The organism is Paenibacillus terricola (assembly GCF_014779765.1).
In the GTDB taxonomy this organism is placed as follows: domain Bacteria; phylum Bacillota; class Bacilli; order Paenibacillales; family Paenibacillaceae; genus Paenibacillus_T; species Paenibacillus_T terricola.
Window position 1 is genome coordinate 749,730 of sequence record NZ_JACXZA010000002.1, and the last position, 57,671, is coordinate 807,400.

A 57,671-nucleotide genomic window follows, 5' to 3' on the forward strand; every position below is an offset into this window, starting at 1 on the left:
TAGACGGGATTCGTGCAATAAGGTTGCAGAGTATACCAGCCAGATAGAAGTTGGATAAACAAAAAAGCCGCATGAATGCGGCTCTAAGGTTATGTAATCCTTATCAAAATTTACGGTAAAGCACTTTCTCAACTTGATGGGTTTCCCCCTTCTTGAGAATGATATTTGCACGGCGCCTTGTGGGTAAGATGTTTTCCTTAAGATTAACGGCATTAATCGTCTCCCATAACTCAGACGCCTTCTGGATCGCCTCTTCTTGCGACAACTCGATATACCGATGAAAGTGAGACATTGGATTCTGGAATGCAGTCTGTTGAAGCAGCAGAAACCGCTCAATGTACCAGCGCTTCAGATCCTGCTCTTCTGCATCAAGGAAAATGGAAAAGTCAAAAAAGTCGCTCACAAATACATGCCTCGTTTTATCGACTTGCAGGACATTAATCCCTTCGACAATCAAGATGTCGGGCTGATGGATGATATCGACTTCATCCGGGATGATGTCATAAGTTAAATGTGAATATATTGGAGCTTCGACACTCCCAACACCTGATTTTACCTTCCTCATAAAATCGATAAGTTTCCTCGAATCATAACTCTCAGGGAATCCTTTGCGGTGCATCATCTGATTCTTCTCCAACGTCTGCTTGTCGTACAAGAACCCATCCGTCGTTACAACTTGTACGTTAAGATGATCTTCCCCGCGAGACAACAGCGTCTGAAGAACGCGTGCAATCGTGCTTTTGCCGGCTGCGACGCTCCCCGCGAGTCCGATTATGTATGGCTTCTTAACGGGCTCATCATTGAGAAAATCGTCCGTTATCGCCTGCAGATGTACAGAAGCCTGCATCCTCATCTTAATGAGACGGATCAATGGGAGATAGATCTTCTCGACCTCTGGAAGCGATAATTTATCGTTCAATCCCTTTATCGTTTCGAGTTCCTCTTCTAAGAGCAGCAAGGGGGTTTTATTCCGCAGCGCTGCCCATTGTTCTCGATTGAAGTGCAAATAGTTCGAATACGGTGTCATCCCATTAGTCCTCGACTTTCCTCACCCATATGTGAATGAACGTTTAAGGTTCTGAAGCACTGCCGCAGCAGTCGATAGCAGTATCTTTTTCTTCATTATGACAGGATATCCTCCTTCGTACGAAAGGAAGTCTGCAAACCTCGGCTCATCAGTTGACGTTAACTATTCCAATTGTTTACGCTAGGAGGAGGAAAAGTGTCTAGGAGGATTCATTTTGCTGAAGTCTATCGTAATATTCATTCTAGCCGGATTTGCCGAGATCGGTGGCGGCTATCTAGTTTGGTTATGGCTGCGGGAATCGAAGCCGCTCTGGTATGGAGCTGTTGGCGGTCTCATCTTGATCTTGTATGGCGTCATCCCAACGCTGCAGAACTTCCCTTCGTTCGGACGAGTCTATGCGGCTTATGGCGGCGTTTTTATAGTATTGGCAATCATTTGGGGATGGCTCGTCGATAAGAAAACACCAGACATGTACGATTGGGTCGGCGCTGCTGTCTGTATGGTCGGGGTGTCGATCATTCTGTGGGCGCCTAGAGGATAATCAGTATACAACAATAAGAAGCCGATTCCTGTGAATCGGCTTCCACTATTTTATACCGTTATAACCAATCTGCCATCTTTCACCATCATAACATCGTAGAAACCTTCACCCAGCGTTGATGACGTGAAGGTGACATTGTACCCCGATATTGAATAGTGATCAAATGCAGTCGGCAGCTTCAACGTAATCTTCGTGTTTCTCTCCGCTGTAAGCTCTGCTCGGAACGTACCTTCTTCTCGATTCCATTCGAATGACACCTTGCCTGTGCAGAAACGTAGATCGGTTACTTTACCGCTCGGCCATCTGTCCGGCAGCGCTGGCAGCAGCTTAACCATCGTTGGCGAGACATAGAGCAGCATCTCCTGAACCGCATTCACCCATCCCATATTCGCATCCAGCTGAATCGGCGCTTCCTCCATATTGAGGCAGACGCCCATATCCCGCCAATCGTTGTGCAGCGTCAGGAAGTTGTTCAGCAAGCAGGAGCGGGACAAAATATCCAGCTGTGCTAATGCCTTATTGCCGTCGCCTAATCGTGCATAAATGGCTGACATATGTCCGAGCGACCAACCGGTCTGCGCACCGATAAGACGCTTGCTAACCGCAGTTTCGAACGCTTCGAACCGTTCAGGATGCTCTTCTCTCGTGAATTCCTGCCCCGGAAAGATCGGATAAATATGAGACAAATGACGGTGATTATACCGATCGTCGAATCGCTCATCCATCCACTCGCGAATAGCGCCATCCGAATTGACTTGATAGTCCGGAATCCGCATCAGCATGTCTTCCCATCTTGCGATATCATCGCTATACACATCAGCTTCTCGACTGCCCGCGATCAAATGCGTAAGCAGCTCCTTCAGAAGCGCACAGTCCATCGTTGCGTTAACCGTCGTTGGCATAGGGTGCGCAAGCGGCCGGCCATCGGTTGGCATGAAGTTCTCAGGCGTGTTCTCCGGCGATATGGACGGATAGAATTTGATCTGACCATCCTGCTCCAACACGATGAAATCTTCGTAGAAGAGCACTGCTTCCCGCATGAACGGCAGCACCTTGTCCACGAGAAGAGCGCGATCGCCCGTATATAGATAAGATTCATAATAGTGCCTCGCTAACCAGGCTGCAGCACCTGTCCAGTTCATAATGACCGGCACGATCTGATTCGGCACTCCAATGCCTGGGGTTGATCCGGCAGGGATATAGATCCCTCGGCAACCGTACAGCTTGCGTGCATTTTCACGAAAATCATCCATCATACTCTCGTAATAACGTATGAGCGCGGGCATCAGATCCATCAGACCGCCAGCAGGTACATGCCAATACATCATCTGAACATTCTCGTTGGCCATGTTATGGCACCAGGTAAGCTGATAATCTCCACCCCATAAGCCATATAGTCCGAACGGATAACCTTCCTCATGGGTACCGGAGATGAACAAATAACGACCATACGCCCACATCAGTTGCACCAATTGGGTAGAAGCCTCGCCATCATAAGCATCCAGCAGCAGTTCCTCGTTCGTCCGTTCTCCTTCCCGGTGTCCTCCAAGCTCTATATTTGCACTGTGGAACAATGGGCCGTGAAGAGCTTCATGAGAAGTTAAGAGCTGACTGTATTCTGTCGGAATGGCGGACACTTCGGCCTCCAGTCTATTCCACTCGCTCTCGCGATCGCCTTTCACGAACAGTTTAACGATAGCAAACACGCGCGTTGCACCTTGGAAGCCAATCCCATCTTGCGCCTTCGCTGCTGAATCTTCTGCGCTCGTGACAACTCGCATGACTGCGCCGAAGTCCGTTCCATCGTCATTGCGGGCAGCGTAATAGGAATAGTCTCCCTTCCCTTTCGTCTGAACGCTTGCTTCGATCTCCTTGCAGGCTTCAACTAGATTAGGTTCGTCAGTAGGATGAAAGGCAAGGCGTATCGCTCCATTGAAGGCCTGTCCTTCCGCGCTGATTTCGTAGATGATGGCATCGTGTGCTCGTGAGACGAATAACTTCCGCTCATATCGCTTCTCACCATCCTGCCATGTAACCGTGATCTCGCCCGTCTCCATGTCGAGACTTCTTCTGTACTGCTTGAACGCATGCTCGCATTCCATCGTTAGTCTCAGATCTGCAACGGGGAACCGAGACGCCAACTCTGTCTTGTAGCCTCTGTCTACCAGAGCGTTCGTGAGATGCCAGCTTGCTTCTAGATATTTCTCATCGTCCATCAGCCTGCGTGTTTCCGGAAGCGTATAGCTGACGTCGGGGAGTTCATCCTTGCGGCCCCAGTGCCACAGATCCTCATGCGTAAGCATAACGGTCTCGTCCTTCACAGCGCCGTACACCAATGCGCCGATCCTACCGTTGCCGGAAGGCAATCCTTCTCTCCACTTGTTATTCCACCACGTAGTCGGATATTTGAGAATTAACTTGTTGCGGCTAGTTGTCGAATTGTCCATTCATGATCAGCTCCGATCGTTATAGGCTGTTGATCTAATAAGATCAGTATAGGTTCGGCGGCTAATCATGTCTTTGGATAAAATGATTCGTATTTGTCCTTTATTCCAATATAATAAAGGGACAAGCATGATGCTTAGTTCTGCGATACGGGGGTGTGAATCTAATGAAAATCCCGGTTTACAGCTTTCGAGTGGATTATGTTACGCGTTATTCGGCCTATAACCCTTTGCTACTTTTTGCACAGAAATATGTGTTCGCCCCGGACGAGCAGTGCTCCCTTCGCAAATGTTACGCCAGTGCCATTGTCCTGATCGAATCAGGCAAAGGTGATCTGGATCTAGATGGGACATGCTGTGAAGTGCAGCCGGGTTCTCTTGTGTATATACCTGCTGGCTCTGTACATCGCTGGGTGGCGGATTCCGATGATCCGATGGTTCACCGATGCGCTTATTTCGATTGGCAGCACGTGGATCGGCCAGACTTTCAATATCAGCGTGATTATTTCTGTGCTGTTGAAGATTATCGTGAAGAGCTTTCCTGCGTTCATCCGACGATTGAGCTGCACGAAATGATTCATAGCTCGAACATTCAACTATGGGTCTCCTATTACAATGCATTGACACCGCCGCCCGAAATGCTGAGCACTCGCAGTCCATGGGATCGACTGCAGTACAACGGGGCATTTCAGACGTTTCTCCATCAATACGTATCGGCAGCGATGAAGAATGGAACGCGTGATCCGCGAATTACTCGTATACTTGAACGGATAGAACAAGAAACACTTGAGGCCTGCGAACGGTATTTGTATCAATGGGCGGAAGAATTGGGGCTGAAGAAAAGCCGCTTTCACGCTTTATTCAAGACGGACACCGGCTATTCGCCAAACGATTATGTGAAACAGCTTCAATTCCATCGAATCGCAGAGGATTTGGTGTGCAACGCTCTTTCCATAACCGACATTGCGTCTAAGTACGGTTTTTCGTCCATTCATTATTTCTCGAAGGCATTCCGCTCGACAACCGGCCTGTCCCCTTCGGACTATCGGAAGAAATATGGCGCCGTCTACTAAGCGACAAAAAGCCGCAGCTGCGCGGCTTTTTGTTCTAGTTTGGATTCAATCGCAATCCGTTAAGCAACGCCAGGAATTGCTCTTTGGTTGAAGCTTCTTTGTCATCTCTCGAGAATTCCAGTACGAAGATGGCTTTGTCTTGAATCGGGATAACGGCGTAATAAACATCATGAGTGCCTTCAATGCCAGAAGCGGCAGTGCCGTTATCTGCATCCAGCGTGTATAGTTTAGCGCTCCCGAGCGGAATGTCGATATCCTCCACATTCGTAACTTCGCTGTGGTTTGGTTTATAGAACTTGAAGTCAAAGTCGACTGCGTACACGTATGTAGTAACCTCTCCTACAGTGGCGCTGCTTTGATCATGGATTGACACGTCTCCCCGGTCGCTTGCACGGAGCGACCATCCTTGCGGTGCGGTTAACTCCAAGTTGGAAGCATTGTATATCGGAGTAGAAGGAATCTGTGTGCCGACAGAGCCGTCTCCATCGTTAATATAGATGTTCTCGACATTACGGGGTTCGGAGTCAGCCAGACCGTCCAACAGACTGATCGACCATTGATGGGTGTTCATCTCGTAGGAGATGTTCATGACGATCGGCACTTCCATCTCTGATTTACTGCCAATCGCAATTGCAAGTGCTTGCTCTGCCATTAGCTTTGTTTCATTGGAGACTGGTATAGAGATGGTGTCAATACGATTGGCTCCTCCTATACCTGGATAGGAAGCATCTATATCCCCGAATAGAATCGCTCTTACTCGCTGTCCGACCGAGAAAGACTTACCGAGTGATCCGATCCATAACGCATCCTTATTTCCGTTAACAGAAATATTGGTTTCCGATGCAACAAGAATGCGATCCGTCGTCATTTTGGTCACATAGCCGGTGTAAACGGTGGTTTCATTGGAATGAGGACTGTCAGCTGTCTGCGATTCTTCTACAACAACAGGTTGCACAGGTGTCGTACAAGCCGTCATACTTAGTAAACTTAAGATGAGGATGGCTGAGCATACAATTCGATTCATACACAACCTCTTTCTATTAGAAGAATATTTCCAACGTGTAGAGTCGTCGTTGATCTACGTTAAGAACAGCGACAATGTAGCTTCCATCCTCCTGTTTACGCGTGAAGTATAAGGAGTCTTGATTGAATTCCACCGGATACTTGTTGAACAGCTTCCCATATCGTACATGACCTTGATATAGCTGTTGAATCTGTTCCTTGTACCCATTGATGAGTGCATGTATCCCATCGCTATTGTCCCCTACCTTGTTCCAAATGTGCAGCTGCTCAAGCTGTTGAACAGCTTCTTCATCATAATCGCTTATGTAGTAATAATCCGGATCCCGCCCACCGTTATAAAAGACGCTCTTCACCTTCTCGGCTGGAGGCGTATCGAATCCCCAATTCAATCTCCAAGATAGAGCTTGGCTGGATGCCACCATCTTATGATATTGATTGTATCCAATTCCAATGCCACCACACAGGACAGCTAATGAAATTAGAATTATCCACCATTTCCGACGAATGGTTATCACCTCTTCTACCTCTATATGGAACCAATGTTTATAATAAACAATAAACGCGTAGTCATCAATTGACTCGCGTTTATTGTTTATTTATTCGGATTTCTTCTTATTTGTATCCCATATAATGCGAGACAAATAAGCATCTTGGCCAAACAAAGAACAAACATTGCAATGAATGCATTGGAATAGCTGTCCGTCACATCAACGATCCAACCCGTCAATGCTGGACCTAACCCCGCAACTGTTATTAGAAACGCTTGTTTACGCTTCTTCATCAGTTCGGATACTGATGGATGCTCATTCGCTGCAATATTAGCTGCAACGCAAGCATTACGAGGTCAGCTAGTCGTTACGGTCTTCTAATCTTCTTGGTCATATATACGCATCACTCCTTATGTATCCACCATTAGACGTCAGACATCTGTTGTCTAGTTAGTGATTACGACAATAGAAAAGCAGCCGACCATAGAACTCGACTGCTAACCTCTAATGATTCGTTCAATGGTTTGATCGAATGCGTGCCTCAACTGATGGAACGATACGACGTTTACATGTTGCAGAGCTTTCAGCTCCTTATGTATGAAGGTCGGCTCGTCATATAGCACAAGGATCGAAAGCTTATTGGACTGGAAGTGCGGTCTGAGCTTCGTGTACATTTCGTTGATCAGTGTGTTATCGATCAACGATTCAATCGCGTAATGTCCCCAATACCCGCCGAACCAGGCATTGAATGATTGCCAGCTCTCAACAAAACCAAGCTCCCCTTCTCGATCTGGCTTGAAGAGTCTTAAGTATACCTTCCTCTCCGTTTCTCCGACACCGTTATGGTCGCTTTGAGGATTCAATGCGATCTTACCCAACATGTCTTCCCACACTTCAGTAAAGACGTGCTCGAAATTGTCATCCGTAAGATGCCAATCATCACAGTTGAGATAAGGAAACTTGCTGTTTCGTTCGCTGCCTGTCTCCCTTTTGTTCAAAACCGCGTTTTGCACATAGATCAAGTAGTTCAATGCGTAGGAGGCCCTTAATTCAATCGTGAAGCTGCTATTCATCAACATCACTTCCTTTGAGATAAACAAGTCTACCCATATATATTACCATTTACACCCACTGCAACAAGTTCAATCCTCTTCGGCAAAAGAAAAAACAGCCGATCCTCAGATCGACTGCTTACTTATTAGCTACTGATAATATGGACAAGATGCTTCTTATCGATCAGCGATTTAATGTCTTTAACCATCTGAATCGAGGCTTCGATCTCAACCTTGCGGGTAGACACGCTCTCTATGCTGCAGCCTACAGGAATGCCTTTCTCTAGACCGAATTCCAGCAGTTCTTCGAAAATTTTGTTCGTAAGCTGGATCGATTTATCAAGTACGTCCGTTGAATATTTCAATTCATTCTCCAGCCACCGCGGGATGCTGATGCCCAGCCACTTCATGAATTCGAGCGTCTTCGTCGAGCCGCATGGCGCGAGGTTGAATAAGACGGGAACCATCTCAATCTCAAGCTCATTACAGTAATGATAGTAATCGGACAAGAAGCTCTTCGATGCCTCGACGTTATAAGTAGCTTGTGAGACGAAGAAGCTGCATCCCTGTTTCATTTTGTTCACGACGCGTATATGTTCATCATGCTTCTTCGTGTGGCGCTCAGGAATAATAACGCCTCCGAAAGTAAGCTCTTCATTGTGCAGGTTGCTCAGTCTATAAGCGTCTGTCAGCTCAAGCGTTACCTGCTGCTGGCTCGAGGAGGAGCCGACGTATACACTGAAGCGGTCACAGTCTGTACCCTTCTTTAACCAATTTGTCAGCTCTGTTTCGGAATATTTGCCAACACAGCGGTAAATAATCTTCGGCACGTCAAGCTCATGTAGATATTGTTCGCTATAGGTTTCAGGGTCGAGCATCGCCATATAAGGGAACGGCCGCTCCTCGTTAATGCGATCAGACTCCTCCTGTACGTCGTACAAAATCAATGCATCTATATCAACCTTCTTCAGTCGTTCAACCTGCTTTTGCGAGATCTCCGTGATTTTCTCCGTCGTATTCGACTGCTTGGGCGGAGTCATCCCGTATGTAATGATCCCTGCTTTCTTATTCTGAATTGATTCTCTAAACATATGATCCCATCCTCAGACGATTGTTAACACCAACATGAATATTTATTCATCGAGCCCCATATATATTCGCACATTTTCTGATGAATTGCTATCCCTTATTTCAATAAAATGCAGCCGATTGCATCAGTATACATCGTACCATCGATTTTCTAAGCTGAAGTGCTCAACCAATAGCTTAGCGAAGCAATCTGCTCATTACTTCACTCCATCGATCCTGTGTGCTTAGGGATGTGTATGCCAAATGATGCAGCAGGCTCGAGTAACCCTCTGCATTAAGGTTCGTAATAACTGCAGCCATCAACTGCTCATCCTCTAAATGGGATAACATGTGAATCAATTCATGTCGCATCGATGGTCCCTCCCCCATATCCGCTGCGTATTCCTAATTAACTTTTACTTTCTGTATCTGTGAACAACAATAAAAGGCGTCTTCCCAAGGCCTGAATAAGCAAAGGGAAAGACGCCTTCATAATCGTAAATTATGAGAGTTCATCTAACACCTTCCTATCTCCCGTAGGTACAGCAGTGTCGTCAGAACAGGCAGGTCTCCTGGCTCCGGAATCTTCACATGGCAGCGGCCTTCCCGATCGAATTCGATCAGTGGCGCTCGCTTACTGCCTTGCTCCTCCGTTACAGTGGCGGGACCGCGTCGGTTTTTCACCGGACTTCCCTATTAAGTCTAATTGACATCCTTCATGCCGATTAGACACCTGTTCCCGATTGTATGTAATTGGGGCTAAATCCATTACTACCATCATAGTCGACAATGAACGAATAACACAAGTGTCAAACCTGTGATGTTGTTTTTACGAAGAATCTATTCTAATGAACAAAACACCGAAGGTTGCTTGATTGCGACCTTCGGTGTTTCTTATTTGCGCCAGAAAGTCGTGCAGTCTGCCTTGTCCTCGATATTAAACGCAATGATTCTTCCTAGCAAGTCGTAGTCTACGGGGAGATTCCACTTCATCCGGAATAGCTGATCAGTATGATCATACCCAACCCGGACTATCTCGTCCGAGAAACGGGCAATAGCCGCCCGTTCTGGCGCGACTGACATATGCTGCTTCGCGACGCTGAAACCGATGATGAACGTATCATGATCGGTGAACATTGGCTGATTCCATGCAATCTTAGTGCCCAAATTCGGGAATTGTACAGCAACCCAACGAAGCACCTCCTCCATCCTCTCCCGATTGCTCGGGTTCTCAATGCGTGATGTAAATTCATCAAAAACGTCCACAAGGTTTCCTCCAATCGACCATGATAAAATGAATTTGCAATTTCTCCTCTCCTCTCCTCTACTCTATCTCAACATGCTTTACGTTCGCTGGCTAGTTAAGGTTCCTGCTATGTGCAAAGAAAGAGCATCCACCGATCAGCCTTATGGCCTTGGCAGATGCTCTTCTTCTTACTTCTTGATGCCTTTGCTTTCAACGATCTGCAGCAGCGTTTGAATCTCTCCTGCAATTTTGGCTGGTGACAGCTTGTCCGCAGCAGCGTCCTTCCGGATCTGCTCGATCATTTGGACAGCTTGGGCGCTTTCGACAGTAAGCACCTTAACTTTGCCGCCCATGAAGCCCTCGATTTGTTTGGCTGCTAGAGCCAGATTATCGTGGCTGGAAGCAGCTGTTGCCTTAATTCCTCCCAATCCTTCACCTGGGGTAGAGCCCTTGCCCGACGATCCTTCATTCGGACTAAGCAGCTTACGTTGTACATCGTCATATTGGGAAGCGCTTGGCACCATCTTAGCGGTCGCTAGCACAACAGTGTCATCGAATACAAATACACGCACATCAGAGATTCCGGCACCGCTGAGTCTGGATTCCAGATGCGCGGAGAAACCGGTAGAATGCAGCCCTGAACTGCCAATCATGCTGTACACCGTCGTGCCCATTCCATTCGTTGTACTGCCATGACGGTTCGTTGTCATGGTCTTCATCCCATTCTCTGAAGGAATCAGATTAGGGTCTCTTACGGCAGCGGCATGTGGCGAATGCGCTGTGTGGATTCCAACGTTCTCTTCGTTAGCCGTGCTCGCGCATCCGCTTAGAAGCAGTACAGCACCTAGTGTAGATACTACGGTTGTCATTGATTTCATTCTCATCGTCAATCCTCCCTGCTTGAGGCTGTTGCTGAAGTTAGCATCTCCTTGCTCCTGAAATGAATATTCATGTTTGCTTGGAAAACAATAAACGTGCGACCAGGAATTACATTTCAGGAGGGAATGTGATGATACAATCCGAAGATCAAGTATCTGAAGAGAAACAAAGTACGACTTCAACAGCTATTCAAGAACCAGAGTCAGGTGACGCCGTCCACATCCATAGCAGCTCCCGTCGTAAATTTCTGAAGACGACCGGATATGCGCTTGGCGGTCTCGCCGTTGGTGGTGTTCTAAGCTCGCTCATTGGCTGCAGCAAGAAAGAAACGAACAATGAAACGACGGAGAAACCACCGGCGACGGATACCGGCGCTGGCACAGAAGAAGTACGGAACTACAACCGCGCTTTGATGTTCTTCACGCAGGAGCAGTACAAGATTGTGGAAAGCGCAGCGGAGCGCATCTTTCCTGAGGACGATAACGGACCAGGAGCGAAGACGCTTGGTGTTGCTTTCTTCATCGACCATCAGCTTGCTGGCGATTACGGCTTCAATGGGCGCGACTATATGAGCCCTCCGTTCTATGCTGGCGAGAAAGAACAAGGATATCAAGGACGTCTGAAGCGGCGTGAAATTTATGAGATCGGTATCCGTGAATTGGACAACTACAGCAATACCAAGTATCAGAAGGGCTTCACCTCCCTCGCGCCTGAAGAGATGGATGCCGTGCTGAAGGATTTCGAATCCGATACGGCTAAGCTGACATCGATCTCAGCAAGCGCGTTCTTCAAAATGCTGCGGACAAACACGCTCGAAGGTGCATACAGCGATCCGCTGTATGGCGGGAACGCAAATATGAATGGCTGGAGGATGCGCGGATATCCCGGCAACCAGATGAGTTATGCAGCGACGATCGACCAAGGATTTACGAAAATAGAGCCGAGCAGCCTGCAAGATCACCTGGCAGCGCATTAGCTCAAGAAGGAGTCTGCTATGGCAAAAACATTACCCAAAACCGATGTTGTCATCGCCGGCGTTGGCTGGACTGGCGGTATTATTGCAGCTGAGTTAACGAAAGCAGGACTAAATGTTGTCGGTCTCGAGCGCGGCAAGGAGCGGAAAACTGAAGATTATTTCATGGTGCATGATGAATTGCGCTATGCACTCCGCTATGAGTTGTTCCAAGACTTGTCCAAAGAGACGATCAGCTTCCGCAGCAATGAGAAGGTTCGAGCGCTTCCTATGCGTTCTTACGGCTCCTTCCTTCTCGGCACCGGTCTAGGCGGGTCAGGCGTGCACTGGAACGGCCATACGTATCGGTTCCTCCCCTACGACTTCGAGATACGCAGCAAAACAATTGAGCGTTATGGCAAAAATAAGCTGCCAGCGGGCATGTCGATTCAAGATTGGGGCATCACCTATGATCAGCTAGAACCGTATTATGACAAATTCGAAAAAACAGCCGGAATCTCTGGCGAGACTAATCCGCTTGGCGGCAAGCGCAGCGCAGATTATCCGACGCCGCCGATGAAGAAGTCTCCGTCTCTGCAGAAATTTGCAGATGCCGCAGCTCGCATGAAGCTCCATCCGTATATGATGCCTTCCGCCAATTTGTCGGAGAATTATACGAATCCAGATGGGATTGCTCGCGCTGCCTGCCAATATTGCGGTTACTGCGAACGTTTCGGCTGCGAGTATGGCGCCAAAGCCGACCCTGTCGTAACGGTCATTCCTGTCGCTAACAAGACGGGCAAATTCGAAATCCGGAGCCACTCCGATGTAAGACGCATTATACATAAAGGCGGCAAAGCAACCGGCGTTATGTATATCGACATTACAACAGGCGAAGAGATTATCCAGCCTGCCGATATTGTCGTCGTGGCCAGCTACGTGTTCAACAATACGCGCCTTCTGCTGCTATCTGGCCTCGGCAAAGCGTATGATCCTGCTACTGGCAACGGCGCAATCGGCAAAAACTATGCTTATCAGGTGATCAAAGGGAGCGCGGCGGGCTTTTTCGAGAAGGAAGAGTTCAATACGTATGCAGGTGCAGGTGCGTTAGGTGTATCGCTTGATGACTACAATGGCGACAATTTCGATCACAGCAGCCTGAACTTTATTCACGGCGGTGTCATTACACTCACCCAATCAGGCGCTCGGCCGATTCAGAACAACCCGGTTCCTTCAGGTACGGCAACTTGGGGTTCGGAGTTCAAGACTAACTCCCTCAAGTACGCGAATCGAACGCTCAGCATTGGCGCTCAGGGATCATCGATGTCGTATAAACATCACTATTTGGACCTTGACCCAACCTATAAAGACGCGTACGGCGATCCGCTTATTCGAATTACATTCGACTTCGAAGATCAAGACAAGGAGTTAGCGAAGTTCTTGGCACTTAGATGTTCAGAGATTATGAAGGAAATGGGCGCTGATCATGTTGATTTCCTGAAGGATCTTGGCCCCTATGAGATTATGACGTATCAGTCCACTCACAACACGGGCGGCGTCATAATGGGTGCGGACAAAGGCGATTCAGCTATCAACAATTACAGTCAGATGTGGGACGCGGACAATGTATTCGTTGTAGGGGCAAGCTCCTTCCCGCAAAATGCAGGCTACAATCCGACCGATACGGTTGGTGCACTAGCCTACCGCACGGCCGAAGGCATCCTGAAGTATCGTGACAAAGGCGGCATTCTCGTCTGAGAAACCACGCCATCGAGATGTTTCCAAATCAGTCATGTGTCATTAGAACCTCCCAATAACAAGCTAAAGGACCTCGAAACCCACTGAAAGGTGGAAGTCGAGGTCCTTTTTCACGAACATATTTGATACTAATTGGGCTCGAAAAATCACACTTTCGACTATTGGGCCCCGTTCTTTTCCTGATCGATTCTCCCCTACGCTTACAGAAGGTTCTGTGAATCCTTTTTGTCCTGTTCAATCGCTGCAGTAGGTTGCGTGTCGTCCTCTACAATCCCCCTCGTTGAACTGCGGAATTCACGAAGCGTATCACCAAATGCGCGGCCAAGCATCGGCAGCTTGGACGGTCCGAATACGATCAAAGCGATGAGCAAAATGATAATCAACCCTGAAACGCCAATGTTATTGAACATAGATACTCCTCTTTTCGTCGAATGTTTTTATGCGGGATCGGGATTTGGATACGGGAACGCAGATGCGTGACGGCGCGCATACCGTTTGGATAGAAGCGCACTGATCTCAAACAACAGCAGGAGCGGAATGGTTACAGACAGATGCGAGACGAAGTCCGGCGGAGATATGCAAGCGCCAACGACAGCTAGACCCACGTAAGCATATTTACGTGAAACATTCAGCCTCTCAGGCGTAAGCAGCCCCAATCGAGTCAAGAACAACATGACAAGCGGCATCTCGAATGCAACGCCCAGCGGGAACACGACACTAAAGAGGAAGACAAAGTACTTGTCTATGCCGTATGTTTCGGTTGCTCCAATCGTATGGTTCATCTGAATCATGAACTTCAGCATCATGGGGAATACGACAAAGTAGCTGAACGATACACCACCAAGAAACAGAAAGAACGATACGGGCACATAGGCAAGCGTACCCTTCGCTTCTTTATACGTCAGACCAGGTCTAACGAATGCCCATGCCTGATACAGGAGCACAGGCAGCGTGAACAGCATCGCCAGCAGAAACGCACAGCGCAGGTAGATGAACAGTCCGTCTGTGAATGAGAATACGTTCCACTGAACGTTAGCTGCCGCTGAACTCTTGATATACTGCAGAATGCGGGGCGACAAGTAAAGTCCGCCACACATGGCCACAAGGAAGCAGCTAAATACGATTAACAGCCTTCGCCTCAACTCCGTTAAGTGTCTCACCACATCCTCGTTGATGTCCAATCGTGTTCACCTCGATTCTCCGGCTTCATTTGTTATTATTTTCAAAACCCATGTTTAGATTGTCCAGCTTACACCGTGTTATGCGTTTCGAATAGGAATCCGAATATGAATCGAAGCCTATGGGAAACGTATGACAATAATACTAAGAATGAGGTGTTATCTGCGATGGTGAAATCCAAATGGATCATGGGGTTAATGGCGCTTACGCTCGCCGTTTCGCTAAGCGCTTGCGGAAACAAGAAAGAAGAAACGAACAACGGAACAACGACTGGCAACAACGAAACAACAGGTAATACGAGCGGCGGCACGGTTGATGCGGCAGCTGCGGAAACGGTGTATAAGGCCAACTGCATTAGCTGTCACGCAGTAGATCTTGCTGGCGGCATCGGACCTAACCTGCAGAAAGTTGGCGGCAAGCTGTCAGTGGCAGATATCACGAAACGTATTGACGAAGGCGGCGGCGGCATGCCTGCGTTCAAAGGAACATTAAGCGATACGGACATCGCCAATCTTGCTGGATGGCTCGGTTCCATGAAGTAAAACGCATAAGGGCAGCCTCAGGTCGATTCATTGACCTAGGGCTGCCCTTTGTTTTGCTATAGGTAGAACATCTACTTCAAGTACTTCCCCGTAATCGATTGCTCCGCATGATCGATCTGCGTTGGCGTCCCTTCGAACACCACTTGGCCGCCCTTGCTTCCTCCATCCGGTCCCATGTCGATTATCCAATCCGCTTGGCTGATCACATCCAGATTGTGCTCGATGACGATAACCGTATTGCCCGCATCCACCAGACGGTTCATGATCCCGAGCAATTGACCGATGTCGGACATATGAAGACCAGTCGTTGGCTCGTCCATGACGTAGATGCTGCCCTTCTTGTGCAGTTCGCTTGCGAGCTTAATGCGCTGGCATTCGCCGCCTGAGAGCGTGCTGAGCGGTTGTCCGAGTGTAATGTAATTAAGCCCCACATCGCTCATAGCCTGCAGCTTCTTCACAACCTCTTTCAGCTCGAAGAACGACAATGCCTGTTCCACCGTCATCTCCAGTACATCAGCAATGGATTTGCCATTCAGCTTATATTCCAGCACTTCTTCCTTAAACCGTTTGCCGCCGCAAACTTCGCATGGCAGCTTCACGCTATCGAGGAATGCAATATCGGTATATACAACTCCAAGCCCCTGACAGTTCTCACATGCTCCTTTGGAGTTGAAGCTGAACAACCCTTGATTAACTTTATTCGTAGAGGCGAACGCTTTACGAACATCATCCATGATGCCTGTGTAGGTCGCAGGATTCGAACGTGTGGACACCCCTACCGCCGACTGGTCGATAACGATTGCATCGGTATGCTGGTTGAGGAATATGTCGTTAATAAGCGTACTTTTCCCCGAGCCCGCGACTCCTGTAACGATTGTTAGAACACCGGTTGGAATATCTACGCTTACGTTCTGCAAGTTATGCAGTGATGCATTGTGAACGGACAGTTTGCCTGATGGCTGCCTGCAATCTTGCTTCAGCTGCAGCGGCCGCTTCATGAAGTTGCCCGTAAGAGTGCCTGACGTGAGCAAGCCCTCGTAGCTGCCTTCGTACACGATCGTCCCGCCTCGGCTTCCCGCGTGTGGACCCACATCGACGATATGGTCGGCCGTCTTGATAACGTCCGGGTCGTGCTCAACTACAATGACCGTATTCCCCTTATCACGCAACTTCAGCAGCAGTTCATTCAAGCGGTGAACATCCCGAGGATGCAGGCCAACGCTTGGTTCGTCGAAAATATAAGTGACATCCACCAGACTGCCGCTTAGATGCTTCACCATTTTAACGCGCTGCGACTCGCCGCCCGATAACGTATCCGTCTCGCGGTCGAGCGTCAAATACTCCAAGCCGATATCGACCAGATGCTGCAGCCGCTCGGTCAGCGCTTTAACGATTGGTGCTGCGATCGGATCGTCAATCTCGTGAACGACACGGATAAGCTGTCCAACCTCCATTGCCGACAGCTGCGCAATGTTGTATCCATTAATACGGCAGTTAAGGGCTGCCTGGCTAAGTCTCGCACCGTGACAGCTGGCGCAAGGACCTTCCGTTATGTAAGGTGTTACGGACTTCTGCGTACGTTCGGACATTGTTTTCACATCACGTTTGATGTACTTGTTAGTGAATTTCTCAATAACGCCTTCCACCGTTATGTTCATCGTTTTACCGCCGAACAGCACTTCTACCTTTCTTGCTTTGCCGTACAGCAGCTGCTCAAGCAGATCAGTTGGATAGTCGCTTAATTTCATGTCAAGATCGTAGGATCCCGCCTCCATGAGCATATTCCATTCGAAGCTGCCAATCGAATAATCAGGCAGCATAAGTGCCCCTTCGTTCAACGATCTGGTCATATCGACAGCTTTGCTCATATCTACGCCCAGCCTGCGGCCGATGCCGTTGCATTCCGGACACATGCCTTGCGGGTCATTGAACGAGAATATATGTGCAGGCCCTACGTAAGGATGGCCTACTCGGGAGAATATCAGCCGAACAATCGGTGCAATGTCCGTAATTGTACCCATCGTGGAATGCGAACCTCCGCCCAGCCGCTTCTGGTCCACGATGACCGCCATGCTCAGGTTCTCAATCGCATCGGTATCTGGCTGAGGATATTTGGGCAAGAACGTGCGCACGAACATCGTGAAGTTTTCATTCAGCAGTCTTGTAGATTCAGCGGCAATCGTATCGAATACGATCGAGGACTTACCGGAACCGGATACGCCAGTGAAAATCGAGATCTTGCGTTTTGGAATGCTTAAAGATACGTTCTTCAGATTGTTTTCCCTCGCACCCGATATAACGATATACTCCTGGTTAGCGCTCAAAGACGAACATCCTTCCGTAATAGAATAGTAAGCAGTAAAGATTCATAATTGTACCATTAAACGAGCTGCTAGTTTGTCGAAAACAGAAATTTCTCTAAGAGCAATAAACCGACTGCAAATGGCTTGCAGCCGGTTTAAGATCGTTCATGAAATGATTATTGCTCCAACAGTTTAGCAAGCTCGCCGCACCATTGCGTAACGCCCCATTTGGCACCATTGAGTGCTTGTTCGTTGGAGATGCCCGATTGTTCGAGATGAAGGTTTACTTGACCCTCTCCAAGATCTTGAATCGACCACGTTACAGTGTGCTTCTCAGGTCCAACAGACGATGTATAAGATAATACGCGTTGCGCCTCGTCTACAACGAGTACTTCGCAGTTAATGATGCCATCCCAGTACTGATTCGGTTCTGCTCGGAACTGGAATTGGTGACCTACCTCTGGTATGAAATCATTGGCGAGAACCCATTTGGCAAGCTTGCTGGAGTCCGTCAATGCGGACCACAGTTTTTCGATCGTTGTCTTATACTGAAAATCCAGAGTAAGTGTTAAACTCATTGTTCCTCTTCCTCCTCTAATAATTGGCCTAAGGTAATCATGTTCATGGTCCAAAACTTCTGATAAAACGACAGCCAGTCATGGACTTCACGGAGCGGAGCGGCGTTCAGCCTGAACCGGGTTTCTCTGCCGACCTTGCGGTCAAGCACCAAACCCGCCTCTTTCAGTATCGCCAAATGCTTCGATACGGCAGTGCGACCCATATCGAATTGTGACGTTAGTTCATGCAGCGGAATTTCTCTAGGTTCCGCCAGTATGCGAATCAATTTACGTCGTGTTGGATCTGCAATAGCATCGAATGGATCCCTCAACGGATTGTTATCGCTCACAACACCCTCTCCTAGGATATAGCTAATGTTTCGATCGGACACTATTTAGTGTCATATTGATTATAGGACACTTTTTGGTGTCGTGTCAATATTGGGTATCATTTATCCCATTTCAGACAAAAGCTTCTCCTCTACCGATTGCAGCTTTTGTTCCATCGTACCCTTTTTGTCGCGGCGGTCGTCAATCGTAATGGATGTTGATACACGCATCGCACCGTTCTCGAACGGTACTTCATGCAGGCGGCGCACGACTGCAAGCAGATCGTCCAATTCGCCCTCAATAATGGTGCTCATCGGTGTAAGTTGGTATTTGATGGACTCTTCAGCTTGTTCGAGTACCCGAATGACATCTGCTACATAAGCGCCGACACTCGGTGTTCCAGTGCCCAGCGGCACGATAGTGACTTGTACGATTGCCACTTGTTCTCTTCCTCCATGTTCATGTATTTAAGCAAGTAGATCCTGGACGATAGTCTCGGTTCTAATGCATCTATTGTATCCGATTCTCAGAACAGTTACATTCTGCAGAGGCTAGGCGGAAGCCGTGCTGCGAAGGAAAGAATCAAGACGCTCTTTCTGCAGCAGATGGTGTCGGTAATGCATCTCTACAATGGTGAACCATTCAACTGCGTTCATTAAACCCAACCGCGGATGCGCAATCGCGCGATCTATAGGAATTGCTGCCAAGGCTGGTTCAAGCTCCCTCATTCGGGCGATAACCGCACGAAGCCCTTGCGCCATTTCATCCAGACTTTCAGGTTGTTTGGGCGTGTATTGCGGCGAAGCGGGAACACGGATTCGTTCTGGAGGAAAACTGCCGGCTGCGAACATCGCCTTTACCGCCTCAGACCTTTCATGCGAGACGGATGGTGACTCCTGCTCACGACACAACTCCACATTGCGCAACTGCATGTACAGCGCTGAACCGACGAGATGAATATACATTTGGCCGAGCGACCATTCGTCCTCGGACGGCGTTCGCTTCATTTGTTCCAGCGTATATTTCGGAATTTCATTCAAGTAGTAGTTGGCCGTGTTCTCGAATTGCTCCAATAATTGTTTCGTGTTCATAGTTGAATCAAGCTCCCTTCGAATTTCGAATATAGAGCTATCATAGAACACTGCTACTGACAGCCTTATGTCAGTAGCTTTTGAGCGATTCTATTAAAATGTTACGAACACGTTCTCGAAGCGAATCCGGTTCCAGCACGACAACGCTTGGTCCCCAGCTCATAATCCACCCAACCACTTCCAACTCATGCCTAATACGCAGCGTAAGCAATACTCCGTTCCCGGTATCCTCGACTCTCTCAATGTAATAATAAGGACTCTCTAACACTTGATCTATGATAGTAGAAGCAACATGAAGGCGTACCGTTACGTCGCGGGTATCGGGAGGTCTATAGGTATGCAGGTCGAAGTCTACAGGGCGTCGAAACCGTTCATTCGTTAGTTCAATATCACTCATTCGGCTCAATCGAAAATGACGCAATCCCTGCCGCATATCGTCGTAGGCTACAAGAGTCCATGCATCTTTGATCAGTACGAGACCATATGGATCAACTTCACGTACACTGTGCCTGCTCCCATCCGACTCCGGAATCTTCTTGCTGTAGTGGAAGCGTATTTTCTTCTCCTCCAGAATCCCCTGGCGCAATACGGACAGTCTTTCCTTCTCTTGGCTGCCGGTCGTTCCGACGGCCAGCAGCTTCATGGCGGCGCGAACCCGCGCCGTCTCCCGACGCACCTCGCCAGGCAGGATTGCCTCAATCTTACGTCGTGCATCAGCAGCCTGAACATGGTAACCGGCATCGAATTGCTGCTCAATATAGTCAAGTCCAAGCAGCAGGGCAACTGACTCTTCTGCTGTGAAAGATATCGGTGGAAGAAAATACGTGTCCGATAACGAATAGCCTTGGCCTGGCGACCCGATGACGGGCACGCCCGCCTCACATAATGCTTGTACGTCACGGTAAATCGTTCGAACGCTTGTCTCGAACACCGCTGCCAAATCTTCTGCACGCCTCAGCCCATGCCGCTGCAGCTCCAGAACGATAGCCAGCATCCGGTCCGTTTTATTCATCGCGCAATCCTCCAAACCGGCTGCATATACCAATCCATTCGTTTGTCATCAGTGGTGAAATAATCGAACACCGGAATAAGCCATCACCATCCCATATTCATTCGCCGCCTCTATCACCTGATCATCCCTCAGCGAGCTTCCAGCTTGAACCAAATATCGAACGCCGCTTCGAGCGACACGATCGATATTATCGCGAAAAGGCAGGAAAGCATCTGACGCGAAGGATACGCCTCGTAAACCTTGCAGCCATGATTGCTTTTCTTTCTTCGCAAGTCGACGAGGTACGACGTTAAAGTTACATCTCCATCGTCTTTCTTCTTCGGCTGTGATGTCTTCATTCATCCAGCCATCGATCGCATTATTGATCTCGGCCCGCGAGATCCCTGCGCGGAAGTCCATTTGACTAACTAGCGGGTGCTGTCTCAGCCGCCAATTATCCGCTTTGCCCGCCGCTAGACGTGTGCAATGAATGCGGGACTGCTGACCTGCGCCAATGCCAATCGTCTGACCGTCCAAAGCAAAGCAAACGGAATTCGACTGTGTATATTTAAGTGTTATCATTGCGATTAAGAGATCTCGTTTGGCGTGATCAGGTATTTGTTGCTCGTTGGTTACAATGTTGTTCAACATCTCTGCGGAGATCTGTACGTTGTTTCGTTCCTGTTCCAATGTCATACCGAATACTGTTCTGGTTTCGATTAGGCTAGGTGTGTAATGTGGATCAACTTCGAGTATAAGGTATTTTCCGTTCTTTTTCTTCTTCAGAATAGCCAATGCATCCTCGTCATATGCTGGCGCAACGATGACGTCGGACACCTCTTTGCTGAGTAATTGAGCAGTGGTCACATCGACCTTATCGCTGAGAGCCGCACAGTCGCCGAATGAAGACATCCGATCTGTCCCCCGCGCTCTCGCGTATGCAACAGCCAATGGGGACAGCTCGAGACCATCTACAAAGTAGGAATGAGAAAGTGAGTGATTTAACGGGGAATAAACCGCAGCGCCGGCTGGGCTAACATGCTTGAATGATGCTGCTGCCGGCTGTCCAATGCATTGCCTGAGCTCCCTAACAAGCTGGAAAGCATTTAATGCATCCAGGATGTTAATCCAGCTTGCTTCTCCATTCAAAACCTTAACGGGCAGTGCACCTGAGGTGAATATTTTAGCCTTCGATTGATGCGGGTTCATGCCGTACCGCAGAGCCATTTCCATTTCCATTTCCCCTCTCATCGGATTAGACAACAAAAAAAAGCATTTGGAATGTTATCCAAATACTTTGCCCAGGCGAACGGCCGTTACGATGCGTGCTCCCTCGTGGTTCACCACGTTCTCGCCAGTTACACACATCCAATATTTACCTCAATTATATTCGTTTCACCCTTCGAAGACAAGCCATTTACTGCGGTTTGACCAGGAACCGGAGTATCTTCAAAATTTTTTCTGATGTCTGTATATTAGCTAGGGATATTGGTAAGCGATGTTATTGATTTGCCGTCATATTCAACATTTATCGTATCCCCAGCCTCTGGTATAACAGCCCAAATATTTGGGAGATAACGTGGAATATTATTTTTCGACGAAGGTATTGTTATATTTTCTCCATTAAAGTACATAGAGGACGATGAACCCCCATCCATGCACATCGCATTAACGGCCCCTCTTTCATAAAGCAAGTCTTGCACATCTTTTAATGTCGCACCTAAAGAACGAATTTGTCTTCCATCTATTACAACGAAAATGATTTCGCCTGCAGCTGTTTGTCCGATAGCTGTACGAGGTCCGATTCCTAGCCCTCCATCGCCTTTCGTAATCATTTTCTGACCATTCACGATGAGTTGCGGCTTGAATCCTGCAGCTTGTTCAACCCCTAATGCTATCATTTCATTCGCGCTATATTTACCGGTTATCAGCCTTCCTTCTGACGTGATTCCAGCAACATAATCTTTTTGGTTAGGGTTTTCATTTTTAATTTTACCATTCTCAATAACCACTCCTGTTGATGCACCACCATTGCCGTGACCCTCAAAGTCAACAAACCCACTTGCATTTATCGCAGCCAAAGCCTTAGCGCGTTCGGCGATAACAAATATTTGTTCTCCATGGTCCTTCAATTGCGAGCTAACCAATTTTACTCTTTTGGGATTTGATATGGTCATTACCTTGCCTTTGAAATGATTTGTCTTTCCCACATTTCTCTCAACCGTATCAAGTTTAATGTTGATCTCATTCTCTTTTATTGTGAACTTACTATTATCCGATTCGCCTACCGATTCACCATCGTTTATCACGCTATTAATATATGCAGGATTTTGAATATCTTGTAATATCTTATCCAGCTCATCTTGAGACAACAGCGTGTACTTCGCCCATTGACGATGCTGAGAAGACAATATGCTCTCCGCAGCAGTCAATCGCAATTGATGTCCTGCATCGGTTACAAACAGGAAAAGGACCATCAGTACAGTGCAAGCCCCAATGAATCCGAAGAATAACCTGAAGAACTTTTTCATCGCCCATTTCCTTTCAATCTCATAATAGTTTGCCGCCTGATGTACCGATTATGGCGGCGCGAATGAATGCAGCAGATCTTCAGATGATGTCTAACCTTGCTCATCATAACTTCTTTATAAAGAAAAAACTGTCGAATGACCGTATATAAGCCAATCTTACGACCACACGACGATGAATCCCCGTGGCTATATTCTCGCTTGGGTCTTAATAATCTAAGTCCATTCTGAGGACATCTGTATCTCTTAATCGAATTACAATTGCCGTCCTGTCTTTTCTTACCTCGCCCAAGAAATATTGAAACGACAACGAAACTCAGTTCAAGTCGCTTCATATTGAACCCATAACAAACAACCAGCCGACGACTTGATGTCCGCGGCTGGTTGTTTGTTATGATCTAGCAAAGCTTGGAAACATACCGTCCCAGACGACGTCTCGATAACGCGAAGGATCGGTATCCCCTTCTGTACTGACAAGCAATACGTGAGAAGCTTCAGTGAGTCCAACTCGGTCCTTGGCATCCGCCAATTGCGGATCCGTCATCAGATGATCGAGCAGTCCTGCTGTTACAGCACCTGACTCGCCTGATATGACAACAGGATCATCACCTAGGGGATTACCCAGCATCCGCATGCCTTTGGCTGCGACTGAATCGGGGCATGAAATGTACATATCGCCGTAATCTTGCAATAGCTGCCATGCGACTGGATTAGGTTCACCGCACGCGAGTCCTGCCATAATCGTATCCATCGCACCGGTTACAATCTGAAGCTCCCCCGCCGTCGCGGAGCGATAGATGCAGTCCGCCTTGTTCGGCTCAACGATGATTATCGCCGGTCGTTCCTCTCCATAGAATGATGCGAACAAAGCGGTCACAGCGCCTGCGAACGATCCAACACCTGCTTGCAATAGCACATGGGTTGGCTTAGGGACATCAAGTGCGCGCAGCTGCTCGATTGCTTCAATTGCTAAAGTGGAGTAACCTTGCATGATCCACTCCGGGATGGCTTCGTATCCTTCCCAAGCTGTATCTTGTACGACAACCCAACCGTGCTCGTCGGCCATTCTGGCGGCATGACGGACGCATTCGTCGTAATTCCACTGCATAATTTCGGCTTCTGCACCAGCAGCGCGAATAGCCTCCAACCGCGTCAGCGATGAACCATGAGGCATATAGACAACCGACCGCTGGCCCAACTGCGCCGCCGCCCATGCTACCCCTCGGCCATGATTGCCGTCCGTGGCGGTAACGAACGTGATTTCACCAAGCTGCTCTCGTATTTCAGGCGAACGCAACCGTTCAAACGACAAATCCCCGATATCCATCTCAAGACGCTCCGCTAAGTATCGTCCGATCGCATAAGCGCCGCCGAGAACTTTGAACGCATTCAATCCGAATCGATAGGATTCGTCCTTGACGTACACGCCGCCTAGTCCCCAATGTTCTGCTAATCTCGGCAGCGAGGCGAGCGGTGTCTCCCGATAGCAGTCGAAAGTCTGATGGAACGTTCGAGCTCGATTCGCTTCCTCCCATGTGAAACGATCTAATGAAGACAACTGCTCCGTAGTACGAACGATTTCGTTAAATTTCCAATCTATTGGTCCTGTCATAAGTCTCTCTCCTTGCTTGTAACCATGTTGTCATCGTCTATTGTCCGGCGATATGCGCTGCGATCGCATAGTAACCTTCTGCTGCCTGTTCCAGCTGATCCAGTTCGATGTATTCATCGACGATATGAGCGACATGTTCGTAAGATGGACCGTAACCAATCGTTGGAATGCCTGCTGTTCCAGCGGAGCAGCTTCCATTCGTACAGAAGCTGTACACACCAATTGAAGGGTCTTGTCCGATGCCTCGAAGTGCTTGAAGAGTCTGTTCGACCCACGGGTCTCCCTCATCGGCTAACCACGCGGGGAAGAATCGCTCACCGCCCAGAACCGCACCGGTGTAGCATTCCAACTCCGCCTTCGCAATCTTAACTTCATAAGTACCTTCTGCAGGTAGTAAACTCTCGTATTGGCTCTTAACGAACGAAGAATCCTCGCCAACGAGCAGTCGTCGGTCAATCGTAATTTCACAGCGGTCTGGAACAACCGAAGCGCCGGGATACGGCGAAGAGATAATATCAGTGACAACTGAGATGCCTCTGCCTAGCGCTGCCTGTTCCGTCGGTTCCATGGTTGTCAACGCATCGATAACCGGATTCATCGCATAGACCGCGTTAATGCCAACGTCTGGATTGGACGAGTGCGCTGAACGTCCATGCGCAACGATGGATACTTCTGCACGGCCGCGTTGTCCTACATTCAGCTTCAGTCCCGTAGCTTCCATGATCACAACGAGGTCAGGCTTAATGGTCTCCAGCACTTTGCCAAGTGCAACACCCTCGAACACTTCCTCGAAGACGGTACCGGATACATAGAGATCGCCTTTCGGACGATTGCCTGTCCTTCTTGCTTCCCGTGCAATTTCTCCGACAGCAAGAACGGCTGCTGCAACAGACGCCTTCATGTCGGACGTTCCACGGCCATACATGATACCATCGACTATTTCGCCGCCGAATGGGTCATGCGTCCATTTCTCAGGACTGTTGATCGGCACCGTATCGATATGACCGTCGAATAATACGGATGCTCCCCCGCCGCTGCCCTGCACTTTGCCTATCACGCTGCCATATGCATCGATCCATACCTCGTCATACCCTAGTTCCAGCATCGTTTCTCTGATAATGCATGCTGCTTCCTGTTCTTCTCCCGATAGGGATTTCGCCCGAATCAACCGCTGCGTTAACGCAATGAGCTCCTCTCGATTGACCTTCGGTTGACGGTTCACTTCGCTCTGCGTATTCATGCGCTTTTCCCCCTTGCTTACAAGTTCGATTATTTCAAAATCCGGCTTAGAAAAGATTGCGTCCGTACATGTTGTGGTCGGTCGAGTATTTCTTCCGGCGTACCTGTCTCGATCACTTTGCCTTGATCCATGAATACGATTCGATCCGCTACTTCGCGTGCGAAGCCGATTTCATGCGTCACGACGACCATAGACATCCCTTCGGCTGCGACCTCTTTCATGACGCTAAGTACCTCACCAACCAGCTCAGGATCAAGTGCTGAAGTCGGCTCATCGAATAGAATGGCCTTCGGCTGCATGGCAAGCGACCGTGCAATTGCTACGCGCTGCTGCTGCCCGCCGGACAGCTTGCCAGGGTACGAATCTTCCTTGCCCGACAGTCCGACCTTTGCGAGCAAATCAGCAGCCAGTTCTCTCGCTTCTTGTTTCTTCATTCGTTTGACCCAGATCGGTCCTTCCATGACGTTCTCCAATGCCGTCCGATGCGGGAACAAGTGAAACCGCTGGAACACCATGCCGACTTCAAGCCGCATCCTGCGCATTGCCTTGTCGCCTATCACTGATGCGCCTTCATATCGAATATCGCCAGACTGAATTGTTTCAAGCCCGTTAATACAGCGGAGAACGGTGCTTTTGCCAGAACCGCTTGGGCCTAGAATGACAACCTTCTCACGTTTGGCGATCGTTAGATCGATATCGAACAGTACTTGATGTTTGCCGTAGCTTTTATTCACTTGATTAAGCTCGATCATGGGCGCTCATTCCTTTCTCCAGCTGCTTCGCTACAATCATCAAGATGCTTGTCATAATGAGGTACATAATTGCGATAACCGAATAAACTTCAAAGCTTCGGAACGTAGATACGATGACCGATTCGCCTGTCCGGAATAGCTCCGTAATCGTGACAAGCGATACCATCGATGAGTTCTTGATCGTCATAATAAATTGGTTAACGAGCGGCGGAATAATGACTTTGATTGCTTGCGGACCGATAACTCGGAACAATGCGACGGATCGGGACATACCTAGCGCACTTGCTGCTTCGGATTGACCGCGATCGACTGCCATCAGGCCTGATCGAACGATCTCTGTTGCATAAGCACCTGTATTCAGAGCCATGCCGAGTACGCCAGCCTGGAATGGTCCCATCGTGATGCCGAGCTGCGGCAGACCGAAGTATAGGATGAACAACTGCACAAGCAGCGGTGTACCGCGGAAAATCCACGTATATAAGTTGGCAACTGCACGAAGCGGCCAAATAGAAGATGTTTTGCACAAACCGCCTATAATCCCAAGCACTAAACCTAACGCGAGTGACAATACGGACAGTTTCACGGTCATCCATGCGCCTTCAAGAAACACCGGCATGAACGGCATGATGACTGAATAATCAAGCTTCATAACTCCACTCCCCCTCACCAGTCGCACCCGAGATGGGGGCGAATCGGCTCACACCGATTCATCCCGCATCTTCATGCACTGCTGCTTACTTGAGCCACTTCTCATACATCGTCTTCGCTTCGCCGTTTGCGTCGAGCTCCTTAATAACATCGTTCGCTACCTGCAGCAACTCCGTGTCTCCTTGCTTTACAGCGAGACCGAGACCTGCTTCCGTGAAAGGATCGCCGACGATAGCGAGCTTCGCTTCAGCGTGCTGCTTGTTGTAGCCGAGTTGGTTCAAATAATCATTGATGGCTGCGTCGACACGTCCCATTTGCAAATCGAGCAGGTAGTCCGTTGTATCTTTATACGAAACGATCTTGATGTCATACCCTTGTTCAACGAGTTCCTTGGCCGCTGTTTCGCTCGTTGCACCTGCTTTGACCCCAACCTTCTTGCCCTTCAAATCTTCCAGACTGTTAATCGAATCATCGCCTTCGCGTTTAACGAGCGACATACCCGTCTTCATATAGATCTCAGACATATCCATTGCCTTCTTACGTTCATCGGTGATGTACATTGCGGCGATTGCCATATCTGCCTGTCCGTTCTGAATGGTTGGGATAAGAGCTGTAAACTGCATTTCCTTCCACTCCACTTGCACACCAAGCTTGTCCGCGATTTTCTGTCCGAGATCGATGTCGTAGCCAACGAGCTTCTTCGTATCCGGATCGAGGTACTCGAATGGATAGTAGTCACCGGTTGCGATAACGAGCTTACCTTTCTCTTTGATTGCATCGAGTCGTGATGTTGACGCCGTTGTCGTCTTATCGTCATTGGCAGCTGATGTCGTATCTTCTTTCTTAGAACAGCCAGTCACAACCAGCATAATTGCAACGAGCACGAACATTGCGGACTTAAGTGTATAAGAACGTTTCATAGAAGAAGGCCTCCTTGGATTGGCGAAATGGTTGGTTGAGCATGATTCGTTCAGTTGGTTAAATATCGTAACGTCTTCTAAGCACTTCACCGGATGCCGCACGGCGTTCATGCTCACCGTCGACGGCAACCTTGCCGTTCACAATAATCCATCGGATGCCTTCCGAATACGAACGCGGCTTCTCATAAGTAGCCGTATCTCGAATAGCTGCTTCATCGAAAATAACCAGATCCGCTCGCATACCTTCTCGGATCGTACCACGGTCGGTGAAGCCGATAATACGCGCGGGTTGCGACGTCATCCGTCGAACCGACTCTTCAAGCGAGAATAATCTATCTTCCCGGGTATAGCGTCCGAGCACTTTCGGGAAGGAGCCATATGCCCTTGGATGCGGTTCACCTCCAAGCAAACCATCCGTGCAAATCGTTCCTGCCGGGTGCTGCATAATCAGCGATACGGACGGTTCGTCCATTACGAAGTCAATCATGCCAATCGCATTGCTTTCCTCAGCTATGAGGTCGAAAGCAGTCTCGATCGGATCCGTACCTCGTTCTGCGGAGATGTCTGCCAGCGTGCGGCCGACACAGGCTGCATTAGCTGCTGTCGTGACGGATGTAATGACGATGCCATCCGGCCCTGCCCAGTTGTACATGCTGTCCCAGCCCGGAACGCCTGTTGCCATCTCGGCTGCCATCCGTTTGCGCTGTTCCGCAGACTTTAATCTCTCTAGCATGCTAGGCGTTCCGCCATCATGTGCCCAAGATGGCAGTACAGCACTTAACATCGTACTGCCTGCTGTGTACGGGTACTGGTCGAACGTGACCTCGATACCAGCTTCTCTTGCACGATCGAGCTTCGCGAGAACGTCGGGTGTCTTATGCCAGTTCATTCGTCCACACACTTTGAAATGGGAGAAATGCAGATGAACACCGGTTCGTTCCGCAATAACGAGCAGCTCGTCCATGGATTCGAGAATTTCATCGCCTTCACTTCGTTGGTGGACGATGAATGGCACACCGTATTCTGCTGCTACCGCACACAACGCTTCAATTTCGTTATAATCGCCGTACATGCAAGGCAGATAGATCAATCCGCTGGATAATCCGCATGCACCTTGATCTAGAGCTTGTCGCAGAAGCACGGCCATATGGTCGATTTGTTCCTTCGTCGCTGGTTTATCCTCTAGACCAACAACCTGCATCCGCAAGTTGCCATGAGGAACGAGATAGGCGTAATTACATTCAGGTCGAGCAGCTTCTATTTTGTTAAGATAACTGTCAACATCATGCCAGTCCCACTCGATATCTGGGGTGCCATCAAGCCCCGATAGATTTCCTTTCCAACGGTCGATGTAATCTGCTGGCAGCGGTGCAGCCGATATGCCATCTTGGCCGAGAAGTTCTGTTGTAATCCCTTGGCGAAGCTTGGCAGGTATCGTTCCGAACGCGAGAACGAATAAATCGGAGTGGCTGTGCATGTCGATGAATCCAGGCGTTACGATGAGTCCTGATGCATCAAGTATCTCGTCTGCGCTTGCGCCGCTTAACCGGCCGATTCGCTCGATCCGATCTCCTTTGATGCCGAGATCGGCGTAGTACCAAGGGCTGCCTGTACCGTCAACAACTTTTGCATTTCGTACAATGAGTTCATAATGTCCCATGTTTCTCTCCACTCCTTCTGTGATATGGAACGGTGCGCTAGGTAAGCCGCGCCGACGCAAGCTTTCGATTCGAAACAATGTAATAAGAAGATTCAAGCATTTGGAAATGAAAAATCAGCACTCGAGTAAACGTTATGTCGTTTACGTGTTAAGTTATCTTACATAACTAAGGATAAACAGTAACATCACATTGAACAAGTATCATATTGAGACGGCGACAACTCGTCTTTCCCCGTCAATATCACATTTTTCTGACAAAATAAAAAAGAGTATCAAATTGAGACGAGTCCCAATTTGATACTCTTGCTATTCTTGCATATCGTATTGGCGCATTTTCCGGAAGAGCGTAGCCCGTCCGATGCCTAACATTTCTGCAGCTTTCTCTTTGGGTTGCCCGCTCGCGGCCGTCTCCTGAAGCGCTCGACGGATAGCATGCCGCTCCAATGTTCGCAGATTCAACACCGTATCATTGTTCTGTAGTCCGTCGTGTGCAGTCTCGATCGTTCGCATATAGTCTGGAAGATGCTCTTTCCCAATCGTACGGCCTGATGTGAAGTTAACCGCATATTCCATCACATTCGACAATTCGCTAATGTTGCCCGGCCAATGATAAGCGAGCAATATCGCTTTCGCATCTTCACCAATCCTTCTTACTTCCCGTCGGTTGGAATGCCCGTGAAGCTGAAGAAAATGCTCTGCCAGCAGCAATATATCGGATTTCCGCTCCCGAAGTGGGGGTACTTCAACCGGAATGACAGACAACTTGTAGTAAAGCTGCTGACGGAATTGTCCACCACGTACTCGTTCTTCCATATCTTGGTCAGTCGCGGCAATTATCCTGACATCAACGGACTGGAGCTCCCTTTCGCCTTCCCGCCAGACCCCCTTGTTCTCCAACACTCGGAGCAGCTCTACCTGGATACGCATCGGCATATACGCGATATCGTCGAGGAACAATGTACCTCCCTCCGCTTCCGCCAGCCTGCCTGGTCGGCCATCTCCTCCGAACAATAGCGCATGTAATGGCGCTTCAGGCAATGCGGAACAGTTTAACGAGACGTAAGGTCCGTTCTTTCGCTCGCCGGATCGATGGATGCTTTGCGCAATAAGCTCTTTGCCAGTTCCATTTTCTCCTCGAATAAGAACGGGCGATCGACTCCCAGCCACTTTGCGCAGCATATCTTTGAGGGATTGCATAAGCGGATGATTGCTGATCACTCCTTCGAAACCCCTATAGTTGTCCTCGGTGTAGCGGATTGCGACATCCGTCATGTGCTCGGGATCCGCTAGCATCAGCACGGCATCCTTGACGATACCATCAGGTCTTGATGGATGATAGGTGACGAATAGATGAATGAATCGATCGCCGATCTTCACAGGGATGAGCTTCGACTCCGGTTCCTTCGTCCTCTCCCGTCTTCTCGTTGATCGAAACGGTTCGACCAGTTGTTCCAGCAGTTCACGGGAAGGCAGGCCTTCTCGATCCTGTCGAAGCAAGGCACGCGCGGCTGGGTTCATAAACTCGCTATCGCCATCATGATTAATGAGAATGATGCCATTATCTATATAGCCAATAAGCGCTGAGAGCTTGCGTTCTTGTATAAGCTGTTCCGCCTGCAGCTCAGCTTCCTTAAGCTTCGTCGCGATTAGCCCTGCCATTTTGCTCAGAAAATCCAGCTTCGCTTCCACGTCAGAGAACAACCGATCACGCTGCTCCTCATCGAAAGCGATCAAACCGATGACGCCAAGTACCTTGTCATCAGACAGAATCGGGCAGCACACTTCGCCAAACTCCTTGCAGTTACGAAAATGCGCACAAGGCGCGCACAGTTCATGGAATCCTGGCCGCTCGATGATGACGGGTTTACCGGTGACGATACATTGCCGATAGACGTAATCCTCATTGCGCATTTCCTTCCATATTTCATGCTTAGCTAGACCCGTACCTGCGATACGGAATAGCTCGCTGTCCGCAATCTCTACGTCGATTCGGAGGACAGAACCAATGGCTACGGCAATTTGCTGGATAGAGGGTTGAATATCCTTCAGCTGCATGTGCATGATTCCCCCTTCATGGTGTCCGTTATACTCTTCTTCTCTCTATTATAGAATCCGAAGCTGGACGAGCCAAGCAAGAATGATCTGCCATTGCTATATTTGAGAATTGCATTAGCACTAAGCTCCTCCATAATTTATTTAAGCTCTGGCTGAAAAATAAATAACGCCGCAAAAATGCGGCGTTATTCTAATAAAGATACTGGCACTCGAACATGATCAGGCCCCATCATTCTTACGCCATCTTCGGTCTTCGATCCGACTTCAACTGCGAAATCGATGGAATTCGGTATTGATTTGTCATGTCCGTCATAAACGAGCTCAATAACGACAGTACCATGACCACCACCGGTTGGTTGGTAGCTCCGCTCTCTTCCAACTTCAACCCAAGCTTGCCATTCACTCTTCGTATCTGCTGTCGTCCAGATCGAAGCTTTATCGGAAGGATTCATTAGAGGTTTGTTATCGGGATAGCTGCTTGTTATATTGACAATCGACCAATGAGTCGGGATATAGAAGGCAACGCCTCCCCAATCGTTTGGGTCGACGTCAATCGTAGCAATAATTGAGATCCGATCCGCAACTCCTTCTTTTCCTTCTGCAAAAATAGTTCCCTTCGCTATTGTATCAAGATTCGTGGAGTCGGAACGGATACTGAAGCCTGTACTGTTGATATAATTAACGTTGCTAATTAACGCTTGCGATTGTTGGTCTTCCTTAGAAACTAACTGAATGACAAGATAAACGGAGCAGATAATTAGTGCGATTAACAATAATACAGGCATGATTGGCAATCGGTTATTTAATCTCATTAACTATCAGACATCCCCTTTCTGTTGGCAGCATCATGTAAATTCTGGTAGCTCCTTAAGTGTAATAGCCCTGCTTGGCGATTTCAATAGATACGGACAATACGCTGATCTACGATTTCGTTATCTTGCTTTTACATTCAATCTTACACACAAAAGGCTCCAGTCAGGGTTATACTAGCGTTAGAGGTGAATTCGAATGCCAACGGATTGGAAAGTGGATATGGAGCGGACAACTACAGATTTGAGGACAGACAAGATGTCGCCTGCCCCTTTGTCAGATGAACAATGGCAGGCGGTTGCGAATAACGACATTACCTATGACGGCCAGTTCTATTATGCGGTAAAAACGACAGGCATTTTCTGCCGTCCTTCATGCAAATCAAGATTACCGATCAGGGATAATGTTGGGATGTTCCACACATCTGAACAGGCCTTGGCTGCACGCTTTCGTCCATGCAAGAGATGCAGGCCATCCGGTCAACGTCTGCCTGACGAGGAATGGATTGCTCTCATAACAGAATACATTGAACGTCACTATGACGAATCGTTGACATTGGATACGCTCGCGCATATCAGCCATGGTACGCCGTATCACTTGCATCGAACGTTTAAGAGGATCAAAGGGATCACTCCTGTGACATACATCCAGCAAGTACGCATCAACCAAGCGAAACGCCTTTTAAACACGACTGATCGAACCGTAGCTCGAATCGGTGAGGCAGTTGGACTATCTAATTCGCCTTATTTTGTAACCTTATTCAAGAAATTAACGGGTTTATCGCCCGAAGCCTACCGCAGGCAGATCAAGCAGCAGACGAAGGAGAATGGATCTCATGCCAACAACGATATCGATACGTAAGCAGCTTTATTGGTCATTACTATCTTATGAAGGCTGGAGCGTGCATCTCGCTGCAGTGGAAGAAGGATTATGTTTTGTTGGGTCGCACAATCAGCCCTTCGAAGAGTTAACAGAATGGGCTAAGCGCCGAATGCCAGGTTTTGACCTGCTTCATGATGATGGCGTGATGCAGCTTTATGCGGATGAGTTTATACGCTATTTGCAAGGCGAGCTTGAACAGTTTACGCTTCCGATCTACTATAAGGGCACTCCATTTCAAGAAGCTGTGTGGAAAGCATTATGCGATATCCCTTACGGAGAGACGCGTTCTTACTCGGATATAGCAACTGATATCCAGAAGCCGTCTTCAGTTCGCGCGGTTGGCACTGCGATTGGGGCTAATCCAATATTGATCACGGTTCCCTGTCATCGCGTCATTGGCAAGAATGGATCACTTACCGGTTATCGCGGTGGCATGGAGATGAAGATGAAGCTGCTGCAGTTGGAGCGGAGTATTTAGATATGGTCGTAATAATGAGCAGCATCAATTACGATGCTGCTCTTCTATGTGTCAAGTAACGCGCTATTCCGATGACAATGCCCACAAGTAGATCGAAGCGACAGTTCCGTACGGCGAATATCGACGACGGTACTCCTCGAACGACTGACGCGGGAGCTCCGATAAGTTGTATAGTCGCATCATTCCTCTACGTATTGCTATATCTCCCCAGCTCACAACATCCGGTCGTTCCATGGAATGAATAAGCAGCATCTCTGCCGTCCAGCGTCCGATACCGTTCAGACCGCTTAATTGACGGATGACTTCTTCATCGGGCAGTCCGAGAAGTGCATCAATATCCCATTCCCCTGCTGAAATGGACCGAGCGATCGTATGAATGCAGATTGCTTTCTTCATCGACATCCCGCAAGACTGGATATCATCAGGGGAATGATTGGCAAGCTGCTCGGGCGTGATGGCACCGAACTTCTGCTGCATGCGGCCCCATACCGTTTGCGCAGCTTTCACAGAGATCAACTGACTGACTACGGCGTTCACGAGCGCGGTGAACAGGTCAGGAATGATCTCCCGTTCCAACTTACCTAACCGATCAATGACAATACCAAGTTCAGGATCAGCCTGTTTCAAATAATCGATCTCGTGTTGTCCATATTCAAACCATTTGGTTTCGATGCGACTCAAATCCCCGCCTCCTTATTCGTAACACGGAATCTCTTCTATTATCACTATAACCAAAACCGGCGTGCTCCGCTGTAATCTTGAATGAAAGAGCAAGATAGAGAAAATTACAAAGAGCCGCATAGCTGCGGCTCAATTCGAGGCTACTTGAGGATCAACCTGTCTCTCAGCAAATCGCAAGCCTGCTCGATCTCTTCATCCGTAGTAAAGCGGCCAATTGAGAATCGAACCGTGCCAGCGCCTATTGCAGGATCCACATTCATCGCCTTCAGTACAGGCGAGAGCTGAATGCTGCCCGTATGACAAGCGGATCCGGTTGTAGCGGCAATCTCGGGCACTTGGTCGAGAATATCTTGACCAATCATCCCTTTGAAGCTGACATTGAGCGTATTCGGCAGTTTCTCATCTGGATGGCCGTTGAGCACGATACGATCATGGAACGTATCCGATATACGTGTCCAGAACCGAGCGGATAACGATTGAATCCGCATGAGATCATCTTTGTTTGAAGCAATGTCGCATGCCTTGCCGAGCGCAACCATGTATGGCACATTCTCAGTGCCTGCCCTTCTTCCGGATTCGTGTCCAGCACCATGAATGTAAGAGTCGATTGGCGTTCCACGTCTAATGTATAAGGCTCCGATTCCTTTGGGCGCATATAGCTTATGTCCTGCAATGGTCAATAGGTCTACATTAAGATCAGTGACACGAGCATCGATTTTGCCTACCGACTGAGCTGCATCTGTATGAAAGATAACACCGCGCTCCCGCGTTATTTGACCGATCTCTCGAATTGGTTGTACGGTCCCCGTCTCATTGTTCGCATGCATGACAGACACTAGAATCGTATCGCTCGTAATAGCTGCAGCCACGTCCGCGGGATTGACACGTCCATAGACGTCCACGTCCAAATAGGTCACTTCCGCGCCTAGCGACTCCAGATAAGCGCAAGGATTTAATATAGCGGGATGCTCGATCGTGGTCGTGATGATATGGTTGCCGCGGTGCCGATTGGCGAAGTAGGTTCCTTTGATCGCATAGTTATCCGACTCGCTTCCGCCGCTCGTGAAGATAATTTCACTTGGATCGCAGCCTATGAGGTTTGCTACACGAGATCTTGCCAGCTGGATCGCTTCATGAATGTTTGCAGAAGCCCAATGCGAGGATGACGGGTTGCCGTAATAGCCGGTCAGATATGGCATCATCTCTTCCAGTACCCGAGGGTCGATCGGTGTACTCGCGTTATAGTCCAAATAAATACGTGTTAGATCGTTTATTGCAGTCATTCAATTACCTCCATTTTAGCTAAGGACGTCCATCACATATCGTCATATCTAACACAATCATACTACAAAACGCTCCATACAATACTAGAGACCGTTCGCATTCGAACGGTCTCTTGGTTTACTTGCTTGGCTTCCAAATGTATTTGCCCTGCTTGTTAATATATCCTTCGCGATCATCAATAGCAACTAGGGCTAAACCATCATGGAAAGATTCTACATATTCAAACTGGGGCTGAACGACGAGTTTTCCTTGTTTATCAATAAATCCCCACAGCTCATCATTGCCTACTTTCATTGATATAGACGCTAGACCTTCCGAGAAAAGATCTGCGTCCTCATATTTGGCTGGAATAACAAGTTTGCCTGTTTTGTTTATGTAACCCCACAATTGCTGATTCCCACTCTTATTGATTAATGCAGGTGCTAAGCCATCGCTGAATGCCTGCGCGTTTTCGAATTGAGATTTAATGATGTATCTGCCCGATTTATCGATGTATCCCCAATCTCCATTGGTATTCATTACAGCTGCTAAACCTTCTTGAAAAGGCTGTGCAAGTTCGAATTGAGCAGGGATGATTTCTTTGCCGTTCATATCGATATAGCCATATTGCTCTCCGCTATGTACGACTGCCATGCCTTCCTGATAGATAGGGTTATCATAACGCGGTGAGAATTGGTATTGGGGCTGAACAATTATTGTTCCCCGATTATCAATGTACCCTAATTTAGCATTCTTAGAGTATAAGTCGCTTATTATTGCGGCTCTCCCCTCGTTAAAGCCGAACGTAAAATATTGGCCAAGCGTGATAACTTTATTCCCAGACTTGTCAATAAGAAAGGTGTTGAACGTCCCATTGTCCGCGAAGGTCATTACAACCGCTAGACCCTCTTGATAATCCATAGCATAGTTATATTGGTATGGAACAACTAGTTTACCTTGCTGATCGATATAGCCGGTCAATGTAGAGTTTTTCCCCACTTGCTTCTTCTCTACGAGTGCGCGTCCATCTGAGAATTGATGAGCTGCATCAAATTGAGGCTTAATCTTGATCTTACCGTTCTTATCCATATAACCATACTTGCCGTTCTGCTGAATGAGGAACAATGGCTCCGACTTTGCAGGCGATGACGCTGCGCTCATGATGGAGATACAGCAGATCAAGCATAATGCTAGTAACAGATTGCTCAATACTTTCCTCACTTTTACACACTCCTGGCTGCAATGTATGTTTAATATTCGAATGTAAACATTGATTATCCTCCTGCATTTGACAAAATACAACAAAAAATGCAGCTGCAATGTGCAACTGCTCCATTCCATTATTTACGGTCACCGTTCAAGTAATTCGAAACGGGTTATACCCTGCTCCTTTACCCGAAGGCATCGCCCCTGGCACCCCATCAGCCTCTAGCAGCGGACGAATGATCAGCTTCGAAGGCCATGTCTTACTCTTGAACAGTACTTGCAGCAGCACATTGCGATCATTCTCTGGAATATCGATGCGCTCTACCGCATGTCGTAGCTGCTTCCCAGTAATTGACCATAACTGCTTCTCGGGAATGTCGTAGGACTCTGCCATCGCCTCTATAATTGCAGCCAGGTTAACCTGAGTTCCCAGTGATTGAATATAGAATATCAATTTCTCAATCGTTTCGTTATACAGGCTGTTGGAATAGCCCGGTCGGATATGATAACAGGGGTCTTCGATTCCATGCTTGTCCAGGTAAGGCTGGTGAAGCCGCACAGAATCGTGATCTCTTAACATGAGGCCCGCAACTTGTTTATCTCTCATCACGACACAGCAGTTTTGTCCATGAATCTCAGGTACAACGCCTACCTTGAACAATCTCATCGTTATGTCGTAGAATGCTGCTGCCAGCTCCTCATAGAAGCGAACTGCTTCATCCCCCGTAGGACGTTCACCATTAATCGCAGTCAGCAGATGCTCACCATTTAATGTAACGCCCAGAGAGGCCATTGGAATGATTCGGTATCGCTCATCCAGCAGCTCTGAAGGATACATCCTCACTTGCGCGGCTAGATGCCGAGGATGGTCATCGAACAGCCCCATATCACTTGGGAGGTAGCCCCACCAATGCTTCTCTTCACATAAGAAAACACGTCCCTGTAACGTATCATCACATGCGATAGCATGTCGCAGCATTCGCTCGCCGGCGAGACCATTAAGCAGTTTAACGACAGGTAAGTATCGAGCAGCGCCGAGCGACAATACGCTTATAGGAAGCTTCAGCATCATTCTCGATTGCTGCACTCGCGCAAAGGAACGAACGGATGAAGTTGCGGACCACTCCCCTGCTTGTGTCTCCAGTACAACAATTGTTCCAGCTTCAATCTCATAGTTGAAGTAAGGTATGATTTGGTGCTTCATCTGCCAGGGATGAACCGGCAGAAGCGTATGTGTGCGAGTCGAAATCCCTTTGCGCTCGAGCTCTGAATCGAGTAACGCCCTTACCGTACTATCCAGCAGATCGAGACAGCTATACGAATCCTCCCGGCACCCACGTGCTATCGATTCATTCGATATAGCCACCCAATGGAGCGATGTTGGATTTCCGAACTCTGCCATATAGGTCTTGTAATCCTGCTCTGAGAACCCAATCTTGGCCTTGGCCAGCGGATGAAACGGTCGATCTCGAAGCGATGCGAGCCGTTCTGCTGTAACAAACCAGTCGTATGAAGTGCTAGGTACTTCTTCAAACAGATCAACAGCGTGTGTAAGACTAAGACTTAGCTGCCAGATGGCTGTCTCTAGCCCCTTCATGAAATCTGCAACACCAGGATGCGCGTAGGCTTCCGCAGTTAACGAATGCGCTAGCACAAGCTGGCAAACCTCCATACAAGAGTCGACGATTGTATAACCGAGCGTCCCTTTCTTAAGGATTGGGGTATCAATTGCCCATTGGATACCTTGCCTGTAACTAGGAACGATCAGGAAGCATATTTCACCGATATAGACTGTAGCATTGTCAGGCGCATCGGGGTACATATCGAGTACAGCGCTTGGCGCTGCTTCCAGCCTGCAGGTCGTCTCTTCATTCATGACGAAGAATTGCTCTGCTAGAAAAGCATCCATGAGCTCCCTACATACACGGCGTTCAGCTATCACATAGTTTGGTGTTTGTTCTACTTCGAGATCGATGCGCAAGGGATTCCCTCCTCTGTGAGATAGTAGAATGTTGGATGCGGATGTCCGAGAAAATCATGATGGGATATTGTCCAGCAATAGGCACCCGATTTCACGAATACAAGGACATCACCAACCTGCAGTCGAGGCACCTGAGCATCGGTATGCATGCGGTCCTTCGGTGTACACAGCTCACCTACGATTGTCACATTCGAATCAACAACCATGGGCTTGGCCCACGAATACTGCCATTCCCGCTCAGTCTGAACAACCCGAAACGGATGATCATGCCCCCATGAAGCCGGCAATCGATTGTGATGTGTGCCACCTCGAATGACGGCAAACCATTGCTCATGCGACAGTTTCATATCGATAACCTCTGTGACGTAATAGCCATGATCAGCCACAATGAATCGCCCTGGCTCGAAGAAGACCTCTGTGTCTCCCAATCGATTCCATTCCTCGCTTTGCTTCAACAACCTGGTAAAGAGCGGCCAATCAAAGCCCGGTGAACCGTCATAAGTGACGCCAAATCCTCCGCCTGCATTAATGACGCTAACCTCGATGTCGTATTGAGACTCCCACTCTTCAACCTTACGTACGTAATAACTGACCATCTCCGCATGCAGCTCTGCATTTGTGTTATTCGAGAGGGAATGAAAATGAAACCCACACAATTTCACATGCGTGTTGCTGTTCTCCCGTAAGATCGAGATGGCTTCTTCGACCAATGTCTCATCAAGTCCAAACGGACTTGGACCTCCACCCATCCGTATCTTTGTCTGCGGCAAATCCGCTGTTCTCAAATTAATGCGCAGCAATACTTGCACGGTGCGTTTACGATATTTGGCCAGTTCGATAAGCTTACGCAGCTCGAGTAAACTCTCCACATGAAGATAAGTCACATTGTTCAAGATCGCTTGATCCAGCTCGGCATCCTTCTTCCCAGGTCCGCCGAACAGAATCGGAACGGTATGTGAAACGTCTCTTACTTTAAGCAGCTCACCGATCGACGCCACCTCGAACCCGCTGACCAGCGGAAGCAGCGCCAGAATGATTCGTTTATCTGGATTTGCTTTGATTGCGTAGAATAACGAGCTGTGCGCGGGAAGCTTATCCAACATCGATCGAACATGACGCTGAATGCCATCTAGATCATACACATAGGCACACACAGGTTCCTGACTCTCGCGCTGCCAGCTGGCGATCCATTCTTGAAGCTGCTCCATCATGATCTGACCCCCAGCGCTTGTCGATATTCCTTCTGCTTATTCCAATAGGCGCGGAAGGCTGTATTACGATCGTCGCCCAATACGAATATTTGAACGCCGCGCTCCGCCCACAGAAGGTGATCTTCCATCCTTCTTGATACAGCGGCATACGGGATGCCTTGCTGAATCGACTCCTTATGCACGTGATCTAACAGCTGCTGCACTTCCGGATGATCGGTCTGCCATGGCACGGATAGCGATTGCGACAGATCCGCAGCGCCTTCTAGAACGAAGCTGACTTGCGGAATTGACACGATATCTCTGATCCTCTCCGCACCTTCGATGCTCTCGATCATCGGGATGATCATCACTTCCCGGTTGGCCTCCTCGATGTAGTTGGAGAGAGAATTTTTGGCGAAAATACCCGGTCTTCCGCTATTCAAGCTTCTATTCCCGAGTGGATGATAAAATGCATAACGAACCGCTTCCTCAACCTGGTCTCTACGCTCGACATGAGGGATAACAATCCCTTGAGCGCCGCTGTCTAGAAACTTCGTAATCTCCATCCGGTTAACGCTGGATATTCGAACGAGCGGCGTCATATCCAGGAGCTCCGCGGCACGAATGAGCTCCTCGACTGTCTCGACATTCGTAGAGGCATGCTCGAAGTCGATAATCACGAAGTCATATTCCGCATGGCCGATCATCTCAATAATGATTGGATTCGGGATGGAGACGAATAATCCGAATACCGATTTTCGTCTAGCAATTTTCTCCTTCAGCTTATTCTTTCTCATCTCGTAACACCTGCAGCAAGACGCAGCGGGTTAGGTGCGGTACGGAAATACAGCTCGCTATCGCCATAAATTCTACGTTTCGTCATCTCTTCAATCCGTCCATCACCCGAGAACAAGTCGAATAGCTCGAATCGTTCTTGGTACTGCGGATGCTCCTGTTGGTATCTGAGAATCGTATCCGAGCATTTGCTCCAGAACTGTTGCTCACCTAGACCACACTTCTCAAGCGTGAAGCACAGCTCCGTCATGCAGATGAAGAAGAAAGCATCATAGGTATAGTCACGTACTTCGGACACTTGGTCAGTCTGAAGAAACGAGTAGCGATTGAACTTGCGATGAGTTTCTGGTTCAGGATTCAGCACTGGCGCCCATTCTGGATGGAGCAATTGACTTGGCACATAACGCACGCTATCGTGCAGATCTTTGACAATAATCCGCATTGGCAGCTCATTCTCGAGTACAAGAATAATATTCTGAGCATGCGATTCGAGGGCGATCCCATGCGCATAGAGCAGATGAATGATTGGCAGTACAACGGAACGAATGAGAGCATCGCTCCATCTCTCGATGCCATGCTGGTCGATCGCAGACTGAATGAATGATTCTCCGTTCTGCTGCGTCAGCGTTACGGCATTCAATGGCCAAGCGGTCTCATTGGAATCGAGATGCAGCGAGACATTTTCACGAAAAATGGCTCCTAGCGTACCGTAAGCCGAACCATATGCGATGGATGACAAGTTCTGATAACGCAACGAAAGTCCCATCGTTTCTCGAAGCACCTGGAATCTAAGCTTCGTGAGCAGCGAGTCGTTCCGAATAATGCGCTGCAGCCAGTCGCTGATCAGTGGCGCATTCTGCGTCGTATGATGAGCCAGAATACGGCTGGTCGACGTATTGGTGATGCTTAACGCCAGCTTGATATAGGAGGCATCTTGCTTGTCACGGCGAGATAGCGTACGAATCGACTGCTGTGCACGGTAGGACGAGCGCGATCCCCCTAACACAATGATGTCTTTATTCGCTAACTGCTCTACGAACAACGTCGGAATTCGGTCCTCCATCTGCCATGGGTGTACAGGCATGAATACATAATGCTCAGCCTCGCAGCCAGAGATGGTTAGAATGTCCTTGAACGTCTGGCGATCTTCATCGGTCAGATGATCGGCATACAGTTCCTCTGAGGTGACCCCTCTCGATACGGAAACATCAATCAGCCATTCATGAACCGCGATCCACTGCAGGGCAATCTTTTGATTGAACTCAGGCCCGTATGCGAAATTATCCATCAACGAGAAACCAAGTCTTGATTTGTAGCTGGGGTGGTACGGATGACCTTCCGCCATATAGCTTTCCAGTGCATCATAATGACGGTCAGCGATCGGGATTCGTTCAGCTTCATGCAGCTTGGACTGATGGTCCTTCGCTAACGTCTCGAATAGTTCGCTCACGAACTGCGGAACATATGCCCCATTCAATCGGTTCACGATGACCTCTTCGACGAAACGATAAAGATCAACGCTCGGCTTGTCTTCTCTTCGAATGGAATGCTTCTCGACTTTTACACGACCGAATGAAGCTTTACGCTGTGCCTTACAGGTGTAACGAATCGTATCTTCGTTTGAAGCTCTACCCTCGAACGTCCACGTCAGCCCCTCTTCTGCAGCACTAATAATCCCTTCGAACAGCAAGGCCTCCAGCGTCTGGCGCATGATTCTCTCCATCACATCATCCAGCAGCATGCTCTCTTCGGCTCTAATTCGTTGTTCCACTCGTTAATCTCCCTACTTTCTTCATCACATTATCTATGGGCGTATAAGCAGGCGTCTCGCTATGCCCTCCAAGGCAGCTGATCATATTCTTCTTCGCTAGGAAGGCATCAGCAGTCAGTAAATGTTGAATATACTCATTGCTAGTGGCCTCGTATTCTTGCTCAAGCAGATGCCGTACGATCCGCCAGTACACCATCTCATCCATCCCACTGTCTCTAGCAATCGCATGGATAAGAGAACCTAGATGATTCACCATGAAATAATAATCCGTACGCGCCCAACACTGTTCCTTGTCATAGAAAAGGGGGCTCATGCCTGCTGCTTCGACGGCAATCTCTCGATTAACGCTAACTCCCTCCAAATCTCGAATAATAAAGGTATGCGGCACGCCATTCTTCAACGTAAGCAGCGTATTCTGCAGATGCGCTTCGAAATGGATGCCATGCTCTTGCGCCGCTCGCACTATGGGCAATAGCGAGATCTGCAGGTACTGTTCAAACCACTCTGTAATCGGAATACTCTGATCGATTAATGCAAACAGCCGGCAAGAATCACATTGAATCGGCGCTTCTATCAGACTGGACATGACGAATGTACATGTCACATCGAACTCTACCTTGCGATAGGCTACAGTCAACATTTTGGCAATATTCTCGCCTTTGAAACAACAACCCTCCACCCCTTCTTCATACGCGATTCGGGTATTAGAATCATTGGCGAAGCAGTCTCGTCCGTACAAATAACGAGCGGCATCCATCGTTCTGCGCATTTGTTCCCAGCTATTCGTTCTTCTTAGATTCGTGATCTGGATGTTAAGTGGAAGCTTGATATTGTAGGCCATCTCAGGGATGTATACCGTTCTTACCGATGAGGTTGGATAGGCTAGCGGACCGCAACTGCCCAGCAGAATGATTTTCTTATCTCGAATATAGTCTTTAATGGCCTTAATAGTCTGGACATGCTCGTACTGCCATGGATGTACCGGAAGCAACTGATAGATCTCACGCTTCTCTCCCAACACTTGTCGCGCATGCCCTTCAATCTCTTCTGGCCATTCAAGCTGTAAGCTAAAGTTGATCCATTCCTGATGAAATACGTCTCGGTGAATTGCCATGTAGCACAACTGGAAGGAAGCATGAAGCTCTGGACTGTACTTCGTTGTTTCTATCTCTCTGAACCCGGCCGTATTCTTGGCGTATGGATGAAAAGGATGACCGTAGATAAGGGATTGCTCAGAGGACAAATAGTCGGTTACCGAGTGATGTGCGGACTGCGTCCAATACAGCTCGATTTTGTCGCAGCTGTTCTCCACCTTTTCGATAAAATCCTGAATCAGCTCTAGCGAAATAGATGGATCACGATGGCGCAGCTCGGTAATCATCCATTGAAGAAGTGTCTTGAACTGCAACTCTTCCTTGTCCTCGGTCAGGAGCTGTTCGTACTCATGCTCCCCACTTACCGAATAATAGTTCAGCTTGCCAGTTAAGACGGCGCAACTATGCGGGAACGAAATCACAAATGTGTGGTCTTCGGTATTAATCTCTATACCACTGCTTCCACGTTCAGCTGCAAGCTCCCGAATATAGCAGTTTAGTAATGTTTTACACGTCTGAGCATTGGCCTGTTCCCGGCCTTTCGTCTCCTCCTTGGTCCACATGGGTGTCAGTCGCACCTGCTTTCTTATGATTAATGAATACGACGAGCGGAAGCGTTAGCGACATCAGTACCCCTAGTACGATGCACTCTTCTTGCAGCGCCGCCCACTTGGCTTGTCCCGCGCCCATCCCACTGCTTGCCAACATTGTCCACCGGATGTCGTAGTAGGCAGCAAGCAGCATGACAGCGAAGGAAGAAGCCAACCGCTGCAGCGTATTGGACAATGCCGATCCTTCGTGCATATCCTCCTCTGGCAGCGCTTGCAGTCCTATGGCCGTCATCGTCATATCGGACAAGCCATTGCCAATTCCTCGTAGTGCCATGAGAACAATAACGAATACAAGCGAAACGCTCGTTGATACGAATGCAAATGACAATACAGATAACGCTACCATTCCAATCCCATAAGCAATAAATCGCAGCGACTTACCGGCATCGAGCCAGCGTCCGCCAATCCATACGAATAAGCTCGTACATACAGCCGTTGGGATAAACAAAGCGCCGGACGCGGATGGAGATAGATGAAGTCCTTCTTGAAAAATAAGCGGCATGACGAATATTACGCCGAACATCACCGCATCCTGCACCGTCGAGATGAGAAGCGAAACCGTGAACAAGCGATTAAGCCGCAGCAGCTTATACCGGATCAAGGGCTCTTCTTTGCCATTCTCATGTTGAACGAAACGGATCACAGCCAGGATTCCAACTCCGAATAACACGCCTGTCTGCCATCCAGGAATCGCTGAATTCGATGCGAATTGGATGGCTAGACTGAGCGATGCAACACTGAGCATGAGCGGCAGCAGCCCTTGCAGATGGATCGTTTTGCGCTTGGCAGGCTCATAGGATTGAATCTGACGGCAGCATAGTAAGAGCGATAAAAGCGCTAAAGGCACATTCATCCAGAACAGAATCTTCAGCTCGCCGAATTGCATAACAAAACCGCCCAGCGTTGGACCGACCGCAGGTGCAATCGTCAGCAGCATGCCCCAAGCCCCAACTACCTGTCCCCTCTTTCCTTGTCCGTAATAATCGAACAACAGAACAAGTGACACTGGAATCATTAACCCTGCTGCAACGCCATGCATGACGCGAACAAGCAGAATCACCTCTACATGCTGATAAAACAATCCGCCCACAATCGAGAACAGTCCGTACAGCCCGAGCCCAAGTATATACGTCCGTTTGCGGTCGAGCCGATCAACGACAATAGAGGTTAGCGGCATCGTTATCGTCATAGCCAGCATATACAACGTAATAATCCAGCCGCCAAGTGCCGTCGAAATGCCATACGTGGTTACAAAGCTTGGGAGCAGCGTATTAAAGGCACTGTTCGTCAGCACCAACGAGAATGCCCCGATGAGAATAGCTAGTAAGACGGAATGTTTTCTCGCATATGCTGCAATCAGCATGTGCTTGTAATCATCTCGACGGCTTCTATTACCGATTTCTCGAAAATAAACAGTACCTCTGCTGCCTCTTGCTCCGTAATCGTTAGAGGTGGAAGAAACCGCATAACGGCGGAACGGCGCCCGCCTAGTTCGATAATTAAGCCGTTCTGGAAGCATCGCTCCTGGATCAAGCCAGCGAGCTCGCCACTCTGTGGGAAATGACCCAATCGATCTTTCTGTCCGCGAGGATCGACGATTTCCACTCCGATCATCAGACCTCTGCCCCGGACATCGCCGATTTCTTGTACACGAGCTTGCAACCGGCGAAGCGAATGGAAGAATTGGCTGCTGCGCTCGCGTACATTCTCGAGTACATCATTCGATTGCAAATATCGCAGTGTGGCAAGTCCGGTCGCCATCCCTAATTGATTGCCGCGGAATGTACCCGTATGCGCACCTGGTTTCCATTGGTCAAGCTCTTCTTTGTAGATCACGACCGACATTGGCAGGCTGCCGCCAATTGCCTTAGAGCAGACGATAACATCTGGAATAATGCCGGCATGTTCGAACGAGAACATCGTGCCGGTTCTGCCGATTCCTGTTTGAACCTCGTCGATTATAAGCGGGATGCCTCGTTCAGCCGTAATGCGTCGGATTTCACGCAGCCATTCAATTGGCGCAGGAATAGCGCCCCCTTCGCCTTGAACGGTCTCGACGATTAAGCAGCAAGGGGCTGCGATGCCGCTCTCGCAATCATCCAGCAGCTGTTCGATATATTGCGCACTGATCTGGGCGGTCTTCCCTTCACCAACTCCGAACGGGCAGCGATATTCATACGGGAACGGCAGGAAGTGAACATCCGGAAGCAGGCTCTGGAGATGCTGCTTCTTGCTCAGGTTGCCGCTCATCGCCATCGTCGCTTGAGTCGAACCATGATAGCCGCCTTGGAAGGCTAGAATCGACTTGCCCTTTGTTGCATTTTTGACAAGCTTAATCGCTGCTTCTACAGCATCCGCACCTGTCGGACCGCAGAATTGAATTTTGGATGAGGAGCGAAGCGGTTCTGGCAGCATCGTGAAAATTTCTTGCATGAAATCGAGTTTCAGCGGAGTCGCAAGATCAAGTGTATGTAAGGGGATTTGCTTAACCAGTGTATCCTGAATAGCAGCAACGACTACATCGTGGTTATGGCCTAATGCAAGCGTGCCCGCACCGCATAAGCAGTCGTAATACGACTTACCGTCTGTGTCCGTGACGATAATGCCTCTAGCTCGATCAATCACGAGGGGAAAATGCCGGGGATAGGCTTGCGCATTGGATTCTTTGTCCTTCTGAAGCTGCAGATAGGCTTCCATGTCTTGTGCTGCAATCATGATTAACGCCCCTTCTAGTCTTGGAATAAATAGTTCAAATAGACGGTGATAACGTCCGAAGCTGCTTCGTTGATAAATAAATGAGGATCCACCAAGTCTGGCAATGCATTCACTTCAAGAATTCCCCCATTGTCCTCATCCAGTGGAAGGTCGATACGTTTGCAACGAATATCAACTCCGGCAACATCAAGCTGGAGCGCTTGCGCAGCTCTGATCGCTGCTTCGGCATTGCTACTGCAAATATCACGAGTACGATCCGCTATAACTTCGCTAATGCTGCTCGCTGCTGCATTATCGAGCGTATATAGTTCTACTTGCTCTCCATAAGCTAGGATGTCATGAGGCGTTCGACTCTGCTGGTGCAGATGATACTGTATATCGTATGATTCCATATCTACCAGCTGATAGGAGCTAGCCAAGTCAGATGAATTGCGCCTCAGCTGCTCATCATTCATATTACGCGCCAGCTGCTCGATCGTGGAATAGCCATCCCCCACGATATAAGCCGGCCGATATTCGAGCACACCGACTACTTGATCTCCGATGACAAGCACCCGATAATCGTCCCCTTCCACGTACCGTTGGAGCATAATGCTTGAACTATGCTGGTGCACCCTCTGGATTGCTCGGGCTAGTTCAGCCTCATCACGGACCTTTAACGTAACGCCGATGCTGCGGTTTAAGTCCAGTGGTTTGACTGTAATGAGCTGATGCTTCAACAGAAACTGACGAGCCTCTTCACCCATGTCAGAGACGACGATTTCCTCGGGCACAGGGAGCTCTGCACGCCGCAGCAGCAGATTGGACGCTTGCTTGTGCTTAGCAAGCAATCCGGCCATCAGCGTCATTTTGTGCGATCGCGACTTGTTAATCACGATGGTCTTGCCTTTGTAAGATAACTCAAGAAAGTCTTCACATCCTGGCAGTAACAACTTACAATCGATTCCTAGTTCCCTCGCTTTGCTCATAATGATGATGTTCTGCATGTTTTGAACCGGTTGCGGGTTCAAGTCCTTCCCTCCCTGGCGACAAGGTTCTGAAGAATATTACCCTTGTCATGATGTTATTGATAATGATTATCAATATTACTGCAAAACCAATAATAGGCGCACTGCCTTTAATTGTCAACATAGGGATCTGCACGTAAAAAGTGACAACTTTGTGTACCAGAACAGATTGCTAGGTCCAACAATCTATCTGAACAATTGATTCCTAGGACGAAGGATGTATGAATCTGCGTTGTATAGAGATCTTCCTCCCTATCATTTCGAGACGTTTAACATAATCTTAAGATGCAAAAAAGGCCAGCCAATAATGATTGGCCGACCTCGTTTCTTTCAAGTAAATGAGTGAGTCATCCCTTCTTCGGTACAGCGATCTGACGTGCCACTCTTTCGCCTAATGCAGCAGAAGCCTGGGATAAATAGCCTAACACGACTCTTTGTATTTCAGGTGAAGCAGCAGATAAATCACCAGCGAGGTTCTGAACGAGGTGATCCTGTTGAACTTGTGTGAGTGATTGGTAGAACTGGCCCGCTTGCGTGAAATTATCAGCTCTCGGAATACTGGATCGAACGAGCTTGCCCGCTATGTAGCGCCCTGCTCCGCTCGTTACTTGATCAGTCGGAGACCAGTTGGCTTGATGGTTGATCGGAATTTGGCGGAAATCTGAGCCGAGACGATGCCGCTGTGAATCCGAATATATATTACTGCGTCCTTGCAGCATTTTATCATCAGATAGCTCGGCACCTTCTAGCAGATTCGACGGGGAGAACGCCAACTTCTCGATCTGGTCCTGATAATGGGTTGGGTTCGTGTTCAATACGAGTCGACCAACTGGCAGCGGCGGGTATTGCCGTACATCCCACACCTTCGTATCGTCGAGCGGATCGAATGACAGCGCAGCTTCGTCCTGCGGATTCATCAACTGCACATACAACCCATATTGGACGGGTGTGCCCTTAGCAATCGTGTCATATAAGTCTTTACCTGAATAATCCGGATTCTCGCTGGCGATTCGAGCCGCTTCTTGCGCATCGATATATTGCTCGCCGGCAAGCGGAACCCAGCGATATTTGACATAGAAACGGACATTCTGTGCGTTCTTCCACACATAGGTGTTAACGCTGTGTCCTGGCGTATGGCGAAGACTCTTAAGGGTGCCTTCGTCCGAATATAGCCTTACGACGAAATGGGTAGCCTCAGGCGCTGTAGCAATGAAACCCCAGAATCGATTCGGATCGATGAGGTTGTTGACCGGTGATGGCAGGAAAGCGTGAATCGACTCCGGAAACCGCATCGGGTCCCGCACGAGGAATACCGGGATATGATTACAGAGCAGGTCGAAGACACCGTGATCGGTATAAAATTTGGTCGAGAATCCGCGCACGTTGCGGGATGTATCGGGTGTACCTTTGTTACTGACCGCGAGTGAGAATCGCACCGCAACAGGTACCCGTTGTCCTGCCTGCTGTAGAAAGCACAGCTTCGTATAAGCCGACATGGAGTGAAGCGTTTCAAAATAACCAAAGGCGCCAAATCCTTTTACATGGACTGGCCGCTCTAATATTTTCTCATGGACAAAGGTTTCAAGCGTTTCATGCAGCATGCTGTCCTGCTCCAGAATCGGTCCCCTTTCGCCTACCGTTTGCGAGTGGTGTTCCGGCCGCTGAGCAGCATTCCACTGCGATGGAGCTGTGCCACTCTGCCAGCTTCGATCGTATCCTTGATCGTTCGGTTTGTTATCGTCCACGGTTCCGCCTCCTCTTGCCTACATTCTCAGAGATATGTATGCATAGCCATTATGCGGTTATGACAGCATGTCAGAATGTAAATTGAATAAGAAATAGGCATTCGCGTATTCCATGATATAGGCAACGGCATATGATGGGGTAAAACTTTTAAGGAGTGACAATGTGTACACGTATAACAATCAGCCAACTCAGGTAAGTCCTAGTCAGACCAGCCCTTATCATATAAAAACGGTGTCGTCCATTGATCCCTATTTAGTTGAAGCCCTTCAACGTTTAATCGGACGGTGCGTATTGCTCGAAACGACGCGCGGCGCGATCGAAGGAACGATCGTTGATGTCAAACCCGATCATGTGCTTCTGCAGCTTCACTCCCGTCAAGCATGTGTTCGCATAGCAGAAATTGTATGGGTAATGCCTTTGTAGATCAATGAAACAGAGTAAACAAAAAGCGGCCAGAAATGGTCGCTTTTTGCTTGATTGATTTGCTTATATCCGCTCATTTAGCTTGGTATAGGCCACAATCTCATCTGCAGCTTGCTTGTATCCACCTGCTTGATGAAGAGTTTCGCCCATTTCCTCAGCTGCATCTCTATAAGAAGTTTGGTTCAATATTTGATCGATGGCGTCCCGAAGCTTGTCAACCGTTAACTCCTGCATTTGCAGCTGTATGCCTGCTCCGATATTAGCAACCCGTCCTGCAATGATCGGCTGATCTGCGCCTTGAGGAATGACAATGAGTGGTACGCCATAATAAAGTCCTTCGTGTGTACTATTCATTCCGCCGTGCGTAATAAAAAGCTTCGCATGCTGCAGCACTTCAGTTTGGGGAACGTAGTTTCTCACGATGAAATTGCTCGGAATGTCACCTAACTCTGCGATCTGGGTTCGGCTGCCTACCGACATGACGACCATGTGCTCTGTGCGACCAAGCGCATCGAAACACAGCTTATAGAAATCATTAGCCATGTTAAATACCGTACCTAATGAGATGTAAATGGGTTCTCTTCCCTCGATCATCGACAGGTCGAAATTGTCTTTCTCCGCTCGCGAAGAAATCGATGGACCAACGAAATGGTATGAGGAATCGAACGCTTCTCCATCTGGCTGAAACGTTCTTGTCGTATAGACTACAGTCAGCGGTGCTGGGTTGCAGAACACCTCATAAGGGGAGTTGATATCGACTCCATACGTCTCCTTGAGTGCTTCTGTTAAGCCCAAAAATTGTTCTTTAATAGGATTAATTACCTCGCTCGAAACGTCGCGCCAGGACCTCTCCAACATGTCATTGAAATCAGCTTCGCACTGAGCAAAAGATGTGCAGGAGCTAATTGCTGGCAGCTGCAAAATCTGTGCAATCATTCGTCCACAGCCAAACATCGAGTCATGGATGATGTAATCAAAATGCTCGCCCTCAATCTGTTCAAGCACGGTTGGAATCACGATATCCGCGGTAAGCAGCAATCCATTCACACGTTCAAGCGGATAACGTCTGCCACCGGAGATGAATGCCTGAATAAATTTAAGGCCATTAATTGTCCGAACCTCTGCTCCCGTCCGCTCCATCCGTTCACGATAATCTTCAACGCAGAAATAAACAACCTCTTCCCCACGCGCGATCAGTTCCTGTACTACGCCGATCGTCGGGTTGATATGACCTTCAGATCCTGCATTAATAAATAACACACGTGCCATTGGTTTCACTCCTGATTGAATTGTCGCTTAAATTTGAAAAGATCAAGTAAAGCATAAAAGAATCGGATGGTATTCTCTTGAGAGGAGAGCTGCTTCTCATACGTTTCGTATAATTTGTTTGCAACTGCATGCTTTTTATTCAAGTTGCCACCATAAAACCCATAAACGCCTCTTGAAAGAGTCCAAGCAAACGCAGAGCAATCTAATTGTTTCTTAGCGGTTGCTTTACCTGTAGTTGTTCGCCACGCCCATACTTCTGCTAATGCATTTAGAGCCATTTCAGGTGTTTCGGAAGTAAAAGACGTGCGAAATCCATCTTCAATATTAAACTGACGCACCTCATCTAAATTAATAGTCTTACCAGCAAGTATGGATAGATCCTTCCGCATTAAGTCGCGAATAGTGGGAAAATGAATGTCAGAGAAATGATCCAGATTATTATCCCAGAACCAAATATCATCAGGATCTTCAATATTCGAAAAATCGATGGCGAGTACCTCTTCCAATTGACTCTGTTCTAACACTGGTAAACTCAATGTCTTAATTGTCTCGGATGGAAATTGCGGTGTTTCATTACAATAGCAAATACCGTCTTTACATCCATATACGATCGTACTTTTGGTGTCCTCGTATATTATCGTTTCTTCATAGTCAGAGGGTGTGGTCTCAATCACTTGTTGGATGAAAACTTGCGCTGCTTGAAATGTATATTTATCTTCGCTTTGACTACCGATTCCAATCCCGCCAGCACCTTCATAAACGGAAAACTCACAGGATTGTCCCTTACCGTTTACAGCTTTAATGATATATAGAAATGAATTTTCTTTGTTGGTACTTTTCCATATAGGGTCTCCAAACAAAGTTAGTAACGAACCCCTAAATCGAGCAGTTTCATCTCCAGTACGAAGACCAACAGAAAAAATTTTGGAATCTTGTAACTGCTCAATTGGCGTGTCACTAATTATAAATTGAAACTTTTCCATGTGAATCCCCTTCATTATCCGAATAGGTTAACTCCACTTCCATTTTAAGTAATAGAGTCCCAAACAGCAATGGAGTCCTTTCGATAAAGAGAGCTGCGATATAAGCAGCCCTCCCTACTAATCCGCTTTTCGTTAAATCCCTGTTTCTTGTTTGATCAACTTTAATTACACCCTCAAACAATCGCGTTCGGCAGCGGATCGCGGAAGTTGCTCCAATCTTCCCCCATCTCTTCTTCGGTAAGTAGGCAATCGTCGAGTGTAGCTGTAAGCTGCTCACGATCCATCTCAATCCCGATGAACACAATTTTATTGATCCGATCCCCATACTCCGTTGACCAGCTGTTATTCAGCTCTGGCTCTGCTTCGCGATACATTTGTTGCTCTTCTAGTGGCAATGCGGCAACCCAATACCCAGATGGTCCAAAATGGACCGATGGTCCTGCCTGACTTATCGACTGTCCAATATTGTTGCGGGAAGCGACCCACATAATCCCTTTCGCACGAATGACATCCTCCGGCCATTGCTCCATCCAGTTCATCAGGCGGTTCGGATGAAACGGTCTTACACGCTCATAGACGAACGACCAAATTCCATATTCCTCCGTCTCCGGCGTATGGACAGGCTTCTCTAATTCTTTAATCCAGCCTGCAGAACGGCTTGCTTCTTCGAAGTCAAACAATCCCGTATTCAATATTTCAACCGGATCGACTTGTCCTTTAATCGTACGAATTAACTTGGCAGTTGGCTGCAGCTTGCGAAGTACGTTCTCAAGCTCAATCAATTCTCGTTCATCGATCATGTCGCATTTGTTGAGCAGCAGCACGTTGCAGAACTCGATTTGATCGATGAGCAGATCCACAACCTCCCGGACATCATTCTCCCCAACAGCCTGACTGCGTTCCAGCAGCGACTCGCCTGAAGAGAAATCGTGCCAGAAGCGATAAGCATCAACGACTGTCACCATGCAATCCAATTGGCACCATTGGGACAGATCAATTCCTTGATCCTCGTCAATATAACTGAAGGTTTGAGCGACAGGGACAGGCTCTCCAACTCCGGTAGACTCAATGAGGATGTAATCGAATCTGCCGTCTAATGCCAGTCGTTTGACTTCGATAAGCAGGTCTTCCCGCAGCGTGCAGCATATGCAGCCATTGGACATTTCCACAAGCTTCTCATCGGTACGGGAGAGTCCTCCGCCATCTTTCACAAGCGCCGCATCAATGTTTACTTCACTTAGGTCATTTACGATTACAGCAACTTTCATCCCATGTCGGTTATGTAAGACGTGATTCAATACCGTCGTCTTGCCAGCGCCCAAATAACCACTCAATACCGTGACGGGCAATTTTTTATTCGTCATGTTCTGTTATCACCTTCGCTTTTTAATAGTAATCATTACGATTATGGTTCAAAAAAAGAAAGAGGCAATTCTCCTCTTCTCTAATCGTAATAATTACGATTAATGAATGATACCAGAAGCATCTCCTATTCGTCAACAACTAACATCCAATAAGAAAAAAGCACCGCCGTAGACGGCGGGCTCTCCATAGTCACTATTAATATTTGCTCATTGAATCATTAATACGCGATTCCGACGCGAGTACCGATGTACTCCTTCTTAAAGATTTGTTGATACGTGAATTCAGCGGTATCCCCTACCGATATGGATACACCGTCTTCCGGCAAGTAGTCCCGCTCAACACGATAGTTGCCGATTGCTTCACCATCTGGCAGATAGGTTGGGCATACAATCGTCCAGTCCAAATTAGAGGCATTAAGCATTTCATAAACACGCTGATGCTCTTCCGCTGCTGTTGTACTTCGACGTCTGGACTCCGAGGATTGATACCGATACAGTTCGGGCTCCACTCGACTTTGCAGGATGCCTGCTGTTCCCACAGTGACGATTCGTTTTATTCCTTGCAAGTTCATCTCATCGATAATGATTTTCATGAATTCGGATAACGTGGTTGTACCATCTGTCCCTAACGCACTAATGACAACGTCAGCCTCGCGAATAGCCTGGGAGACATCCTCTCTGTTCCTTGCATTTCCTTGAATTAAAGTCAACCTGCGATCCATAAACAAAACCTTATCAGGCTGCCTGACTAATGCGGTGACTTCATGTCCGTCGTGAAGCGCTTGGTTGACGATGACGCTTCCTACACGACCTGTCGCACCTAGGATAAATATTCTCATGGAAGATCCTCCTGATGAATAATTTGCCAATGCTGTATGGAGATAAATAAGTTGCTCTGAGGAAACATTATCGGTATGACGCAAAATTAATGGAGGAGTGCAGCAATGTCATACGTGTACAGCTTCTTACTCGTCTTAATCGGTTTATTCGCTGCGAACTTCATATTCTCCTATCAGAGCAAGCATATCGATCCCGACTTCTGGACGACGGTTAAGTTTCAATTATTGATGCTTCCCTTCTTCTTTGGAGCCAACCTTGCAATTGGATTTGGTGTGAAATTCGGTTTCAAAGCACTAGGAAATCTCAGTTATGTACTCGCTGTATCCAAAGGACTGGAGCTGCTCATCTCACTCCTGCTCGGGTATCTCTTCTTCAAAGAAACGCCAAGCTGGAAAACCGCAATAGGTTTCGGTTGCGTCCTCGTAGGGTTCGTAATTGCAAAGATCAAGTAACAATCTTGCTTCTAAACTTTCTCGACTGCCACCGTTTCTCTAGAAATCGTTCGTATGATCCAATACTTGCCGTTATCCATGCGGCCGAAATCACATAACCACCTACGACATCGCTTGGGTAGTGAACGCCAAGATAAATCCGACTGATTCCAATCATCAGGATCATCACAATTCCTATTGTTACAATTGTAACGCGAAGCCAAGCATATCGTGCATGCTTCCACAAGAAATAAATCGTAATTCCGTAAAACGTGAAGGCAGCCATGGAGTGTCCACTCGGAAAGCTGTAGCCAGAAGCCTGTACAATCCGGTGAATGTCTGGTCGTGCCCGATGGAAAATCATTTTGAGCACAAGGTTCAGAAGCCCTGAACCAACGATAATGCCAACGTAGAAAATTAGCTCTCGGCGATATCCGATTATTAACAGCATGAACACAATCAACAACGTGATAATACTTATGCACAAGCCAGAGCCAACAAATGTGAATCCCTTCATCACTGCGGTTGAAGTCGGTGAATATAGGCGTGATACGAGTGTAATCAGCCTGTCATCGAATCCATGAATTTGCTTCCTGCTTATTAATAAAGCAAGAATCAGAAATACGCCTAGTAACAAGAACGCGAAGGAAAGCATTCGAAATAAAACCTTGTTCAAGCAAGCTTCACTCTCTTCCTCTGACCTGGTTAGCACAAAAGGTCCGCCGTAAATCGGCGGACGTAATTCTAGTCTGGGTATAGATGGGTGAAGTCATACATACGATGATTTCGTGTATTACCTTATGACAGCCGATGAGCAGTAATAATAAACGTCTTCGGGATACCTCGATCATAATCTTCTGAGGACTGATTAGGCAACTCTACAAGCGATTTAATTTGAAAACCTGTATTTGCGATGGCGGTGACAATCTCCCCCAGTGTCCATTTGCGAAGTTTGACTGTGAGTGTGCGCTTCTCGCCTTGATCCAAATATTTGGTGAAAGCGATCTCCTTCTCCTCGATCGTCGTATCAAAGTAATCACCCGTCACCTTATGCTTACGGATGTTGGCAGTCGTTCCTCTAGATGAGATTAGTTTAGTCGTTACGGGATGAAAATCTTGCAGCACAAGCTTACCGCCTGGTCTAAGCAGCTCTTGTGCGACTTGGAACAGTGCGTGCAAATCCAAGAAATAATGGACAATGCCATGCTCTAAATAGACGATATCAAATTGACCGCAACGCATCTCCTCTGGAAGCTGGAGAACGTTTGAAACGACATACTGAAGGGGCACGCCGGCCGCTTCAGCTAGCTCCTTAGCATATTTCTCATTCTCTTCCGAGAAATCGACGACCGTCACATTCGCCCCCAGCAGCGCTAATGCGACTGCTTTATTGCCATTGGAGCCAAGCAAGTTAGCGATTTTCTTGTTCGATATCTCCCCCATATAGTCAATCACCTTGCCGACTCTCTTAACGGGATCATACATTAGCTTCTGAGCAGCTTCTGCGGGTGTACCGAATCGGTTTACCCATGCTTCGTATGCATTGCTGTTCAATGATTGCTTATTACGCTGCGAAACGTTCAACGCCGACACCACCATCACATAGTTGTAAACTCACAATGCAATAGACACCGATGATGGGTAAAAAGCCACAAGCTCTTCAAAATAACATTTTCTTCTACAGGAGATAATACGAAACGACACCTCTTGTCGTTGGCTAAACTTGACTATGGACAGGAACATGATAAAATTTAATTACTTAATTGTTTTAAGTAAGTAGATTTAAAAACATCAGATGAAAGAAGGTCTTTAAGATGAAATGGAATGAAATAACGACTCTTGAAGAGTGGAATGATATCGTAGCTAAATCGACCGAACGCGGCCAAGTTATTTTGAAACACAGTACGACTTGCCCTGTGAGCGCGAATGCGCTTCGCGAGTACGAAGAGTACTTGAAGGCATCGCCTAATCAAGACGTGGACTACACGCTCGTTAAGGTAATCGAATCCCGTCCGATATCGAACCAGATCGCCGAGGATCTGAATGTGAAGCACGAATCCCCACAAGTCATCTACGTTAAGGATAAAGAAAAGTATTGGGCAACATCCCACTGGTCGATTACGAAAGCTCATATGACAGCGGTATTGGACTAAATCCGTAACGCAAATATAA

General features: G+C 48.1%; 55 protein-coding genes and 2 riboswitches. Of the genes, 10 read left to right on the forward strand and 45 right to left on the reverse strand.

Translation table 11 applies throughout. From position 1 onward, the window contains the following. Positions 1 to 103: 103 nt before the first annotated feature. The gene (coaA, locus tag H8B09_RS10705) at positions 104 to 1,027 is read right to left on the reverse strand and encodes a type I pantothenate kinase (RefSeq protein ID WP_191203474.1); all 924 of its coding nucleotides are present in this window, start codon (positions 1,025 to 1,027) and stop codon (positions 104 to 106) included. Positions 1,028 to 1,241: 214 nt separating this feature from the next. Here coaA and H8B09_RS10710 point away from each other — a divergent pair, with 214 nt between their 5' ends. After that, positions 1,242 to 1,568 (forward strand): YnfA family protein, encoded by a 327-nt coding sequence (locus tag H8B09_RS10710; protein WP_191203475.1) that lies wholly within the window; start codon positions 1,242 to 1,244, stop codon positions 1,566 to 1,568. Between the two features lie 50 nt (positions 1,569 to 1,618). Here H8B09_RS10710 and H8B09_RS10715 read toward each other — a convergent pair whose 3' ends face one another. Then, entirely contained in the window at positions 1,619 to 4,015 is a 2,397-nt protein-coding gene (locus tag H8B09_RS10715) for a glycosyl hydrolase family 95 catalytic domain-containing protein (protein ID WP_191203476.1), read from the reverse strand. A gap of 164 nt (positions 4,016 to 4,179) precedes the next feature. Here H8B09_RS10715 and H8B09_RS10720 point away from each other — a divergent pair, with 164 nt between their 5' ends. After that, positions 4,180 to 5,085, forward strand: coding sequence for a helix-turn-helix domain-containing protein (locus H8B09_RS10720; RefSeq protein WP_191203477.1), 906 nt, complete (start codon positions 4,180 to 4,182; stop codon positions 5,083 to 5,085). Between the two features lie 34 nt (positions 5,086 to 5,119). Here H8B09_RS10720 and H8B09_RS10725 read toward each other — a convergent pair whose 3' ends face one another. From H8B09_RS10725 to H8B09_RS10760, 7 genes are all read right to left on the reverse strand, one after another. Beyond that, positions 5,120 to 6,109: a DUF3221 domain-containing protein gene (locus H8B09_RS10725; RefSeq protein WP_191203478.1), complete on the reverse strand. Its 990-nt coding sequence runs from the start codon at positions 6,107 to 6,109 to the stop codon at positions 5,120 to 5,122. A 16-nt stretch (positions 6,110 to 6,125) separates the two neighbouring features. Beyond that, positions 6,126 to 6,623 (reverse strand): DUF4307 domain-containing protein, encoded by a 498-nt coding sequence (locus tag H8B09_RS10730; protein ID WP_224753459.1) that lies wholly within the window; start codon positions 6,621 to 6,623, stop codon positions 6,126 to 6,128. Positions 6,624 to 7,093: 470 nt separating this feature from the next. Continuing rightward, complete coding sequence (locus H8B09_RS10740) at positions 7,094 to 7,669, reverse strand: hypothetical protein (RefSeq protein WP_191203481.1); 576 nt, start codon at positions 7,667 to 7,669, stop codon at positions 7,094 to 7,096. A gap of 125 nt (positions 7,670 to 7,794) precedes the next feature. Further along, positions 7,795 to 8,739, reverse strand: a complete 945-nt coding sequence (locus tag H8B09_RS10745; RefSeq protein WP_191203482.1) for a methylenetetrahydrofolate reductase — start codon at positions 8,737 to 8,739, stop codon at positions 7,795 to 7,797. Positions 8,740 to 8,914: 175 nt separating this feature from the next. Next, entirely contained in the window at positions 8,915 to 9,088 is a 174-nt protein-coding gene (locus H8B09_RS10750; RefSeq protein WP_191203483.1) for a hypothetical protein, read from the reverse strand. Positions 9,089 to 9,261: 173 nt separating this feature from the next. Continuing rightward, positions 9,262 to 9,468: riboswitch (cobalamin riboswitch) on the reverse strand. Between the two features lie 142 nt (positions 9,469 to 9,610). After that, entirely contained in the window at positions 9,611 to 9,982 is a 372-nt protein-coding gene (locus H8B09_RS10755) for an iron chaperone (protein ID WP_191203484.1), read from the reverse strand. 168 nt (positions 9,983 to 10,150) lie between these two features. Then, positions 10,151 to 10,846 carry a hypothetical protein gene (locus H8B09_RS10760; protein WP_191203485.1) on the reverse strand — a complete coding sequence of 232 codons (696 nt, stop codon included), beginning with the start codon at positions 10,844 to 10,846 and terminating at the stop codon, positions 10,151 to 10,153. 125 nt (positions 10,847 to 10,971) lie between these two features. Here H8B09_RS10760 and H8B09_RS10765 point away from each other — a divergent pair, with 125 nt between their 5' ends. Together H8B09_RS10765 and H8B09_RS10770 are read left to right on the forward strand one after the other, a co-directional pair. Next, positions 10,972 to 11,817: a gluconate 2-dehydrogenase subunit 3 family protein gene (locus H8B09_RS10765; RefSeq protein ID WP_191203486.1), complete on the forward strand. Its 846-nt coding sequence runs from the start codon at positions 10,972 to 10,974 to the stop codon at positions 11,815 to 11,817. Between the two features lie 18 nt (positions 11,818 to 11,835). After that, a complete protein-coding gene (locus tag H8B09_RS10770) occupies positions 11,836 to 13,551 on the forward strand; it encodes a GMC family oxidoreductase (RefSeq protein ID WP_191203487.1) in 1,716 nt (571 codons plus the stop codon). 200 nt (positions 13,552 to 13,751) lie between these two features. On the opposite strand, the gene tatA is transcribed toward H8B09_RS10770, so the two are convergent. Both tatA and tatC read right to left on the reverse strand, forming a co-directional pair. Beyond that, on the reverse strand, positions 13,752 to 13,961 hold the full coding sequence (gene tatA / locus H8B09_RS10775) for a twin-arginine translocase TatA/TatE family subunit (RefSeq protein WP_191203488.1): 210 nt from the start codon (positions 13,959 to 13,961) through the stop codon (positions 13,752 to 13,754). Between the two features lie 27 nt (positions 13,962 to 13,988). Further along, the gene (gene tatC, locus H8B09_RS10780; protein ID WP_191203489.1) at positions 13,989 to 14,732 is read right to left on the reverse strand and encodes a twin-arginine translocase subunit TatC; all 744 of its coding nucleotides are present in this window, start codon (positions 14,730 to 14,732) and stop codon (positions 13,989 to 13,991) included. A gap of 165 nt (positions 14,733 to 14,897) precedes the next feature. Between tatC and H8B09_RS10785 the strand changes: the two genes are divergently transcribed. Next, complete coding sequence (locus H8B09_RS10785) at positions 14,898 to 15,272, forward strand: c-type cytochrome (protein ID WP_191203490.1); 375 nt, start codon at positions 14,898 to 14,900, stop codon at positions 15,270 to 15,272. Positions 15,273 to 15,343: 71 nt separating this feature from the next. Here H8B09_RS10785 and H8B09_RS10790 read toward each other — a convergent pair whose 3' ends face one another. The 16 genes from H8B09_RS10790 to H8B09_RS10865 form a co-directional block, all read right to left on the reverse strand. Continuing rightward, the gene (locus tag H8B09_RS10790; RefSeq protein ID WP_191203491.1) at positions 15,344 to 17,596 is read right to left on the reverse strand and encodes an ATP-binding cassette domain-containing protein; all 2,253 of its coding nucleotides are present in this window, start codon (positions 17,594 to 17,596) and stop codon (positions 15,344 to 15,346) included. Positions 17,597 to 17,751: 155 nt separating this feature from the next. Continuing rightward, entirely contained in the window at positions 17,752 to 18,153 is a 402-nt protein-coding gene (locus H8B09_RS10795; RefSeq protein ID WP_191203492.1) for an SRPBCC family protein, read from the reverse strand. Continuing rightward, positions 18,150 to 18,482: an ArsR/SmtB family transcription factor gene (locus H8B09_RS10800; protein WP_191203493.1), complete on the reverse strand. Its 333-nt coding sequence runs from the start codon at positions 18,480 to 18,482 to the stop codon at positions 18,150 to 18,152. Before H8B09_RS10800 ends, H8B09_RS10795 begins: the two co-directional genes overlap by 4 nt. Positions 18,483 to 18,584: 102 nt before the next feature. After that, complete coding sequence (locus H8B09_RS10805) at positions 18,585 to 18,902, reverse strand: MTH1187 family thiamine-binding protein (protein WP_191203494.1); 318 nt, start codon at positions 18,900 to 18,902, stop codon at positions 18,585 to 18,587. Positions 18,903 to 19,013: 111 nt separating this feature from the next. Continuing rightward, positions 19,014 to 19,553: a DinB family protein gene (locus H8B09_RS10810; protein ID WP_191203495.1), complete on the reverse strand. Its 540-nt coding sequence runs from the start codon at positions 19,551 to 19,553 to the stop codon at positions 19,014 to 19,016. Positions 19,554 to 19,623: 70 nt separating this feature from the next. After that, complete coding sequence (locus tag H8B09_RS10815) at positions 19,624 to 20,565, reverse strand: helix-turn-helix transcriptional regulator (protein ID WP_191203496.1); 942 nt, start codon at positions 20,563 to 20,565, stop codon at positions 19,624 to 19,626. 48 nt (positions 20,566 to 20,613) lie between these two features. Next, the gene (locus tag H8B09_RS10820) at positions 20,614 to 21,795 is read right to left on the reverse strand and encodes a phosphoribosylaminoimidazolecarboxamide formyltransferase (protein WP_224753460.1); all 1,182 of its coding nucleotides are present in this window, start codon (positions 21,793 to 21,795) and stop codon (positions 20,614 to 20,616) included. A gap of 41 nt (positions 21,796 to 21,836) precedes the next feature. After that, a riboswitch (ZMP/ZTP riboswitch) is annotated at positions 21,837 to 21,916 on the reverse strand. 103 nt (positions 21,917 to 22,019) lie between these two features. After that, the gene (locus tag H8B09_RS10825) at positions 22,020 to 23,075 is read right to left on the reverse strand and encodes a phosphodiester glycosidase family protein (RefSeq protein WP_191203498.1); all 1,056 of its coding nucleotides are present in this window, start codon (positions 23,073 to 23,075) and stop codon (positions 22,020 to 22,022) included. Between the two features lie 388 nt (positions 23,076 to 23,463). Then, positions 23,464 to 24,684 carry a diaminopropionate ammonia-lyase gene (gene dpaL, locus H8B09_RS10830; protein ID WP_191203499.1) on the reverse strand — a complete coding sequence of 407 codons (1,221 nt, stop codon included), beginning with the start codon at positions 24,682 to 24,684 and terminating at the stop codon, positions 23,464 to 23,466. Positions 24,685 to 24,721: 37 nt separating this feature from the next. Beyond that, positions 24,722 to 25,924 carry a YgeY family selenium metabolism-linked hydrolase gene (locus H8B09_RS10835; RefSeq protein ID WP_191203500.1) on the reverse strand — a complete coding sequence of 401 codons (1,203 nt, stop codon included), beginning with the start codon at positions 25,922 to 25,924 and terminating at the stop codon, positions 24,722 to 24,724. A gap of 29 nt (positions 25,925 to 25,953) precedes the next feature. Beyond that, on the reverse strand, positions 25,954 to 26,676 hold the full coding sequence (locus tag H8B09_RS10840) for an amino acid ABC transporter ATP-binding protein (protein ID WP_191203501.1): 723 nt from the start codon (positions 26,674 to 26,676) through the stop codon (positions 25,954 to 25,956). Next, complete coding sequence (locus H8B09_RS10845; RefSeq protein ID WP_191203502.1) at positions 26,663 to 27,325, reverse strand: amino acid ABC transporter permease; 663 nt, start codon at positions 27,323 to 27,325, stop codon at positions 26,663 to 26,665. The genes H8B09_RS10840 and H8B09_RS10845 overlap by 14 nt, the downstream gene beginning before the upstream one ends. An 85-nt stretch (positions 27,326 to 27,410) precedes the next feature. Next, the gene (locus tag H8B09_RS10850; protein ID WP_191203503.1) at positions 27,411 to 28,244 is read right to left on the reverse strand and encodes a transporter substrate-binding domain-containing protein; all 834 of its coding nucleotides are present in this window, start codon (positions 28,242 to 28,244) and stop codon (positions 27,411 to 27,413) included. 58 nt (positions 28,245 to 28,302) lie between these two features. Next, the gene (locus H8B09_RS10855) at positions 28,303 to 29,904 is read right to left on the reverse strand and encodes an N-acyl-D-amino-acid deacylase family protein (protein WP_191203504.1); all 1,602 of its coding nucleotides are present in this window, start codon (positions 29,902 to 29,904) and stop codon (positions 28,303 to 28,305) included. Positions 29,905 to 30,210: 306 nt separating this feature from the next. Beyond that, the gene (locus H8B09_RS10860) at positions 30,211 to 31,959 is read right to left on the reverse strand and encodes a sigma-54-dependent Fis family transcriptional regulator (protein WP_191203505.1); all 1,749 of its coding nucleotides are present in this window, start codon (positions 31,957 to 31,959) and stop codon (positions 30,211 to 30,213) included. Between the two features lie 185 nt (positions 31,960 to 32,144). After that, complete coding sequence (locus H8B09_RS10865; RefSeq protein ID WP_224753461.1) at positions 32,145 to 32,771, reverse strand: hypothetical protein; 627 nt, start codon at positions 32,769 to 32,771, stop codon at positions 32,145 to 32,147. 196 nt (positions 32,772 to 32,967) lie between these two features. Between H8B09_RS10865 and H8B09_RS10870 the strand changes: the two genes are divergently transcribed. Beyond that, positions 32,968 to 33,630 carry a bifunctional transcriptional activator/DNA repair enzyme AdaA gene (locus tag H8B09_RS10870; RefSeq protein ID WP_191203507.1) on the forward strand — a complete coding sequence of 221 codons (663 nt, stop codon included), beginning with the start codon at positions 32,968 to 32,970 and terminating at the stop codon, positions 33,628 to 33,630. Then, positions 33,605 to 34,129: a methylated-DNA--[protein]-cysteine S-methyltransferase gene (locus tag H8B09_RS10875; protein WP_191203508.1), complete on the forward strand. Its 525-nt coding sequence runs from the start codon at positions 33,605 to 33,607 to the stop codon at positions 34,127 to 34,129. The genes H8B09_RS10870 and H8B09_RS10875 overlap by 26 nt, the downstream gene beginning before the upstream one ends. Positions 34,130 to 34,192: 63 nt before the next feature. On the opposite strand, the gene H8B09_RS10880 is transcribed toward H8B09_RS10875, so the two are convergent. The 12 genes from H8B09_RS10880 to H8B09_RS10940 form a co-directional block, all read right to left on the reverse strand. Beyond that, entirely contained in the window at positions 34,193 to 34,810 is a 618-nt protein-coding gene (locus H8B09_RS10880; RefSeq protein ID WP_191203509.1) for a DNA-3-methyladenine glycosylase family protein, read from the reverse strand. Positions 34,811 to 34,950: 140 nt separating this feature from the next. Further along, on the reverse strand, positions 34,951 to 36,093 hold the full coding sequence (locus H8B09_RS10885) for a cysteine desulfurase family protein (RefSeq protein WP_191203510.1): 1,143 nt from the start codon (positions 36,091 to 36,093) through the stop codon (positions 34,951 to 34,953). A gap of 118 nt (positions 36,094 to 36,211) precedes the next feature. Then, positions 36,212 to 37,162, reverse strand: a complete 951-nt coding sequence (locus H8B09_RS10890) for a WG repeat-containing protein (RefSeq protein WP_191203511.1) — start codon at positions 37,160 to 37,162, stop codon at positions 36,212 to 36,214. A gap of 268 nt (positions 37,163 to 37,430) precedes the next feature. Then, positions 37,431 to 39,260, reverse strand: coding sequence for an IucA/IucC family protein (locus H8B09_RS10900; protein ID WP_224753462.1), 1,830 nt, complete (start codon positions 39,258 to 39,260; stop codon positions 37,431 to 37,433). Beyond that, positions 39,239 to 40,471 (reverse strand): type III PLP-dependent enzyme, encoded by a 1,233-nt coding sequence (locus H8B09_RS10905; RefSeq protein ID WP_191203513.1) that lies wholly within the window; start codon positions 40,469 to 40,471, stop codon positions 39,239 to 39,241. The genes H8B09_RS10900 and H8B09_RS10905 overlap by 22 nt, the downstream gene beginning before the upstream one ends. Then, the gene (locus tag H8B09_RS10910; protein WP_191203514.1) at positions 40,468 to 41,247 is read right to left on the reverse strand and encodes an HpcH/HpaI aldolase family protein; all 780 of its coding nucleotides are present in this window, start codon (positions 41,245 to 41,247) and stop codon (positions 40,468 to 40,470) included. The genes H8B09_RS10905 and H8B09_RS10910 overlap by 4 nt, the downstream gene beginning before the upstream one ends. Further along, positions 41,244 to 43,016 carry an IucA/IucC family protein gene (locus H8B09_RS10915; RefSeq protein ID WP_318152582.1) on the reverse strand — a complete coding sequence of 591 codons (1,773 nt, stop codon included), beginning with the start codon at positions 43,014 to 43,016 and terminating at the stop codon, positions 41,244 to 41,246. Before H8B09_RS10915 ends, H8B09_RS10910 begins: the two co-directional genes overlap by 4 nt. Then, complete coding sequence (locus tag H8B09_RS10920; protein WP_191203515.1) at positions 43,000 to 44,673, reverse strand: IucA/IucC family protein; 1,674 nt, start codon at positions 44,671 to 44,673, stop codon at positions 43,000 to 43,002. The genes H8B09_RS10915 and H8B09_RS10920 overlap by 17 nt, the downstream gene beginning before the upstream one ends. After that, positions 44,618 to 46,084 carry an MFS transporter gene (locus H8B09_RS10925; protein ID WP_191203516.1) on the reverse strand — a complete coding sequence of 489 codons (1,467 nt, stop codon included), beginning with the start codon at positions 46,082 to 46,084 and terminating at the stop codon, positions 44,618 to 44,620. The genes H8B09_RS10920 and H8B09_RS10925 overlap by 56 nt, the downstream gene beginning before the upstream one ends. After that, positions 46,078 to 47,436, reverse strand: a complete 1,359-nt coding sequence (locus H8B09_RS10930) for a diaminobutyrate--2-oxoglutarate transaminase (RefSeq protein ID WP_191203517.1) — start codon at positions 47,434 to 47,436, stop codon at positions 46,078 to 46,080. The genes H8B09_RS10925 and H8B09_RS10930 overlap by 7 nt, the downstream gene beginning before the upstream one ends. Before the next feature lie 14 nt (positions 47,437 to 47,450). Beyond that, positions 47,451 to 48,446, reverse strand: coding sequence for a hypothetical protein (locus H8B09_RS10935; protein ID WP_224753463.1), 996 nt, complete (start codon positions 48,444 to 48,446; stop codon positions 47,451 to 47,453). A gap of 344 nt (positions 48,447 to 48,790) precedes the next feature. Next, positions 48,791 to 50,188 (reverse strand): catalase, encoded by a 1,398-nt coding sequence (locus H8B09_RS10940; protein ID WP_191203519.1) that lies wholly within the window; start codon positions 50,186 to 50,188, stop codon positions 48,791 to 48,793. Positions 50,189 to 50,351: 163 nt separating this feature from the next. On the opposite strand from H8B09_RS10940, the gene H8B09_RS10945 reads away from it, so the two are divergent. Beyond that, positions 50,352 to 50,612: a DUF2642 domain-containing protein gene (locus H8B09_RS10945; RefSeq protein ID WP_191203520.1), complete on the forward strand. Its 261-nt coding sequence runs from the start codon at positions 50,352 to 50,354 to the stop codon at positions 50,610 to 50,612. 63 nt (positions 50,613 to 50,675) lie between these two features. Here the strand turns inward: H8B09_RS10945 and H8B09_RS10950 are convergent, their stop codons facing one another. The 4 genes from H8B09_RS10950 to H8B09_RS10965 all read right to left on the reverse strand — a co-directional run bounded on the left by H8B09_RS10950 (position 50,676) and on the right by H8B09_RS10965 (position 55,067). Continuing rightward, a complete protein-coding gene (locus H8B09_RS10950) occupies positions 50,676 to 51,881 on the reverse strand; it encodes a macrolide family glycosyltransferase (RefSeq protein ID WP_191203521.1) in 1,206 nt (401 codons plus the stop codon). Between the two features lie 5 nt (positions 51,882 to 51,886). Then, complete coding sequence (locus H8B09_RS10955) at positions 51,887 to 52,864, reverse strand: hypothetical protein (protein WP_191203522.1); 978 nt, start codon at positions 52,862 to 52,864, stop codon at positions 51,887 to 51,889. A gap of 173 nt (positions 52,865 to 53,037) precedes the next feature. Continuing rightward, positions 53,038 to 54,228, reverse strand: coding sequence for a GTP-binding protein (locus H8B09_RS10960; protein WP_191203523.1), 1,191 nt, complete (start codon positions 54,226 to 54,228; stop codon positions 53,038 to 53,040). Between the two features lie 218 nt (positions 54,229 to 54,446). Next, a complete protein-coding gene (locus H8B09_RS10965; protein WP_191203524.1) occupies positions 54,447 to 55,067 on the reverse strand; it encodes an NAD(P)-dependent oxidoreductase in 621 nt (206 codons plus the stop codon). 105 nt (positions 55,068 to 55,172) lie between these two features. Between H8B09_RS10965 and H8B09_RS10970 the strand changes: the two genes are divergently transcribed. Further along, positions 55,173 to 55,520: a hypothetical protein gene (locus tag H8B09_RS10970; RefSeq protein ID WP_191203525.1), complete on the forward strand. Its 348-nt coding sequence runs from the start codon at positions 55,173 to 55,175 to the stop codon at positions 55,518 to 55,520. Here the strand turns inward: H8B09_RS10970 and H8B09_RS10975 are convergent. Then, complete coding sequence (locus tag H8B09_RS10975; protein ID WP_224753464.1) at positions 55,513 to 56,175, reverse strand: phosphatase PAP2 family protein; 663 nt, start codon at positions 56,173 to 56,175, stop codon at positions 55,513 to 55,515. The genes H8B09_RS10970 and H8B09_RS10975 overlap by 8 nt on opposite strands. A gap of 122 nt (positions 56,176 to 56,297) precedes the next feature. Next, positions 56,298 to 57,083, reverse strand: coding sequence for a class I SAM-dependent methyltransferase (locus H8B09_RS10980; protein ID WP_224753465.1), 786 nt, complete (start codon positions 57,081 to 57,083; stop codon positions 56,298 to 56,300). A 230-nt stretch (positions 57,084 to 57,313) separates the two neighbouring features. Here H8B09_RS10980 and ytxJ point away from each other — a divergent pair, with 230 nt between their 5' ends. Next, entirely contained in the window at positions 57,314 to 57,652 is a 339-nt protein-coding gene (gene ytxJ / locus H8B09_RS10985; RefSeq protein WP_191203528.1) for a bacillithiol system redox-active protein YtxJ, read from the forward strand. Positions 57,653 to 57,671 lie beyond the last annotated feature (19 nt).

Coding starts and splice junctions, on each gene's coding strand:
- coaA (WP_191203474.1), bottom strand. CDS start 1,027: ATGACACCGTATTCGAACTATTTGCACTTCAATCGAGAACAATGGGCA.
- H8B09_RS10715 (WP_191203476.1), bottom strand. CDS start 4,015: ATGGACAATTCGACAACTAGCCGCAACAAGTTAATTCTCAAATATCCG.
- H8B09_RS10720 (WP_191203477.1), top strand. CDS start 4,180: ATGAAAATCCCGGTTTACAGCTTTCGAGTGGATTATGTTACGCGTTAT.
- H8B09_RS10725 (WP_191203478.1), bottom strand. CDS start 6,109: ATGAATCGAATTGTATGCTCAGCCATCCTCATCTTAAGTTTACTAAGT.
- H8B09_RS10740 (WP_191203481.1), bottom strand. CDS start 7,669: ATGAATAGCAGCTTCACGATTGAATTAAGGGCCTCCTACGCATTGAAC.
- H8B09_RS10745 (WP_191203482.1), bottom strand. CDS start 8,739: ATGTTTAGAGAATCAATTCAGAATAAGAAAGCAGGGATCATTACATAC.
- H8B09_RS10750 (WP_191203483.1), bottom strand. CDS start 9,088: ATGCGACATGAATTGATTCACATGTTATCCCATTTAGAGGATGAGCAG.
- H8B09_RS10760 (WP_191203485.1), bottom strand. CDS start 10,846: ATGAGAATGAAATCAATGACAACCGTAGTATCTACACTAGGTGCTGTA.
- H8B09_RS10765 (WP_191203486.1), top strand. CDS start 10,972: ATGATACAATCCGAAGATCAAGTATCTGAAGAGAAACAAAGTACGACT.
- H8B09_RS10770 (WP_191203487.1), top strand. CDS start 11,836: ATGGCAAAAACATTACCCAAAACCGATGTTGTCATCGCCGGCGTTGGC.
- tatA (WP_191203488.1), bottom strand. CDS start 13,961: ATGTTCAATAACATTGGCGTTTCAGGGTTGATTATCATTTTGCTCATC.
- H8B09_RS10785 (WP_191203490.1), top strand. CDS start 14,898: ATGGTGAAATCCAAATGGATCATGGGGTTAATGGCGCTTACGCTCGCC.
- H8B09_RS10795 (WP_191203492.1), bottom strand. CDS start 18,153: ATGAGTTTAACACTTACTCTGGATTTTCAGTATAAGACAACGATCGAA.
- H8B09_RS10810 (WP_191203495.1), bottom strand. CDS start 19,553: ATGAACACGAAACAATTATTGGAGCAATTCGAGAACACGGCCAACTAC.
- H8B09_RS10815 (WP_191203496.1), bottom strand. CDS start 20,565: ATGAATAAAACGGACCGGATGCTGGCTATCGTTCTGGAGCTGCAGCGG.
- H8B09_RS10820 (WP_224753460.1), bottom strand. CDS start 21,795: ATGAGAGGGGAAATGGAAATGGAAATGGCTCTGCGGTACGGCATGAAC.
- H8B09_RS10825 (WP_191203498.1), bottom strand. CDS start 23,075: ATGAAAAAGTTCTTCAGGTTATTCTTCGGATTCATTGGGGCTTGCACT.
- dpaL (WP_191203499.1), bottom strand. CDS start 24,684: ATGACAGGACCAATAGATTGGAAATTTAACGAAATCGTTCGTACTACG.
- H8B09_RS10835 (WP_191203500.1), bottom strand. CDS start 25,924: ATGAATACGCAGAGCGAAGTGAACCGTCAACCGAAGGTCAATCGAGAG.
- H8B09_RS10840 (WP_191203501.1), bottom strand. CDS start 26,676: ATGATCGAGCTTAATCAAGTGAATAAAAGCTACGGCAAACATCAAGTA.
- H8B09_RS10845 (WP_191203502.1), bottom strand. CDS start 27,325: ATGAAGCTTGATTATTCAGTCATCATGCCGTTCATGCCGGTGTTTCTT.
- H8B09_RS10850 (WP_191203503.1), bottom strand. CDS start 28,244: ATGAAACGTTCTTATACACTTAAGTCCGCAATGTTCGTGCTCGTTGCA.
- H8B09_RS10855 (WP_191203504.1), bottom strand. CDS start 29,904: ATGGGACATTATGAACTCATTGTACGAAATGCAAAAGTTGTTGACGGT.
- H8B09_RS10860 (WP_191203505.1), bottom strand. CDS start 31,959: ATGCAGCTGAAGGATATTCAACCCTCTATCCAGCAAATTGCCGTAGCC.
- H8B09_RS10865 (WP_224753461.1), bottom strand. CDS start 32,771: ATGAGATTAAATAACCGATTGCCAATCATGCCTGTATTATTGTTAATC.
- H8B09_RS10870 (WP_191203507.1), top strand. CDS start 32,968: ATGCCAACGGATTGGAAAGTGGATATGGAGCGGACAACTACAGATTTG.
- H8B09_RS10875 (WP_191203508.1), top strand. CDS start 33,605: ATGCCAACAACGATATCGATACGTAAGCAGCTTTATTGGTCATTACTA.
- H8B09_RS10885 (WP_191203510.1), bottom strand. CDS start 36,093: ATGACTGCAATAAACGATCTAACACGTATTTATTTGGACTATAACGCG.
- H8B09_RS10890 (WP_191203511.1), bottom strand. CDS start 37,162: ATGGATAAGAACGGTAAGATCAAGATTAAGCCTCAATTTGATGCAGCT.
- H8B09_RS10905 (WP_191203513.1), bottom strand. CDS start 40,471: ATGATGGAGCAGCTTCAAGAATGGATCGCCAGCTGGCAGCGCGAGAGT.
- H8B09_RS10910 (WP_191203514.1), bottom strand. CDS start 41,247: ATGAGAAAGAATAAGCTGAAGGAGAAAATTGCTAGACGAAAATCGGTA.
- H8B09_RS10920 (WP_191203515.1), bottom strand. CDS start 44,673: ATGTGGACCAAGGAGGAGACGAAAGGCCGGGAACAGGCCAATGCTCAG.
- H8B09_RS10925 (WP_191203516.1), bottom strand. CDS start 46,084: ATGCTGATTGCAGCATATGCGAGAAAACATTCCGTCTTACTAGCTATT.
- H8B09_RS10930 (WP_191203517.1), bottom strand. CDS start 47,436: ATGATTGCAGCACAAGACATGGAAGCCTATCTGCAGCTTCAGAAGGAC.
- H8B09_RS10950 (WP_191203521.1), bottom strand. CDS start 51,881: ATGGCACGTGTGTTATTTATTAATGCAGGATCTGAAGGTCATATCAAC.
- H8B09_RS10955 (WP_191203522.1), bottom strand. CDS start 52,864: ATGGAAAAGTTTCAATTTATAATTAGTGACACGCCAATTGAGCAGTTA.
- H8B09_RS10960 (WP_191203523.1), bottom strand. CDS start 54,228: ATGACGAATAAAAAATTGCCCGTCACGGTATTGAGTGGTTATTTGGGC.
- H8B09_RS10965 (WP_191203524.1), bottom strand. CDS start 55,067: ATGAGAATATTTATCCTAGGTGCGACAGGTCGTGTAGGAAGCGTCATC.
- H8B09_RS10970 (WP_191203525.1), top strand. CDS start 55,173: ATGTCATACGTGTACAGCTTCTTACTCGTCTTAATCGGTTTATTCGCT.
- ytxJ (WP_191203528.1), top strand. CDS start 57,314: ATGAAATGGAATGAAATAACGACTCTTGAAGAGTGGAATGATATCGTA.